The sequence below is a fragment of the Pseudomonas sp. MIL19 genome (genome assembly GCF_028680365.1).
GTDB lineage: Bacteria > Pseudomonadota > Gammaproteobacteria > Pseudomonadales > Pseudomonadaceae > Aquipseudomonas > Aquipseudomonas spirodelae.
The window spans coordinates 1-51,034 of the sequence record NZ_JAPPVG010000025.1 but is presented as its reverse complement, the minus strand read 5'-3'; the positions used below and the strand labels follow the sequence as shown (position 1 = coordinate 51,034).

43 protein-coding genes and 1 riboswitch are annotated in these 51,034 nt (G+C 61.6%); of the genes, 22 read left to right on the top strand and 21 right to left on the bottom strand.

What is annotated here, in order from left to right:
- Positions 1-158: 158 nt before the first annotated feature.
- From N1078_RS15025 to rpmE, 4 genes are all read right to left on the bottom strand, one after another.
- Positions 159-1,427 (bottom strand): malic enzyme-like NAD(P)-binding protein, encoded by a 1,269-nt coding sequence (locus N1078_RS15025; RefSeq protein ID WP_274088971.1) that lies wholly within the window; start codon positions 1,425-1,427, stop codon positions 159-161.
- A gap of 102 nt (positions 1,428-1,529) precedes the next feature.
- Positions 1,530-2,966, bottom strand: a complete 1,437-nt coding sequence (locus N1078_RS15020) for a M48 family metalloprotease (RefSeq protein WP_274088970.1) — start codon at positions 2,964-2,966, stop codon at positions 1,530-1,532.
- Positions 2,963-3,763, bottom strand: a complete 801-nt coding sequence (locus tag N1078_RS15015) for a thermonuclease family protein (RefSeq protein ID WP_274088972.1) — start codon at positions 3,761-3,763, stop codon at positions 2,963-2,965. Before N1078_RS15015 ends, N1078_RS15020 begins: the two co-directional genes overlap by 4 nt.
- Positions 3,764-3,789: 26 nt before the next feature.
- Positions 3,790-4,005 (bottom strand): 50S ribosomal protein L31, encoded by a 216-nt coding sequence (gene rpmE, locus N1078_RS15010; protein ID WP_274088969.1) that lies wholly within the window; start codon positions 4,003-4,005, stop codon positions 3,790-3,792.
- A 168-nt stretch (positions 4,006-4,173) separates the two neighbouring features.
- Here rpmE and N1078_RS15005 point away from each other — a divergent pair, with 168 nt between their 5' ends.
- Together N1078_RS15005 and dbpA are read left to right on the top strand one after the other, a co-directional pair.
- Complete coding sequence (locus tag N1078_RS15005) at positions 4,174-6,393, top strand: primosomal protein N' (protein WP_274088968.1); 2,220 nt, start codon at positions 4,174-4,176, stop codon at positions 6,391-6,393.
- Positions 6,394-6,627: 234 nt separating this feature from the next.
- Entirely contained in the window at positions 6,628-8,007 is a 1,380-nt protein-coding gene (dbpA, locus tag N1078_RS15000) for an ATP-dependent RNA helicase DbpA (RefSeq protein WP_274088967.1), read from the top strand.
- A gap of 42 nt (positions 8,008-8,049) precedes the next feature.
- Here dbpA and N1078_RS14995 read toward each other — a convergent pair whose 3' ends face one another.
- Positions 8,050-8,787, bottom strand: coding sequence for a substrate-binding periplasmic protein (locus N1078_RS14995; protein WP_274088966.1), 738 nt, complete (start codon positions 8,785-8,787; stop codon positions 8,050-8,052).
- Between the two features lie 135 nt (positions 8,788-8,922).
- On the opposite strand from N1078_RS14995, the gene N1078_RS14990 reads away from it, so the two are divergent.
- The 5 genes from N1078_RS14990 to N1078_RS14970 all read left to right on the top strand — a co-directional run bounded on the left by N1078_RS14990 (position 8,923) and on the right by N1078_RS14970 (position 15,198).
- The gene (locus tag N1078_RS14990) at positions 8,923-10,107 is read left to right on the top strand and encodes an NAD(P)/FAD-dependent oxidoreductase (RefSeq protein ID WP_274088965.1); all 1,185 of its coding nucleotides are present in this window, start codon (positions 8,923-8,925) and stop codon (positions 10,105-10,107) included.
- A gap of 88 nt (positions 10,108-10,195) precedes the next feature.
- Entirely contained in the window at positions 10,196-12,022 is a 1,827-nt protein-coding gene (locus tag N1078_RS14985; protein WP_274088964.1) for an SLC13 family permease, read from the top strand.
- Positions 12,023-12,175: 153 nt separating this feature from the next.
- Positions 12,176-14,353 (top strand): YccS family putative transporter, encoded by a 2,178-nt coding sequence (yccS, locus tag N1078_RS14980; RefSeq protein WP_274088963.1) that lies wholly within the window; start codon positions 12,176-12,178, stop codon positions 14,351-14,353.
- A gap of 80 nt (positions 14,354-14,433) precedes the next feature.
- Complete coding sequence (locus N1078_RS14975; RefSeq protein ID WP_274088962.1) at positions 14,434-14,916, top strand: GreA/GreB family elongation factor; 483 nt, start codon at positions 14,434-14,436, stop codon at positions 14,914-14,916.
- Between the two features lie 48 nt (positions 14,917-14,964).
- Entirely contained in the window at positions 14,965-15,198 is a 234-nt protein-coding gene (locus tag N1078_RS14970) for a DUF2789 domain-containing protein (protein WP_274088961.1), read from the top strand.
- On the opposite strand, the gene N1078_RS14965 is transcribed toward N1078_RS14970, so the two are convergent.
- The 9 genes from N1078_RS14965 to N1078_RS14925 form a co-directional block, all read right to left on the bottom strand.
- Positions 15,181-15,705, bottom strand: coding sequence for a YgjP-like metallopeptidase domain-containing protein (locus tag N1078_RS14965; RefSeq protein WP_274088960.1), 525 nt, complete (start codon positions 15,703-15,705; stop codon positions 15,181-15,183). The two genes, N1078_RS14970 and N1078_RS14965, sit on opposite strands and share 18 nt — an antisense overlap.
- Positions 15,706-15,780: 75 nt before the next feature.
- Positions 15,781-16,884 (bottom strand): PQQ-dependent sugar dehydrogenase, encoded by a 1,104-nt coding sequence (locus N1078_RS14960; protein WP_274088959.1) that lies wholly within the window; start codon positions 16,882-16,884, stop codon positions 15,781-15,783.
- 31 nt (positions 16,885-16,915) lie between these two features.
- The gene (locus N1078_RS14955) at positions 16,916-17,371 is read right to left on the bottom strand and encodes a hypothetical protein (RefSeq protein WP_274088958.1); all 456 of its coding nucleotides are present in this window, start codon (positions 17,369-17,371) and stop codon (positions 16,916-16,918) included.
- A gap of 206 nt (positions 17,372-17,577) precedes the next feature.
- Positions 17,578-18,642: a class II fructose-bisphosphate aldolase gene (fba, locus tag N1078_RS14950; protein ID WP_274088957.1), complete on the bottom strand. Its 1,065-nt coding sequence runs from the start codon at positions 18,640-18,642 to the stop codon at positions 17,578-17,580.
- Between the two features lie 110 nt (positions 18,643-18,752).
- A complete protein-coding gene (locus N1078_RS14945) occupies positions 18,753-19,055 on the bottom strand; it encodes an MliC family protein (protein ID WP_274088956.1) in 303 nt (100 codons plus the stop codon).
- Positions 19,048-20,211, bottom strand: coding sequence for a phosphoglycerate kinase (locus N1078_RS14940; protein WP_274088955.1), 1,164 nt, complete (start codon positions 20,209-20,211; stop codon positions 19,048-19,050). The genes N1078_RS14945 and N1078_RS14940 overlap by 8 nt, the downstream gene beginning before the upstream one ends.
- A 3-nt stretch (positions 20,212-20,214) precedes the next feature.
- The gene (gene epd / locus N1078_RS14935) at positions 20,215-21,270 is read right to left on the bottom strand and encodes an erythrose-4-phosphate dehydrogenase (protein ID WP_274088954.1); all 1,056 of its coding nucleotides are present in this window, start codon (positions 21,268-21,270) and stop codon (positions 20,215-20,217) included.
- Positions 21,271-21,375: 105 nt separating this feature from the next.
- Complete coding sequence (gene tkt, locus N1078_RS14930) at positions 21,376-23,376, bottom strand: transketolase (protein ID WP_274088953.1); 2,001 nt, start codon at positions 23,374-23,376, stop codon at positions 21,376-21,378.
- A gap of 136 nt (positions 23,377-23,512) precedes the next feature.
- On the bottom strand, positions 23,513-24,637 hold the full coding sequence (locus tag N1078_RS14925) for a TDT family transporter (RefSeq protein ID WP_274088952.1): 1,125 nt from the start codon (positions 24,635-24,637) through the stop codon (positions 23,513-23,515).
- A 109-nt stretch (positions 24,638-24,746) separates the two neighbouring features.
- Here N1078_RS14925 and N1078_RS14920 point away from each other — a divergent pair, with 109 nt between their 5' ends.
- The 5 genes from N1078_RS14920 (at position 24,747) to N1078_RS14900 (ending at position 30,154) form a co-directional block, all read left to right on the top strand.
- Entirely contained in the window at positions 24,747-25,658 is a 912-nt protein-coding gene (locus N1078_RS14920) for a LysR substrate-binding domain-containing protein (RefSeq protein WP_274088951.1), read from the top strand.
- A 46-nt stretch (positions 25,659-25,704) separates the two neighbouring features.
- Positions 25,705-26,736, top strand: coding sequence for an ArsR/SmtB family transcription factor (locus N1078_RS14915; RefSeq protein ID WP_274088950.1), 1,032 nt, complete (start codon positions 25,705-25,707; stop codon positions 26,734-26,736).
- On the top strand, positions 26,733-27,923 hold the full coding sequence (gene metK, locus N1078_RS14910) for a methionine adenosyltransferase (RefSeq protein WP_274088949.1): 1,191 nt from the start codon (positions 26,733-26,735) through the stop codon (positions 27,921-27,923). The genes N1078_RS14915 and metK overlap by 4 nt, the downstream gene beginning before the upstream one ends.
- Positions 27,924-28,039: 116 nt before the next feature.
- Positions 28,040-29,704, top strand: coding sequence for an NAD-dependent DNA ligase LigB (ligB, locus tag N1078_RS14905; RefSeq protein ID WP_274088948.1), 1,665 nt, complete (start codon positions 28,040-28,042; stop codon positions 29,702-29,704).
- A 63-nt stretch (positions 29,705-29,767) separates the two neighbouring features.
- Complete coding sequence (locus tag N1078_RS14900; RefSeq protein WP_274088947.1) at positions 29,768-30,154, top strand: DUF1090 domain-containing protein; 387 nt, start codon at positions 29,768-29,770, stop codon at positions 30,152-30,154.
- Between the two features lie 132 nt (positions 30,155-30,286).
- Here N1078_RS14900 and N1078_RS14895 read toward each other — a convergent pair whose 3' ends face one another.
- The 4 genes from N1078_RS14895 to N1078_RS14880 form a co-directional block, all read right to left on the bottom strand.
- Positions 30,287-30,736: a c-type cytochrome gene (locus N1078_RS14895; RefSeq protein WP_274088946.1), complete on the bottom strand. Its 450-nt coding sequence runs from the start codon at positions 30,734-30,736 to the stop codon at positions 30,287-30,289.
- A 198-nt stretch (positions 30,737-30,934) separates the two neighbouring features.
- On the bottom strand, positions 30,935-31,321 hold the full coding sequence (locus N1078_RS14890; RefSeq protein ID WP_274088945.1) for an MAPEG family protein: 387 nt from the start codon (positions 31,319-31,321) through the stop codon (positions 30,935-30,937).
- A 98-nt stretch (positions 31,322-31,419) separates the two neighbouring features.
- Complete coding sequence (locus N1078_RS14885; RefSeq protein ID WP_274088944.1) at positions 31,420-32,703, bottom strand: Zn-dependent hydrolase; 1,284 nt, start codon at positions 32,701-32,703, stop codon at positions 31,420-31,422.
- Between the two features lie 109 nt (positions 32,704-32,812).
- Positions 32,813-34,300 carry an NCS1 family nucleobase:cation symporter-1 gene (locus N1078_RS14880; RefSeq protein WP_274088943.1) on the bottom strand — a complete coding sequence of 496 codons (1,488 nt, stop codon included), beginning with the start codon at positions 34,298-34,300 and terminating at the stop codon, positions 32,813-32,815.
- Positions 34,301-34,933: 633 nt separating this feature from the next.
- Here N1078_RS14880 and hydA point away from each other — a divergent pair.
- From hydA to preA, 3 genes are all read left to right on the top strand, one after another.
- Positions 34,934-36,373, top strand: coding sequence for a dihydropyrimidinase (gene hydA, locus N1078_RS14875; RefSeq protein ID WP_274088942.1), 1,440 nt, complete (start codon positions 34,934-34,936; stop codon positions 36,371-36,373).
- Between the two features lie 113 nt (positions 36,374-36,486).
- Positions 36,487-37,854: an NAD(P)-dependent oxidoreductase gene (locus N1078_RS14870; protein ID WP_274088941.1), complete on the top strand. Its 1,368-nt coding sequence runs from the start codon at positions 36,487-36,489 to the stop codon at positions 37,852-37,854.
- A complete protein-coding gene (preA, locus tag N1078_RS14865; protein WP_274088940.1) occupies positions 37,855-39,129 on the top strand; it encodes an NAD-dependent dihydropyrimidine dehydrogenase subunit PreA in 1,275 nt (424 codons plus the stop codon).
- A gap of 119 nt (positions 39,130-39,248) precedes the next feature.
- Here the strand turns inward: preA and N1078_RS14860 are convergent, their stop codons facing one another.
- Positions 39,249-39,869, bottom strand: a complete 621-nt coding sequence (locus N1078_RS14860) for a TetR/AcrR family transcriptional regulator (RefSeq protein ID WP_274088939.1) — start codon at positions 39,867-39,869, stop codon at positions 39,249-39,251.
- Between the two features lie 141 nt (positions 39,870-40,010).
- Positions 40,011-40,160, top strand: a riboswitch (S-adenosyl-L-homocysteine riboswitch).
- Between the two features lie 23 nt (positions 40,161-40,183).
- Here N1078_RS14860 and ahcY point away from each other — a divergent pair.
- The 5 genes from ahcY to N1078_RS14835 all read left to right on the top strand — a co-directional run bounded on the left by ahcY (position 40,184) and on the right by N1078_RS14835 (position 47,128).
- Positions 40,184-41,593, top strand: coding sequence for an adenosylhomocysteinase (gene ahcY, locus N1078_RS14855; protein ID WP_274088938.1), 1,410 nt, complete (start codon positions 40,184-40,186; stop codon positions 41,591-41,593).
- A gap of 90 nt (positions 41,594-41,683) precedes the next feature.
- Complete coding sequence (gene metF / locus N1078_RS14850) at positions 41,684-42,529, top strand: methylenetetrahydrofolate reductase [NAD(P)H] (RefSeq protein ID WP_274088937.1); 846 nt, start codon at positions 41,684-41,686, stop codon at positions 42,527-42,529.
- 241 nt (positions 42,530-42,770) lie between these two features.
- Positions 42,771-44,144, top strand: a complete 1,374-nt coding sequence (gene ppnN, locus N1078_RS14845) for a nucleotide 5'-monophosphate nucleosidase PpnN (RefSeq protein WP_274088936.1) — start codon at positions 42,771-42,773, stop codon at positions 44,142-44,144.
- A gap of 137 nt (positions 44,145-44,281) precedes the next feature.
- Entirely contained in the window at positions 44,282-45,022 is a 741-nt protein-coding gene (locus N1078_RS14840) for a substrate-binding periplasmic protein (protein ID WP_274088935.1), read from the top strand.
- A 228-nt stretch (positions 45,023-45,250) separates the two neighbouring features.
- Positions 45,251-47,128 carry a DEAD/DEAH box helicase gene (locus N1078_RS14835; protein WP_274088934.1) on the top strand — a complete coding sequence of 626 codons (1,878 nt, stop codon included), beginning with the start codon at positions 45,251-45,253 and terminating at the stop codon, positions 47,126-47,128.
- Between the two features lie 107 nt (positions 47,129-47,235).
- Here the strand turns inward: N1078_RS14835 and N1078_RS14830 are convergent, their stop codons facing one another.
- Entirely contained in the window at positions 47,236-47,814 is a 579-nt protein-coding gene (locus tag N1078_RS14830; protein ID WP_274088933.1) for a YceI family protein, read from the bottom strand.
- 60 nt (positions 47,815-47,874) lie between these two features.
- Positions 47,875-48,420 carry a cytochrome b gene (locus N1078_RS14825; protein WP_274088932.1) on the bottom strand — a complete coding sequence of 182 codons (546 nt, stop codon included), beginning with the start codon at positions 48,418-48,420 and terminating at the stop codon, positions 47,875-47,877.
- Positions 48,421-48,715: 295 nt separating this feature from the next.
- Here N1078_RS14825 and N1078_RS14820 point away from each other — a divergent pair, with 295 nt between their 5' ends.
- Together N1078_RS14820 and N1078_RS14815 are read left to right on the top strand one after the other, a co-directional pair.
- Entirely contained in the window at positions 48,716-50,122 is a 1,407-nt protein-coding gene (locus N1078_RS14820) for an adenosylmethionine--8-amino-7-oxononanoate transaminase (RefSeq protein ID WP_274088931.1), read from the top strand.
- A 107-nt stretch (positions 50,123-50,229) separates the two neighbouring features.
- Positions 50,230-50,949 (top strand): 16S rRNA (uracil(1498)-N(3))-methyltransferase, encoded by a 720-nt coding sequence (locus N1078_RS14815; RefSeq protein WP_274088930.1) that lies wholly within the window; start codon positions 50,230-50,232, stop codon positions 50,947-50,949.
- The last annotated feature ends 85 nt before the right edge of the window (positions 50,950-51,034 follow it).

Below are 51,034 nucleotides of genomic sequence, written 5' to 3'. Positions count from 1 at the left end.
GAACTCCAGTTAAAACGGGAGCTCAGCATCCAATGATATGCGGGCTATGGGCAGGTGGGGTTTATGGAGCGCTTACGCGTATCCGCTTTATACAGCCGAAATAGCGACCAATAAAAAACCCGCCGAAGCGGGTTTTTTATTGCGTTTAAGCTAAGCGCTTAGCCGTTGAACACATCGTTGACCGACTGCAACGGGTAATGCTTCGGATAGGGCAGAGTCGCTACACCGCTTTCAATCGCAGCCTTGGCTACCGCGTCGCAGACCAACGTGATCAGACGTGGGTCCATTGGCTTCGGAATGATGTACTCGCGACCAAACGACAGGGCAATGCCGCCGTAGGCATCACAGACTTCCTGTGGCACCGGCAACTTGGCCAGGTCACGCAGCGCCAGAGCAGCGGCGATTTTCATCTCTTCGTTGATGCGGGTCGCGCGAACGTCCAGAGCACCACGGAAAATGAACGGGAAGCCCAGCACGTTGTTGACCTGGTTCGGGTAGTCGGAACGACCGGTGGCCATGATCACGTCATCGCGCACTTGATGGGCCAGCTCTGGCTGAATTTCCGGATCCGGATTGGAGCAGGCGAACACGATCGGGCTTGCCGCCATGCGCTTGAGGTCTTCAGGGGCCAGCAGGTTAGCACCAGACAAACCAACAAATACGTCAGCACCGTCAAGCGCGTCCGACAGGGTGCGCTTGTCCGTTTCGCTGGCGAAGACCGCCTTGTACTGGTTCAGGTCATCGCGGCCAGCGTGGATCACGCCTTTACGGTCGACCATAAAGATGTTCTCAACCTTGGCACCCATGCTCACCAGCAAGCGCATGCAGGAGATCGCGGCAGCGCCAGCGCCCAGGCACACAATCTTGGCTTCAGGCAGAGTCTTGCCGGCGATTTCCAGGGCGTTGAGCATGCCCGCCGCCGTCACGATTGCAGTGCCGTGCTGGTCATCATGGAATACCGGAATGTCGCACTGTTCGATCAGCGTGCGTTCGATTTCAAAGCACTCAGGTGCCTTGATGTCTTCCAGGTTGATGCCGCCGAACGTGATGGAGATACGGCGTACGGTGTCGATAAAGGCCTGCGGGCTCTCGGACTCGACTTCGATGTCGAATACGTCGATACCGGCAAAGCGCTTGAACAGTACACCCTTACCTTCCATAACCGGCTTGGAAGCCAACGGACCGAGGTCGCCAAGACCGAGAATAGCGGTACCGTCAGAGATCACTGCCACCAGGTTGCCTTTGCCGGTGTAGCGATACGCCAACTCCGGATCACGCGCGATTTCGCGCACAGGCTCGGCGACACCCGGGCTATAGGCCAGAGCTAGGTCGCGGGCGGTTGCGGTTGGCTTAGTGAGCTCGACACTCAGCTTACCCGGACGGGGATTGGCGTGATAATCGAGAGCGGCTGTTTTCAAATCAGACATATGGGCATTTCCGCTTTGGGCTGTTGAACAGGCAGGCGGCCGAGGATACGCAAGTTGTATACAACTGCACAAGACTGACGAGTCGGTATACGCACGCAAGCCCTAGCGCACGACCTTCAGCCAATCACCAGCACGCGGCTGCCCCGACGGGTAGAGGTTATTGAGCAAACGTAAGGTCTTCAGCGCATCACCTGGTAATTTGCTGCCCTTGGCCAGCGCTTCAATGGTCTGCCCCGGTTTGACCTTGACCATGTGCAAGCGCAAGGGCTGCGCCTCTTTGCGCTCGGCGCGGGTCATCGGCCGAAAGCTTTTGATCACGCTCAAAAACTGCTCGTCCTGACTTTCCAACGAGGCCCGACCACGCACCGCCGCCACAAACAAATAAACCTGCGGACCATGCTGAATCAGCGCCACGCGCTTGGCAGCATTGCCGGGGATCACCGCGCTATAACCCTTGAGGCCAGCCTGCTGCAACTCGACGCCAGCCACCAGGCGCTGGCCACCAACGCGCTGGCGCAGCAGTTCAGCTGGCGACAATTGTTGCGGATTGTCCTCCAGCGTCATCGCAATAAAAGCTTGCTGATCCTCGGTGTGGCCAATCAACGCATCCGCTCGATTGAGCAGGCTCCAGCCCTTGGGGAACGTCAGGGTGAAATTCAAATCCGCATGGTAGAAGCGCTGACCGCGGCGCACCCCAGTCTCGGCAGAGTCACCGAAGGGTAGCCCCTCCAAGCGCTTGAGAAAGACTTCGCGATTGACCTCCTGCCGGCCTGTGGCCAGCGCACGCGCCGGGCCCAGCACCTGCTGCAAGCGCCGGTCGTTATCCGGATGGGTATCGAACAACCCGTGGTAGCCGCCAGCAGGTTGCGCTTCTCCGCGCGCAGCCGCTTGGTCGCGGGAGAAGTCTTCCTGATTCTTCAGCACCTTGACCACTTCGATCATCGCCTGCGGGTCGTAACCGCTGCGCGCCAGGTATTGAGCGCCCAGGCCATCAGCCTCAAGCTCCATGTCGCGGCCATAACCACGGACAAAAGCGTTACCCACTACACCGGTGACATCGGCGGCCGCGCCGACACCCGTACCAATCGCCACAGCCTGGCCCAGCAAGCCCCAAGCGGTTGACTGACTTTGTTGCTGCACACTGTGGCGCGCCGTCACGTGACCCACTTCATGGCCGAGCACCGCAGCCAGCTCGGCTTCAGAACTGAGGTACGCCAGCAGCCCGCGATGGATGTAGATATAGCCACCCGGCAAGGCAAAGGCATTGATATCAGGGCTGTCGACCACCGTGAACTGATAGGCCAGCTGTGCTCGGTGACTGCTCTTGGCCACGCGCTCACCGACCTGCTGCACGTAAGCCTGCAGCTTCTCATCGGCGTAGCGCGGGTTTTCCTTAAGGATCTGCTGGTTGTAACGACGGCCGAGGTCTAGCTCTTGCTGCTCGCTCATCATCACGAAGTTGCTGCGCCCGGTGGCCGGATTGACCGCGCAAGCCGTCAGTTGCAACAGCATCAGCAATAGCAGGACACGCACAATCATGGCAGCACCTCCAACATGGCCTTATCGGTCAACGGCAGCATCCAGCGCGCCTGCCCCTTTCGCAAGCCGCCACGCTTGGCGCGATCAATCACCCATCCTCGTGCCTCGACCTTACGCCCTTCAAGCCCTTGGACAGCGTGCAGGTCGAAATTAGCCAGCGCGCGCGGGGCGATATGCAGCACCAAGTCATCAGCCATTTCCACCCAGACCCCGCCGGCATTACGTTCGACATGCTCGACGCGCCCCCGGAGCAGAGCAAACCCGCCCTGTTTCAGCTGCGCTGGGGACTTAACCGGCGAACGCTGCCACAGCCCGACACGGGCCTGCCGTGCACTGCGCTCGGCCGCCTGCTGGCAGCGCACCAAGGCCAGATTGGGCGCAACTGCCACTTGGTAGCCCAACCCCTCACTGAGTAACTGGGCTTCTAGATTACGCCCGCGACTGTCGTAGGCATGTGCCAGGGTGCGACCGTAGTGATCCTTGGGCTGCCGACCGACCTGCAAGGCGATGCGTCCATCGCTGGCCGCCACCAACCCCTGTAAGTGCCGGCGAGCGGCGTCGGCCAAGGGCTCGCTGGCACGCCCCTGGCGACCGATCTCCGGTGTATTCAGGCCAATCAAACGCACGCTACGCCCATCCACCAGGCGCAGGGTGTCGCCGTCGACCACACGCTGCACCTTCACGCTGGGCAGCTTGCCCGGGGCCGGGCAGAACGCCAGCGCGGCGCCTGCGTAAAAGCCGAAAACGAAAAAGGCGCCCACAAGGGACGCCTTTTTCAGTAGCGCGGTACAACCCATTAGGGTTTGCGACGCTGCGCGCAAGCTTACTGCTTGGCGCCGAACATGCCGAAACGCTGCTTGAAGCGATCAACACGGCCGCCGGTATCCAGCATTTTCTGCTTACCGGTGTAGAACGGGTGACACTCGTTGCACACGTCCAGAGGCAGCGCTTTGCCCAGGGTGGAGCGAGTTTCGATCACGTTGCCACAGCTGCAAGTGGCGGTGATGGCTACATAGTTCGGGTGGATATCGGCTTTCATGGTGATTCCTCAGGACTGTCGCGCCGCCACCAAACACTATTGTCAGGTACCGCACGGAATTAGGCCGGCGATAATACCAGAGCACCGCAGCGACGCAAGGCCGGCCGTCGACTGGCTGCATGCTAAGATCGCGCCTCGCCGACCGCGGCTGATCACGGGAGCCACTGTTTGTCCGACGTCATTTTGCGCCTCGCCCTGCCCTCGCCGCTGCGCCGCCTGTTCGACTACCGCGCCCCCGCCGGTGTGCCGCGCAGCGCCTTGCAGCCCGGCGCACGGCTGCGCGTGCCGTTTGGTCGACGGGAAATGATCGGCATCTTGATTGAGGTGACGGATCACAGCGAGGTGCCCGCAGACAAGCTCAAGCCGGCCCTGCAACTGCTCGACGCGCAGTCACCTCTACCGCCGGCGTTTTTTAAGCTGTGCCTATGGACCGCCCAGTATTACCAGCACAGCCTTGGCGACACCCTAAGCTGGGCGCTGCCGGTGCTGCTGCGCCAGGGCGAGCCGGCAGAAGCGCGCCAGGAGCGCTTCTGGTCGATCAGCGATGGCGCGCAGCTGGACGACCCACGTTTGAGCCGCGCACCGCGCCAGCGTGATGCCCTGAAGACCCTGGCCCAGCACCCGCATGGCGTTGCCAATCAATTGCTGAGCAAGCTGCAGCTGAACAAAGACAGCCTCGACCTGTTGCTGGAAAAAGGCCTGGTCCAGGTGGAAGTGCGCCGGCACGCCCCGAGCAAGCGCCACGCTAACTGGCTCGCGCAGCCAGAATTGCCGCTGAATGCCGAGCAACGCGCGGCCTCCGAGGCCATCCGCTCAGGCTTCGACAGCTTCAATACCTATCTCCTGGCGGGCGTTACCGGCAGCGGCAAGACCGAGGTCTACCTGCAGCTGATCCGCGAAACCCTGGAGGCTGGCAAGCAGGCGCTGGTGCTGATCCCGGAAATCAACCTCGGCCCGCAGACCCTGGCGCGCTTTGAGCAGCGCTTCAATGCGCGCATTGCCTTGCTGCACTCGGCAGTCAATGACCGCGAGCGCCTGGACGCCTGGCTGGCGGCGCGCGACGGCGAGGCCGACATCATCATCGGTACCCGCTCGGCACTGTTTACCCCAATGCAGCGCCCGGGGCTGATCATCATCGATGAAGAACACGACGCCTCTTATAAACAGCAGGAAGGCTTGCGCTATCACGCGCGCGATCTGGCCGTGGTACGTGCGCATCAGGAAAACATCCCGATTGTCCTCGGCTCGGCCACGCCCTCGCTGGAAAGCCTGCACAACGCCCACAGCGGCCGCTACGCCCTGCTGCATCTGCGTGAGCGCGCCGGCGGCGCCAAGCAGCCGCGTTTTCTGCGCCTGGATGTAAAAAGTAGGCCGCTGGATTCAGGGATATCAGGGCCCATGCAACAAGCCATCGCGCAGACCTTGCAGGCCGGTCAGCAGGTGCTGGTCTTCCTTAACCGTCGCGGCTTCGCTCCTACGCTGCTGTGCCATGACTGCGGCTGGCTGTCGGAATGCCCGCGTTGCGACGCGCGGATGACCGTGCACCAGCGCTCGCGCGAGTTGCGCTGCCACCACTGCGGGCATGCCGAGCGCCAGCCGAGTAACTGCCCGAAATGCAACAACGTCGACCTGCGCCCAGTGGGTGCTGGCACCGAGCGTGCGGAAGAACGTCTGGAGATTCTCTTCCCCGATGTACCTGTGTTGCGCGTGGACCGCGACAGCACCTCGCGCAAAGAAGCCATGACCACCCTGTTCAACACCGTGCAACGCGGCGAGCCGTGCATCCTGGTCGGCACCCAGATGCTCGCCAAGGGCCATCACTTCCCCCGCGTGACCCTGGTGGCGATTCTCGATGCCGATGGCGGCCTGTTTTCCGCGGATTTCCGCGCCAGCGAACGCATGGCTCAGTTGATTGTGCAGGTAGCCGGGCGTGCCGGGCGCGCCGAAGAGCCAGGGAAGGTGATTATCCAAAGCCACCTGGCCGACCATCCTTTATTGGTGCAACTGACCGAGCAAGGCTACTTCGCCTTCGCCGAGCAAGCCCTAAGCGAACGCCGTAGCGCCGGCCTGCCGCCGTTCTGCCACCTCGCCCTGCTGCGCGCCGAGGCACACAAACCGGGCCAGGCCGAAGGCTTTCTCGACGACGCCTGCGCGGAAGCCGAGCTGCTGCTGGACGAGCTGAAACTCAGCGGCATCGAACTGCTCGGCCCGATCCCCGCGCCGATGGAACGCCGCGCCGGCCGCTACCGTGCCCAGCTGCTGGTGCAAGCTAACGCCCGCGCGCCGCTGCATCGACTGCTCAACACCTGGATGCACGCCCTGGAACAGATGCCCAGCGGCCGCGCGGTGCGCTGGTCGTTAGACGTAGACCCGATAGACCTCTTCTAGAACCTTTTACGATCTGCTGCGCGTCGGCCCTGCTGCGTTAAAAACAGGCTCGTAATGCTCATTTACACCAGTAAACTCCGCTTCCTCGCCTGTTTTTGCCTTGCATGGCTCTAGCTCGCGAGATCGTAAATAAGGTTCTAAGCCGCGCCGGTCCACGACCGGCTGCCTGTTAACGTCAGGGCGTAGGGCGCAGCCTGTTACACTGCACGCCATTTCGTTTAGCAGGCCTGTACCGTGACCAACACCGCTTTCTCTTCTCTGCCGCTTTCCGCCGCCATGCTGGCGAACCTCGAGTCCCTCGGTTACAGCGAGATGACCCCGATTCAGGCGCAGAGCCTGCCGGTAATGCTCAAGGGCATGGACCTGATTGCCCAGGCCAAAACCGGCAGCGGCAAGACCGCCGCCTTCGGCATCGGCCTGCTCAACCCGCTTAACCCGCGCTACTTTGGCTGCCAGGCACTGGTGATCTGCCCGACGCGCGAGCTGGCTGACCAGGTGGCCAAAGAACTGCGCCGCCTGGCGCGCTCAGCGGACAACATCAAGATTCTGACCCTGTGCGGCGGCGTGCCCTTCGGCCCGCAGATCGCCTCGCTGGAGCATGGCGCGCAGATCATCGTCGGCACCCCGGGGCGCATTCAGCAGCATCTGAGCAAAGGCACACTGAAACTCGACGGCCTGAATACCTTGGTGCTGGATGAAGCCGACCGCATGCTCGATATGGGTTTCTACGACAGCATCGCCGAGATCATCAGCCAGATCCCGAGCCGCCGGCAGACCCTGCTGTTCTCCGCCACCTACCCGAGCGGCATCAAGCAGCTGTCCGCGACCTTTATGCGCGACCCGCAACAGGTTAAAGCCGACGCGCTGCACGACGATACGCAGATCGAGCAGCGCTTCTACGAGATCGCCCCGGAAGAGCGCATGGACGCCGTGGTCAAGCTGCTCAACTGCTACCGCCCGCAGTCCTGCGTGGCCTTCTGCTTTACCAAGCAGCAGTGTCAGGAAGTTGTCGACCACCTCACCGCCAAAGGCATCTCGGCCGCTGCGCTGAACGGTGACCTGGAGCAACGTGACCGTGATCAAGTGTTGGCGATGTTTGCCAACCGCAGCCTGTCGGTACTGGTGGCCACCGATGTCGCCGCGCGCGGCCTGGATATCGATGCGCTGGACATGGTGATCAACGTCGAACTGGCGCGCGACTCGGAAATTCACATTCACCGCGTCGGCCGTACCGGGCGTGCGGGTGAAAAGGGTCTAGCCATGAGCCTGGTGGCACCGGCAGAAGGCCATCGCGCCCAGGCCATCGAAACCCTGCAAAGGGCGCCGCTCAACTGGCACCCACTGAGCAGCTTGAAGAATCAGGGCGGCGCGCCGCTGCAGCCGCCGATGATCACCCTGTGCATCGGCGCGGGGCGCAAAGACAAACTACGCCCCGGCGATATTCTCGGTGCCCTCACGGGTGAAGGCGGCATCCCTGGCGCGCAGGTCGGCAAGATCGCCATCTTCGACTTCCAAGCCTATGTCGCGGTTGAGCGCAGCCTGGCCCTGAAGGCGCTCAACTGCCTCAGCGAAGGCAAAATCAAAGGCCGCTCGCTACGCGTACGCTCGCTGTAAATGCCTCAGGCAGCGGCCGCGCAATGCGGCCGCGATCAGCCATTACAAACCGTGGCGCTGAAAAATCTGCTCATAGCTGCCATCGGCACGCATCGCCTCAATCGCCTTGTTGAAGGCATCGGCAATCTGCTGATGCTGCGGGTGCCGACGGCTAACCAGAATATGCAGGCCGTTCTCACTTAACGGCTGCGGTAAAAATTCCAGCTGATCACGGATGCCGGTCAAGTGCCGGCCCAGGTGAAAGCGCGCCACCAGCTCATCCTCCAGGGCCAATTGCACTCGCTGCGCCTGCAACATGCGCACGCCCACGGCAAAACTGAGCACTCCCACTTTGCTCAGGCGGCTGTCCTGATCAAACGCGCTGGAATAGGCATAACCGCGCACCACGGCAATGCTGTAGGGATACAAATCCGATAATTGGCGGAACTCAATCTGACTGCCCTTGCGCTGCAAAAAGCGGATACGGTTGATCAAGTAGGGCTGCGAGTAATAGCCAAACGTCGCGCGCTCATCGGTGTACCAGGCGTTGATCAGCACATCGTAGGTGTCTTGCTGCAAACCACGCACCGCACGCTCCCAAGGCACCTGCGCGTAATGGCTGGCGTAACCGGCACGGCTCAGGGCGGTGACCACCAGATCGGAAGCCAGGCCGTTGTTCAGCAGCGTCTTGTCAGTGAAGGGCGGCCAAGGGTCGGCGACCAGACGCAATGCGTCAGCCGCGCCGCCATACAGCGGCATCAGCAGCGCTAACGAGAGCAGGCCTGCACGCAGTCCATCCATTAACGGTGGCTCCTTCAAGGAGAACAGAGCCCTTAGCCTAGTCGACCACCGGCCCGGTCACACCCATCCAGCCATCAGTTAATATGCGCTGTTTTGCGCCAGCCTTGGCGCATGTCGTAGGTTGAGGAAATTGCTGTGCTGACACCCCAGGTCGTGATTATTGGAGCCGGCGCCGCCGGGCTTATGTGCGCATTGACGGCTGCCGCGCGCGGCCGTCAGGTGCTGCTGCTGGATCACGCCAACAAGGCCGGCAAGAAAATCCTGATGTCCGGCGGTGGCCGCTGCAATTTCACCAACATGTACTGTGAACCGAGCAATTTCCTCTCGCAGAACCCGCATTTCTGCAAATCCGCCCTGGCGCGCTACACCCAGTGGGATTTTATCGGTCTGGTGGCCAAGCACGGCGTGGCGTATCACGAGAAGAAGCTCGGTCAGCTGTTTTGCGACAACAAGGCCAGCGACATTCTTAATATGCTGCTCAGCGAGTGCGATGAAGCGGGCGTCGAGCTGCGCCTGGATACCTCGGTGAGCGAGCTCAGCAAACTGGATAGCGGCTACCAGCTGCAAACCAGCGCCGGCACAGTGCGCTGCGAGTCCTTGGTGATCGCCACTGGCGGGCTGTCGATTCCCACCCTCGGCGCTACAGGTTTTGGCTATCAGGTGGCCAAGCAATTCGGCCACGAGCTGCTGCCGACCCGCGCCGGCTTGGTGCCCTTCACCATTACCGACCCGCAGCTCAAAGCGCTGTGCACTGAGCTGTCCGGCACCTCGGTGGAAGACTGCGTGGTGAGCTGCAACGGCCAGAGCTTCAAGGAAAACATCCTGTTTACCCACCGCGGCCTTAGCGGCCCGGCAATTTTGCAGATTTCCTCATTCTGGCAACCTGGGGACGCCATCAGCATCAACCTGCTGCCGCATATCGACCTGCCCGAGTGGCTGGAGCAGCAGCAACGCGAGCGGCCCAACAGCGAGCTGAAAACCCTGCTGGCCGAGCTGTTCACCAAAAAAATGGCCGGGCTGCTGGCGGATAACTGGTTCGCCTCCAAACCGATGAAGCAGTACACCCATGCCGAGCTCAAGGCGATTGCCGAGCAGCTCGGCGACTGGCAACTGGTGCCGGCGGGCACCGAAGGCTACCGCACCGCCGAAGTCACTCTGGGCGGGGTCGACACCCGCGAAGTGTCGTCGAAAACCATGGAGTCGTTGAAATCACCGGGGCTGTATTTTGTCGGTGAAGTACTCGATGTCAGCGGCCACCTGGGCGGCTTTAACTTTCAATGGGCCTGGGCATCGGGCTACGCAGCAGCGCAGTATGTTTAAGCGGGTGTGCGCCTGTGCGACGCCAGCATGAGATCTGTGCACGGCTAAGCGGCGTCCCCCGCCCCAACTCTAAGGATGGTTTACCCGCATGACCCAAGACCAAGGCCTGATCTTCGCCATCCTTGCCGCCACCATGGGGCTGTTTCTCTGGGGCCGCTGGCGGCATGACATTGTCGCGCTCGGCGCCCTACTGGCCTGCGTCATCACCGGCCTGGTGCCAGACCAGGAGGCCTTTGCCGGCTTCGGCCATCCGGCAGTCATTACCGTAGCCTGCGTACTGGTGCTCAGCTTCGGCTTGCAGCGAACCGGCGCTGTGGACGCCATGGCGCAACGGCTATTACCCGCCAATGCCGGCCCCATGCTGTCGATTGCCGCCCTGACCGGCCTTGGCGCGCTGTTGTCGGCCTTTATGAACAACGTTGGCGCACTCGCCCTGCTCATGCCGATTGCCCTGAAGATCGCCAGCAAACAAGAGCTGCCGCCGGGGCGTTTGCTGATGCCGCTGGCCTTCGGCACCATTCTCGGCGGCATGACCACGCTGATCGGTACGCCGCCTAACCTGATCGTCTCCAGCTTCCGCGCGCAAAGCGGCGCGGGGCCGTTCGCCATGTTCGATTTCAGCCCGGTGGGCGTCGCCGTGGCGCTGACCGGTGTGCTGTTTATTACCCTGATTGGCTGGCGACTGGTGCCGCGCCGGGAAGTGGTCGGCGTCGCCAGCTTTGACACCGGCACTTACATCACCGAGGCCCGCGTAAAAGAAGGCGCCAAGGCCGACGGCAAGAGCCTGCGCGAAGTCGAACAACTGCTCGAAGAAGCCGACGCCCAAGTGGTGGGCATGGTACGCAACAAGCTGCGCCTATCAGCCCCCAACCCACGGCGCATCCTCCAGGCCGATGACGTATTGGTGATCGAAGCCGAGCCTGAAGCCCTCGGCGAAGTGCTCGGCAAGCTGGGGTTGCAGCTGGAAGCCGAGCAGAAGTCGGCAGCGGATGAGGACGAGAAAAACGACAAGGCGGCAGCCGAGAGCAAGACCGAAGAAAAGAAGGACAGCAGCAATGACGACAGGGTGCTGCAGGAACTGCTGGTCCGCCCGGACTCCCAGCTGATTGGTCGATCGGCCAGCAATATTCGCCTGCGCCACCGCTACAACATCAACCTGCTGGCGATCTCAAAGCAAAGTCATCGTTCGATCAAACGCCTGCGCTCGACCCTGTTTGAGCGCGGTGATGTACTGCTGATGCAAGGCGATTCGGCGGACATCAACGACTTTGCCAGCGACTATGCCTGCGTGCCGCTGGCCGACCGTGCCATCAGCATTCCTAACCCGGCCCAAGCCGGCTTCGCCGCCGGCGTGATGCTGCTGGCAGTGATCCTCGCCGCGTTCGGCGTACTCTCGGCAGCCGTGGCCTTCGCCGTCGGTGTGCTGGTGTTTATGGTGGCGCGCATCGTGCCGCTGCGCCTGCTCTATCAGTCCATCGATTGGTCGGTGATCGTCCTGCTGGGGGCAATGATTCCCGTGGCCGGAGCCATGTCTGCAACCGGCGCGGCCGACCTGCTGGCGCACCTGCTGATGGAGCATGTCGCACAAGGCAATCCGGTGGTGGTGCTGACGCTGATCCTGGTGGTGACCATGACCCTCTCGGATTTTATGAACAATGCCGCCACCGCCGCGGTGATGTGCCAGATCGCCTTAAGCGCGGCCAGCCAACTTGGGGTCAGCCCGGACGCGTTGTTGATGGCGGTGGCAATCGGCGCTTCCTGCTCATTCCTCACCCCGATTGGTCACCAGAACAACACCTTGATTCTCAGCCCAGGTGGCTTTCGCTTCGGCGACTATTGGCGCCTCGGCCTGCCGATGGAAATACTCGTGGTGCTGGTCAGCGTGCCGCTGTTGCTGCTGGTCTGGCCGCTGTGATGAATAAAGTGCGGGCGCTGGTTTAGCGCAGCGTCCGTATTTGTTAAGCCAAACGCTTTAGCGGTTGGCGTGTATCAATGACGACAGGGCGTGCCGCCGGGCAGGCTATTGCATTAGTCTGAGCGCACGTCTCATGTCCAAGGCCCCTGCTTGATGTCGTCACCTTCACTGCGCCATTCGCTGCGTCGCCTCTGGGCGCAGGACAAATTCAGCTATAGCCTGCGGGTGTTTATCGCCCTCAGCGGTGTCCTGCTGCTGTGCTGGTCGCAAGGCTGGATGCAGGCGCTGATACCGCTGTTTCTCGGGGTGATCGCCAGCGCCCTGGCGGAAACCGACGACAGCTGGCAGGGCCGTTTGGTGGCGCTGCTGGTGACCCTCGGTTGCTTCAGCGTGGCGGCCTATGCGGTGGAGTTCCTGTTCCCCTACCCCTGGCTGTTCGTTATCGGTCTGGCGCTGGCCAGTTTTGCCCTGACCATGCTCGGCGCACTCGGCGAGCGCTACGCCACCCTCGGCTCGGCGACCTTGATTCTCGCGGTGTACAGCATGATCGGCGTGGAGCAACGCGGCGGCGCCGCCGGTCTGTGGCAGGAGCCCTTGCTGCTGGTCGCCGGCGCCGCCTGGTACGGCGTGCTGTCGGTGCTGTGGAATGCGCTGTTCGCCAACCAGCCGGTGCAACACAGCCTGGCGCGGCTGTTTCGCGAGCTGGGCCAGTACCTCAAGCTCAAGGCCGCGCTGTTCGAGCCGCTGCGCCAACTGGATGTAGAAGAGCGGCGCTTGGCCCTGGCCAAACAAAATGGGCGCGTGGTCGCAGCGCTGAATGCGGCCAAGGAAATCATTCTGCACCGCGTGGGCAATGGCCGGCCGGGACCCAAAGTCAGCCGCTACCTCAAGCTGTACTTTCTCGCTCAGGATATCCACGAGCGCGCCAGCTCCTCGCACTACCCTTACAACGAGCTGGCCGAAGCCTTCTTCCATAGCGATGTGATGTTTCGCTGCCAACGCCTGCTGCATTTGCATGGTGAGGCCTGCCAGCGTTTGGCCCAGGCCATCGAACTGCGTCAACCGTTTGAATACCGCGAGCTATGCCGCCAGGCACTGACCGACCTGCACGACTCCCTCGAACACTTGCGCTTGCAGAGCAACCCCGCCTGGCGCCACCTGCTGCGCTCGCTCGGCGCCCTGGCCGGCAACCTGCGCAGCCTGGATACGCTACTGGGCAACGCCAGCAACCCCGACGCCATGGCCGAACAACAGGACAGCAGCCTGCTCGACCGCGAGCCGCAGTCACTCAAGGATGTCTGGGAGCGCCTGCGCCTGCAGCTGACGCCCACCTCACTGCTGTTTCGCCACGCCCTGCGCCTGTCCATCGCCCTGGCCGCCGGCTACGGCGTGCTGCACTGGATTCACCCGACCCAGGGGTACTGGATTCTGCTAACCACGCTATTCGTCTGCCAACCGAACTACGGCGCCACCCGGCGCAAGCTGGTACAGCGCATCAGCGGCACCGTGCTCGGCCTGTTGCTGGGCTGGGCGCTGTTTGATCTGTTTCCCAATCAGCTGGTGCAGGCGCTGTTTGCGGTCGTCGCCGGCGTGGTGTTCTTTGCCCTGCGCAGCAGCCGCTACACCCTGGCCACGGCAGCGATTACCCTGCTGGTGCTGTTCTGCTTCAATCAGGTGGGCAATGGCTATGGGCTGTTTATTCCGCGCCTGGTCGACACCCTGCTGGGCAGCCTGATCGCCGGTTTGGCGGTGCTGTTAATCCTTCCGGACTGGCAAGGCCGCCGCCTCAATCGCCTGCTGGCCAATACCCTGAGCTGCAACAGCCGTTACCTGCAGCAAATCATCCAGCAGTACGCCAGCGGCAAGCGTGACGACCTGAGCTATCGCCTGGCCCGGCGCAACGCCCACAACGCCGATGCCACGCTGTCGACCGCGCTCGGCAATATGCTGATGGAGCCGGGGCATTTTCGTAAGCAAGCCGATGTCGGCTTTCGCTTTCTGGTGCTCTCGCACACCCTCTTGAGCTACCTCTCGGGCCTCGGCGCGCACCGCGGTGAGGCGAGCCTGAGCGGCAGCGACCACCCACTGCTAGTCAGCGCCAGCCGGTTAGCCGCCAGCCTGGATGAGATTGCCAGCTGCCTGCACGACGAGCGCCCGGTGGCGATTCACAGCGATGCGGAAGAGCAGCTCGCCAGCGAGCTGGAAACACTCAGCGACGAGCTGGATGACCCACATCGCCTGCTACAGACCCAGTTGGCACTGATCTGTCGGCAGCTCGGACCACTGCGCACCCTCGCCGCGCACCTGCTCAGAGGCCAGGGTCGAGATTAAACCGTCTTGACCGCCTCGCGCGGGATCACGGCCCTGACGCTTTTCCGCTACCCTGCACAGCTGCCCACACAGTGCCCGCCATGAACAAGACTGAACTGCTGCAACAGGTGCTCAAGCGCCTTGAAGATGACCACCTGCAAGCCCAGCAGGCGGCATTAACCGCCTACGAAACCGCCACCGCCAAAGAGAACATCGCCGAGAACAAATACGACACCCTCGGCCTGGAAGCCTCGTACCTGGCAACTGGCCAAGCGCGGCGGGCGGCAGCCATTCGCCAAACTCTGGCGAACTGGAAACAGCTGGTGCTGCGCAGTTTTGACCCGCAACTGGGAGTCCAACTCGGCGCCCTGATCGCACTGAACGATGACGAAGATCGGCAGCAATGCCTGTTCCTCGGCCCGGACGGTGCGTCCATGAAGCTGCAGCAGGATGGCCAGACAGTGCAGGTGATTGGCCCGCAAGCGCCGCTGGGGCAACTCTTGCTCGGCAAGGGCGTCGGCGACGAGATCACCCTGCGGGTGGCCAGCGGCGTGCAACTGTTGGAGATTCTCTCGGTCGACTGATAGCAGCTATAACTGAAAGACCACTCCGCACAGTCTCAGGAGACCGCCATGTACCCGCAGACACACGACCTTGCCAGCCTCTTCAAGCAACTCGGCCTGCCCAATGACGACGCCGCCATTGAGCGGTTTATCGAGCAACATTCGCCTCTGGCTGAAGACTGCAAACTCGCCGACGCGCCCTTCTGGGACAACGCTCAGGCGGCTTTTTTGCGTGAAGAGATTGGTGAAGACGCCGACTGGGCCGAAGTTGTCGACCAGCTCAACCTAATGCTGCGGGGCTGACAACGAGCCCGCGGCACCCACCAGCTCGCGCCAGGTCAGGTAAACCCGCAGGTCGAATTCCAGTTGATGGTAGCCAGGCAGCATGTACTCGCAGAGCTTGTAGAAGGCCTTGTTGTGCTCAGCCTCCTTCAAGTGCGCCAGCTCGTGCACCACGATCATCTGCAGAAACTCCGGCGCCGCCTCGCGGAACAACGAGGCCACGCGGATTTCCTTCTTCGCCTTGAGCTTGCCGCCCTGCACCCGCGAGATCGCCGTGTGCAGACCGAGCGCGCGATGGGTCAAATCGAGGCGATTGTCATAGAGCACCTTGTCGATGGCCGGCGCATTGCGCAGGTGTTCCTGCTTGAGGCCCTGGATATAGGCGTACAGCGCCTTATCGCTCTGAATCGCGTGCTTGCCACTGTAGGACCGCGCCAGATAATCGCCCAGGCGCTGCTCGGCAATCAGCTGACGAATCTTTTCTTGTAGCGGTGCTGGGTAGCCTTGCAGGTATTTAAGCGGGGTCATGGGCGAAGTGGTGCGGGCACAGTAAGGCCGGCGATTATGCCGCAAGCCGCCCGCGACGGGGGGCGGCTTTTAGCGTTATTCGGCAGCCGGTACAACGCGCAGCAAGCGTCCGGCGGCGTTGTCGGTGAGCAGATACAGCGCGCCATCCGGACCGCCGCGCACATCCCGGATGCGCTCGCCCAGTTCTTCAAACAGCACCTCCTGCCCCGCCAGCTTGCCGTTGTGCAAACGAATACGTCGCACGCTGCGCTCGGCCAGGGTCGAGGCGAACAGGTCGCCCTGCCACTGCGGGAACAACCCGCCGCGGTACAGCGTCAGGCTCGATGGCGCCACGGATGGCGTCCAGTGCAGCAGCGGCTGCTGCAAGCCCGGCAATTCGGTGTAAGGGGAAATCTGCGCGCCACTGTAGTCGATGCCGTAGGTGATCAGCGGCCAGCCATAGTTGTTGCCCGGTTTAATCAGGTTCAGCTCGTCGCCACCACGCGGACCATGCTCGTGGCTGTAGAGGCGCTGCCGCTCGGCGTCATAGACGATGCCCTGCACATTGCGATGGCCCAGGCTGTAAATCTCCGCCGCCGCACCGGCCTGCCCCACCAGCGGGTTGTCCTGGGGGATGCTGCCATCGCGATTAAGCCGGACGATTTTGCCCAGATGGTTGTCGGTGTTTTGCGCCTGCTCACGCAGGTCAAAGCCATCGCCGAGGGTCAGCACCAGGGTGTTATCCGGGAGAAAGGCCATGCGCCCGCCGTAATGCGCGGCCCCGGCTTTGGCCGGCAGCGCACTGAACAGCACCTGGACATCCTGCAACTGCCCGTCGACCAGCCGCGCCTTGGCCAAACGCGTGTTGTTGGCCTGGGCGGTGCCATAGGCGTAGCTCAGGTAGAGCTGCTGATTGCTGGCGAATTGCGGGTCGAGCATGACCTCCATCAACCCCGCCTGCGCAGCGACAAACCCCTCTGGCACGCCGCCAACTGGCTGCGGGTTAAGGCGGCCATCCGCCTCGATGATGCGCAGGCGCCCCACCCGCTCGGTCACCAACATGCGCCCGTCTGGGAGAAAGGCCAGCGACCAGGGATGCTCCAGGCCACCGGTCACGGTTTCAATGCGGTAGTCCATGGCCTGCGCCAGGCTGCTGCCCAGCAGACCGAGGAATAACAGAGCGCGGGATGTCTTCAACATGGCACGGGCCTTTTGCTCGAAGGTAAACAAGTCAGGGTTGGACAGGCGCAGCACGCTGCCACAGCAGCGCAAACAACAACGCCCCCAGGCTGCCGCAGGCCATTAGCCCAGCGGTGCCGCCCAGGCTGCGATTAGCCGCAATCAGCGTCGGCATCGGCAACAGCGCATTGGCCAGCGACAGCGCTGACCACACTGCCAGCGCGCCAGCCAGGGCAAACACCAGCCAGCGGCCACTCGGCCAGGCACGCGCGAATCGACTCGCCACTGGCAGCGCGCAGATAAAGCCGAGGATCACCAGCACCGCGAAAGTCGGGCTAAAGCCCAGTAGATCCAGGCCGGTGGTGTGTAAGCGCACTGTCAGCGGCACTGGCGCACCGAGTGCTTGCAGGCTGGCCAGATTGAACTGCGTCTGCAGCACAGCCCCCAACACACTCGTGAGCAGCACAGCGAAAAGAAAGTACAGCAAGGTGCGCGATTTGCTCGGCATGCAGACGGGTATCCAGAAACGACAGTGGCCCGAGTATGGACCAGCACGCGGAGCGGCATACGCTGGGTGTTTTACATGGTTTTACCAAGCACCCGCCTCGGCGCGCCCTGCTTGATCAGTATTGATCACACCCAAGGCCACGCCGTGCTTACCGCGCCCATAACAAAAAGCCCCGCATCGGCGGGGCTCTCGGTAAAGCAACAGGCTTAGTTGACCTTGGCGGCCAGCTCACCCTTGGCATAACGCTGGAACATGGCTTCCAGGTTCATCGGTTTGATCTTCGACGCGTTGCCGGCAGTGCCGAAGGCTTCGTAACGGGCGATGCAGATATCACGCATGGCCGTCACGGTCGCGGAGAAGAACTTACGCGGGTCGAACTCGCTCGGGTGCTCAGCCATCATGCGGCGCATGGCACCGGTAGACGCCAAACGCAGGTCGGTGTCGATGTTGACCTTGCGCACGCCGTACTTGATGCCTTCGACGATCTCTTCAACCGGCACGCCGTAGGTTTCTTTGATGTCGCCGCCGTACTGGTTGATGATTGCCAGCCACTCTTGCGGTACCGAGCTGGAGCCGTGCATGACCAGGTGAGTGTTGGGGATGCGCGCATGGATCGCCTTGATGCGGTCGATAGCGAGGATGTCACCGGTCGGTGGCTTGGTGAATTTGTAGGCGCCGTGGCTGGTGCCAATGGCGATGGCCAGGGCATCAACCTGAGTGCGCTTGACGAAGTCAGCAGCTTCTTCCGGGTCGGTGAGCATCTGGCTGTGATCAAGCACGCCTTCAGCGCCAACGCCATCTTCTTCGCCGGCCATGCCGGTTTCCAGGCTGCCCAGACAACCCAGCTCACCTTCCACCGACACACCACAAGCGTGGGCGAAGGCCACAGTTTGCTGAGTGACGCTGACGTTGTAGTCGTAGTCGGCCGGGGTTTTGCCGTCTTCTTTCAGCGAACCGTCCATCATTACCGAGCTGAAACCCAGCTGGATCGAGCGCTGGCAAACGTCCGGACTGGTGCCGTGGTCCTGGTGCATGCACACCGGGATATGCGGAAATTCTTCGATGGCCGCCAGGATCAGGTGGCGCAGGAACGGCGCGCCGGCGTATTTGCGCGCACCGGCCGAAGCCTGGACGATCACCGGGGAATCGGTCTTGTCGGCCGCTTCCATGATCGCGCGCATCTGCTCGAGGTTGTTGACGTTGAAGGCCGGCACGCCGTAGCCAAATTCGGCGGCGTGGTCGAGCATCTGACGCATGCTGATAAGTGCCATGGTGTTCTTTCTCCCGGTGGAGCTCGTTAATCGTGCAAGCCTGCCGCAGGGGCAGGCGCTATTCAAGTCATTCAGATCAGGGGTAAGCCTGGCCTGTATTCAATTCGTTGCTAAGGTGCCTTGCAGCCACGGCCAATCAGGTCATCGTTGGCCGTCCAGTAAACCAGCCCTTCCTCACCCTTGGTATGAAAGGACAGCAAACCGTCGCTGTACAGCGCACCCGAACCTGATACCTGCTGCTTCAAGCGATAGACGATATCGCCACCACCCAGGCGTACATCAACCGACTCGCGGCTGCTGTCGGCGAAACGCCAGAGCACTTCGGCCTGGCTGTCGCAGACCCAGCGCGTCCAGTTATCCGACGGTGCCGGCTGACTGGCGCAGGCACCAAGCAGGCTGATCGGCTTAACCATTGGCGCGTTGTTCCAGCATGGCTACGGCCGGCAGCACCTTGCCCTCGACGAACTCAAGGAACGCGCCGCCGCCGGTGGAGATATAGCTGATCTGCGCGCCAATGCCGTACTTGTCGATGGCCGCCAGGGTGTCGCCACCACCGGCAATCGAGAACGCCGGGCTTTCGGCAATGGCCTGGGCCAGCACCTTGGTGCCGTTGCCGAATTGGTCGAACTCGAACACACCCACCGGACCGTTCCACAGAATGGTCTTCGACGATTTCAACAGCTCGGCAAACTGCGCTGCAGTCTGCGGGCCGATATCCAAAATCATGTCGTCTTCAGCCACATCGGCGACTAGCTTAACGGTCGCTTCGGCGTCTTCGGCGAAGGCTTTCGCGACGACCACGTCCACCGGCAACGGCACACTGACCTTGGCCGCGATGGCTTTGGCCGTCTCAACCAGATCCGCTTCATACAGCGATTTACCGACCGGGAAACCAGCCGCCGCGAGAAAGGTGTTTGCGATGCCGCCGCCGACGATCAGCTGGTCGCAGATCTGACTCAGGCTGTTGAGCACGTCGAGTTTGGTCGACACTTTGGAGCCGGCAACAATCGCCGCCATTGGCTTGGCCGGGTTACCCAGCGCTTTGCCCAGGGCGTCCAGCTCGGCAGCCAACAATGGGCCGGCGCAAGCTACCTTGGCGAACTTGGCTACGCCGTGGGTCGAACCTTCGGCGCGATGCGCGGTGCCGAAGGCGTCCATCACGAATACGTCGCACAGGGCGGCGTATTGCTGGGCCAGCTCGTCAGCGTTCTTTTTCTCGCCCTTGTTGAAGCGCACGTTTTCGAACAGCACGATCTCGCCAGCAGCGACTTCGACGCCGCCCAGGTAGTCGACAACCAGCGATACGTCACGGCCCAGGGCCTTGCTCAGATAGGCAGCAACGGGTGCCAGACTGTTCTCTGCGCTGAACTCACCTTCGGTCGGTCGACCCAGGTGCGAGCAGACCATCACCGCAGCGCCCTTTTCCAGCGCCAGCTTGATAGTCGGCAGGGAAGCGAGGATGCGCGCGTCGCTCTTCACCACACCGTCTTTTACCGGCACGTTGAGGTCTTCGCGGATCAGCACGCGCTTACCGGCGAGGTCGAGGTCGGTCATCTTCAGAACGGTCATATATCAGTCCTTCACGGGGGCTGGAGTAGTCAGGGAAAGGAAGTGTTCAGCGACATCGAGCATGCGGTTAGCAAAACCCCACTCGTTGTCGAACCAGGCCAATAGATTGACCAAACGTGGGCCAGAGACACGCGTTTGGCTGCCGTCGACAATCGCCGAATGCGGGTCATGGTTGAAATCACAGCTAGCGTGCGGCAGCTCGGTATACGCCAGTAAGCCCTTAAGTGGGCCGTTTTCAGCCGCCTGGCGTAGCACGGCGTTAATCTCCGCTGCCGAAGTGTCGCGAGCAGTCTGCAGGGTGATGTCTAGGCACGATACGTTGACCGTCGGTACGCGAATAGCTTTGGCCTGAATGCGCCCACTCAGTTCCGGCATCAAGCGTTCGATACCACGGGCCAGGCCGGTAGACACCGGAATGACTGACTGGAAAGCCGAGCGCGTGCGGCGCAGGTCTTCGTGGTGGTAGGCGTCGATTACCGGCTGATCGTTCATCGCAGAGTGGATGGTGGTGATCGACACGTACTCGATCCCTACCGTTTCATTCAGCAACTTGAGCAGCGGCACACCACAGTTGGTGGTGCAGGAGGCGTTCGACACCAGTTGCTCGCGGCCTGTCAGGTTGGCCTGGTTGACCCCGAACACCACTGTGGCGTCGATATCCGCTTCGCTGGCCATCGGCTGCGAGAGCAACACCCGCGGTGCGCCGGCGCCGATAAAGCGTTGTGCAGCAGCGCGCGTGGTGTATTGACCGGAGCATTCCAGCAGCAGGTCAATATCCAGCGCCGACCAGTCGACACCTTCCGGGGTCGCCTGGCGCAGCACCTTCACGCAGTCGCCATTGATATGCAGACAGTCGCCATCGACACGCACCTCGCCGGGAAAACGCCCGTGGGTGGAGTCGAAGCGCGTCAGGTATTCGATGCTGGCCTGATCGGCCAGGTCATTCAGTGCAACGATCTCCAGCTGCGCCCCTGTACCGCGCTCATGCAACGCACGCAGCACGCAGCGGCCAATGCGGCCGTAACCGTTGAGGGCAATTCGATAGGGACGCTTGGACATGGCGATCTCAGTGAAAAAACAACCGTAGGATGGGTTGAGCGCAGCGATACCCATGCTGCACAGCGGTGGGTATCGGCACTACGCGCCTCAACCCACCCTACGTGCTTAGGCGTCCAGCAGCTCGGCAGCGGTTTCCAGGACGTTTTCGACGGTGAAGCCGAACTCCTCGAACAGCGCCGGGGCTGGGGCCGACTCACCAAAGGTGGTCATGCCGATGATGCGGCCTTCCAGGCCCACGTACTTGTACCAGTAGTCCGCATGCGAGGCTTCGATGGCGATGCGCGCACCGACCTGCACCGGCAGTACGGCCTGCTTATAGCCGGCGTCCTGCTGGTCGAACACGCTGGTGGACGGCATCGATACCACACGTACCTTGCGGCCTTCGGCAGTCAGCTTGTCAAACGCCGCGACCGTCAGGCCGATTTCCGAACCGGTGGAAATCAGGATCAGCTCAGGCTCGCCGGCGCAGTCTTTCAGCACATAACCACCGCGGGCTACGTCAGCCAGTTGCTGGGCGTCGCGGCTCTGGTGCGGCAGGTTTTGCCGGCTGAAGATCAGCGCGCTTGGGCCGTCATTACGCTCGATGGCGTACTTCCAGGCCACCGCCGATTCCACGGCGTCGCATGGGCGCCAGGTGTCGAGGTTCGGCGTGCCACGCAGGCTGGCCAACTGCTCGATCGGCTGGTGCGTCGGGCCGTCTTCACCGAGACCGATGGAGTCGTGGGTGAACACAAACAGCACGCGCTGCTTCATCAGCGAGGCCATGCGCACGGCGTTGCGCGCGTATTCCATAAAGATCAGGAAGGTCGCGCCGTACGGCACGAAACCGCCATGCAGAGCAACGCCGTTCATGATCGCGCTCATGCCGAATTCGCGCACGCCGTAGAACATGTAGTTGCCAGACGCATCGTCAGCCGACACGCCCTTGCAGCCTTTCCACAGGGTCAGGTTGGAGCCGGCGAGGTCAGCGGAACCGCCGAGGAACTCCGGCAGCAACGGACCAAACGCGTTCAGGGTGTTCTGGCTGGCTTTGCGGCTGGCGATGGTTTCACCTTTGGCGGCCACTTCCTGAATATAGGCAGCGGTTTTCTCGGCGAAGTCGGCGGGCAGCTCACCGGCGACACGGCGCTTGAACTCGCTGGCCAACTCGGGGAAGGCAGCCGCATAGGCGGCGAAACGCTGATCCCACTCGGCTTCAGCCGCGGCGCCAGCCTGCTTGGCGTCCCACTCGGCGTAGATATCCGCTGGAATTTCGAACGGGCCGTGGTTCCAGCCTAGGGTGGCGCGGGTCAGGGCGATTTCTTCGAGGCCCAGTGGCGCACCGTGGCAATCTTCCTTGCCACCTTTGTTTGGCGAACCGAAACCAATGGTGGTTTTGCAGCAGATCAAGGTCGGACGGTCATCGGTTTTACGCGCGGTCTCGATGGCCATCTTGATCTCGTCGGCATCGTGACCGTCGACATTGCGAATCACCTGCCAGCCGTAAGCTTCGAAGCGCGCCGGGGTGTCATCGGTGAACCAGCCTTCGACTTCGCCGTCGATGGAGATACCGTTGTCATCATAGAAGGCAACCAGCTTGCCCAGGCCCAGGGTGCCGGCCAGCGAGCAGACTTCATGGCTGATGCCTTCCATCATGCAACCGTCGCCGAGGAAGGCGTAGGTGAAGTGGTCAACGATCTGGTGGCCGTCGCGGTTGAACTGCGCGCCCAGGACTTTCTCGGCAATGGCGAAACCGACGGCGTTGGCGATGCCCTGGCCGAGCGGGCCAGTGGTGGTCTCAACGCCTGGGGTGTAACCGTATTCCGGGTGGCCCGGAGTCTTGCTGTGCAGCTGACGGAAATTCTTCAGGTCGTCGATCGACAGCTCGTAACCGGTCAGGTGCAGCAGCGAATAGATCAGCATCGAGCCGTGACCGTTGGACAGCACAAAGCGGTCACGGTCAGCAAATTTTGGGTTGCTCGGGTTGTGCTTGAGGAAGTCGCGCCACAGGACTTCGGCGATATCCGCCATGCCCATCGGGGCACCCGGATGGCCGCTGTTGGCCTTCTGCACGGCATCCATGCTGAGGGCACGAATGGCATTGGCTCGCTCACGACGGCTGGGCATCACTGAATCTCCTACGGGGCTGCTTGGGCAACTGGGGGTCGAAAAGGCGGCTATTTTCGCCCAGCGGGGGCCATGGGGGCAATCACAGATGGTCGTTGCGTCGAGACAAATGGCAATAAGCTCCTAAGCGGGCACCTCATACGGGCTTCACCGTGCATAAACAGGGTGCCTTAAACAGCTCACCATGCCAGAGGCCACGCAGGGTGTGACGCATCACCAGCAACCAGATAAGCGCCAGCTTGGCCGCCAGCAACAGCCCCACCCAGGTGAAAAACGCCAATCCGGTTAATTGCTGCAAGGCAAAGGTGGCGAGGGTGAAGACGCCCAGTGGGAAGGTAAAACCCCACCAGCCAAGGTTGAAGGGCAACTCACGGCGGATGTAATGCTGGGTGAACAAGCTCGCGGCGACCAACCACCAAAACCCAGCCCCCCACAACGCCAGCCCGCCCACCAAGCCCAGTTGCTGCGCCATTTCAGCAGCGCCCTGCAACGCGGTGCCCTGCCAGGCCTGCGGCGCCGCTTGGCCCAGACTGATCAACCCCAGGCAACCGGTGGCCAACGGCCCCAGCGGCAACCAACTGCTGGCGGCAAAATCCATGTCCGGCAGTTTGTGCAAGGCCAGACGCAGCAGCACCAGGGTGATCAGGGCAAACGCCAGGCTCAGGGACAAACCCCACAGCACATAGCCAAGGCTCAGCAGTAACTGCGCGGTTTCAGCAGGCAGATGCGGCGCCAGCACCGCGGCACCACTGGCAACCACTTCAGGGGCGACAATCGGCAGCAGCCATACACCCGTCAGGGTCTCCAGCACATGCTTTTGCCGGGTGAACATCAGATACGGCACACCCAGCGCCACCCCAAGGGCCAAGCCCAGCGCCAACCACCACAGGCCGTGCGCCAGCTGCACCACCACCGCGCCATATACGGGCTCGGCAAATAACAGCAAGCCATTGACCACCTGCACCAGCCCCATGGGAATCGCGCCCAGGAACATCGACTGCACCGGGTGATCCAGCATCGGCCACAGGGTGTCGCGAAACAGCAGCAAGCGCGCGACAAATAACAGGCTGAACAGCCCAAACAGCAGCACCGTCAGCAGCCACAGGCCTTCGGCCAGCCACAATTGCCCGGTGAACGATACGGGCAGCTTGGCCACTACCTGGGCCAACACACCGGTGCCCATGGTCATGGCGAACCAGTTGGGAGTGAATTGACGGACAAAGGCCAGCGGCTCATGCAAACGGGTAAAGGGGCGCAACATCACGGTATTCCTCACGAAGGACCGAGTCAGCGGTCTATACCTGTGAGGTTAGAGAGCAGCGTGGTATAGGTAAAATACATATAAAAGATACAAGGCATACCTTCTATTTATGAATCTACACCACCTCAAGGTGTTTCTCGCCATCGCCCAAACCGGCAGCATCAGTGCCGGCGCCGCGCGCCTATTTATCAGCCAACCTGCCGTCACGCGGGAAATTCGCGAACTGGAGGCGCGCCTGCAGCTACGCCTGTTTGATCGCCAGAGCCGCGGCGTGAGCCTGACCGCCGCTGGGCAGCGCCTGCTGCCTTACGCCGAACGTATCTTTGCCCTGGAGCAGGCTGCTGAACGCGACCTGCAGGCCTTTGCCAACCTCAGTTGCGGCGAGCTTCAACTGGGCGCCAGCGCCACCCTTGGCAGCTACCTACTGCCGCCGCTGATCGCCCACTTTCACCAGCAGTACCCCCAGCTACAGCTCAGCCTGCAGATCGGCAACACCGCCGCCAGCCTGCGGCAACTGCAAAACAATGAGACCACCCTGGCCTTTATCGAAGGCCCGTTTGAGCGCGAGCACTTTAACCACCGCCACCTCGGCACTGATGCCCTGCTGCCGGTGGCCAGCCCGCACCACCCGCTGGCCGGATGCCGCGAAGTGAGTCCCGCCGAACTGGCGGCAACACCGCTGCTGATCCGCGAGCTGGGTTCCGGCACCCGCGCCAGCCTGGAACAGGCCTACCAGGCACGCGGCCTACAACCATGCATCGGCATGGCGCTGGGCAATAGCGAAGCCCTCAAGCGCAGCCTCGTGGCCGGGCAAGCCATCGCCTGGATCTCCGAACTGGCGGTGCAGGAGGAGCTGCGTAACGGCCAGTTGTGCTGCCTGGCCGTGACCGACATGCGTATCAACCGCGACCTGCATGCGGTCTGGCGCCGCGAACACAGCCTGAGCCCGGCGGCCGAAGCCCTGCTCAGCCAAGTGCAAGCCGCCCTGAATGCCAGCAAGACCAATATCAAAACTTTTTGATATTGGTCTTGCTGGATAAAAAATGACCGACTAGACTGCCCCACCTATGAATATGCGCGCATCCCATTTGGCCTTTCAGCCCGTCGACGCCCTCGCTGCCCTGTGCAAGGCCAGTGGGGATGCGTTGCGCCTGAATATCCTGCGCGCCCTGGCCAACGACTCATTCGGCGTGCTGGAGCTGGCGCAAATCTTCGCCACCGGCCAGTCCGGCATCAGTCACCACCTTAAAGTGCTGGCGCAAGCTGGGCTGGTGGCCACGCGCCGCGAAGGCAATGCGATTTTCTACCGCCGTGCGCTGGCCCAGGCCGAGCAAGTGGGCAGTCGCCTGCACAGCGCCCTGCTGGATGAGGTCGACCAGCTGCAGCTGCCGGCCGAGATACAACAGCGCATCGCCGCCGTACACAGCCAGCGCGCCGCCGCCAGCCAAGCTTTTTTCACCCGCAGCGCCGCAAGCTTCCAGGCGCAGCAAGACCTGATCGCCGGGCTGCCGCAATACCGTGACAGCGTCCTGGCCCTGCTCGACTCCCTGGGCTTTGCCAGTGACGCCAGCGCGGTGGAAGTCGGCCCCGGCGATGGTGGCTTCCTGCCGGAGCTGGCGCGGCGCTTCCAGCGGGTGCTGGCGTTGGATAACAGCGCCGCCATGCTCGAACTGGCACGCCTGCGCTGCGCCGAGGAAGGCTTGCATAACGTTACGCTGCAATTGGCCGATGCCCTGCATGACGACTACCCAGCGGCCGATTGCCTGGTGCTGAACATGGTCTTGCACCACTTCGCCGCACCCGCCGAGGCGCTCAAGCAGCTTGCACAACACTTGCAGCCCGGCGGCAGCCTACTGATTACCGAACTGTGCAGCCACAACCAGAGCTGGGCCCGCGAGGCCTGCGGCGACTTGTGGCTGGGCTTCGAACAAGACGACCTGGCGCGCTGGGCCGCCGCCGCCGGTTTGACCACCTGCGAAAGCCTGTATGTGGGCCTACGCAACGGCTTTCAGATTCAGGTACGGCACTTCGCCAAACCTTCAACACCTTATGGCCCAAGGGCCGCAATTAACGATCACTCACAGGAACCCGAACGATGAGCGAATACTCCCTCTTTACCTCCGAGTCCGTCTCCGAAGGCCATCCCGACAAGATCGCCGACCAGATTTCCGATGCCGTGCTCGACGCCATCATCACTCAGGACAAACACGCCCGCGTCGCCTGTGAAACCATGGTTAAGACCGGTGTGGCCATCGTCTCCGGCGAAGTCACCACCAGCGCCTGGGTCGACCTGGAAGAAATCACCCGCAAGGTGATCTGCGACATCGGCTACACCAGCTCCGACGTCGGTTTCGACGGCAACACCTGCGGCATCATCAACATCATTGGCAAGCAGTCCCCGGACATTAACCAGGGTGTTGACCGCGCCAAGCCGGAAGATCAGGGCGCTGGCGACCAGGGCCTGATGTTCGGCTATGCCAGCAACGAAACCGACGTGCTGATGCCTGCGCCGATCGTGTTTAGCCACCGTTTGGTTGAGCGTCAGGCCGAAGCTCGCAAATCCGGCCTGCTGCCGTGGCTGCGCCCGGACGCTAAGTCGCAGGTCACCTGCCGCTATGACGGCGGCAAGGTCGTCGGCATCGACGCCGTGGTGCTGTCGACCCAGCACAACCCGGATGTTTCGCTGCCCGACCTGCGCGAAGCGGTGATGGAGCTGATCATCAAGCACACCCTGCCGGCTGAATTGCTGCACAAGGACACTCAGTTCCACATCAACCCAACCGGCAACTTCGTGATCGGCGGGCCAGTGGGTGACTGCGGCCTGACCGGGCGCAAGATCATCGTCGATTCCTACGGCGGCATGGCCCGTCACGGCGGCGGCGCGTTCTCCGGCAAGGACCCGTCCAAGGTTGACCGTTCGGCCGCCTACGCTGGTCGTTACGTGGCGAAGAACATCGTCGCTGCAGGCCTCGCTGAGCGCTGCGAAATTCAGGTGTCTTACGCCATCGGCGTGGCTCAACCAACCTCGATCTCGATCAACACCTTCGGCACCAACACCGTCGCCGAAGACGTGATCATCAAGCTGGTGCGTGACATCTTCGACCTGCGCCCGTACGCCATCACCAAGATGCTCGACCTGCTGCACCCGATGTACCAGGAAACTGCAGCCTATGGTCACTTCGGCCGTACGCCTGCGCAGAAGACGGTCGGCGACGACACCTTCACCACCTTTACCTGGGAAAAGACCGACAAAGCTGCCGAACTGCGCGCGGCAGCCGGCCTGTAAGGCTCGCGGCAACAACACAAGCCCCGCCCAGTGCGGGGCTTTTTATTGCGTGCACGCTAAGCGCCGGATAAAAAAGCAACTAGCCTTACATGGCCACCTGCCGAGCAAGGATGCTCATGATGAAAGCGCTGATCGCCGGCTTACTCCTACTCAGCAACCCCTTATGGGCTACCTGCCCAGACTGGCCAACGCAACGTGCCGAACGCGAACTCAGCGCCCTGGCCCAGCAACTCAACGCCTGGGACGACGCCTACCACCGCCAAGGCCAGAGCCTGGTTGCCGATGAGCTCTACGATCAAGCCAGCGCCAACCTGCAACACTGGCGCCTCTGCTTCCCCGGCGCCGGCCCGGCGGAAGCAAACCCGCTCAACAGCAGTACCGGCCCAGTCCCCCATCCCATTGCCCAAACCGGGCTGCGCAAGCTCGCGGACAGTCGCGCCGTCGCCAACTGGATCGCCAGCCGAGAAGACCTATGGATCCAACCCAAGGTCGATGGTGTGGCCGTTAGCCTGATCTACCGCCAGGGTCAGCTGGCGCAATTGATTAGTCGCGGCGACGGCCGCAACGGCCAGGACTGGACCACCCAGGCGCGTCAGCTGCCAGCCATTCCCCAACACTTGCCCAGCCGGCCTGATCTGGTATTACAGGGCGAGCTGTATTGGCGCATGCCTGCGCATATTCAACACCAGGCCGGCAGCCTGGGAGCGCGCAGCAAGGTCGCCGGATTGCTGGCCCGACAGACGCTAACAACCGAGGAAAGCGCTGGCATCGGCCTGTTTGTCTGGGACTGGCCTGACGGCCCGAGCAGCATCAACGAACGCCTGCAGCAACTCAACACTCTGGGCTTTGCCGACAACCAGAACTTTAGCCAACCGATCCGCACATTGACCGATGCCAGCCACTGGCGCGCACAGTGGTACAACAGCCCCCTGCCCTTCGCGACTGACGGGGTCGTATTGCGTCAAGGCAAACGCCCGCCTGCCGCCCGCTGGCAAGCCGAACCGCCGCACTGGGCCGTCGCCTGGAAGTACCCAGCCAGCCAGGCATTGGCCGTGGTGCAGGCGGTGGATTTTCGCATCGGCCGCAGCGGACGTATCACCCCTGTGCTGCGCGTACAGCCGGTGAAACTGGATGACCGGCGCATCGAATATGTCAGCGCCGGTTCCCTGCAACGCTGGCAAAGCCTGGATATTCGCCCCGGAGATCAGGTGGTAATTCGCCTGTCCGGGCTGACCATCCCCGCACTGGACAGCGTGCTCTGGCGCACGCAGCAGCGCGCCGAACTGCAGGTGCCAGATGCCAAGGCCTATCACAGCCTCAGCTGCTGGCGCGCCACGCCGGCGTGCGCCAGTCAGTTTCGCGCACGCCTGGTCTGGCTTAGCGGTAAACAGGGCCTGGCGTTACCGGGTGTTGGCCCCGGCACCTGGGATAAGCTACTGCGCGCCCAACAGATCAACAGCCTCACCGACTGGCTAGACCTCTCGACCGAGCAGCTCAGCCGCGTACCGGGCCTTGGACCACGCAGCGCCGCTGCCCTGCAACAGAGTTTCCAGCTGGCGCGCCAACGCCCACAACAGGCCTGGCTGCGCGCCCTGGGCGTGCCAGGCAACGTGACATTGGACGCCGACTGGGACACCCTGGCGCAACGCAGCATCAGCGACTGGCAGCACCAGCCCGGCGTCGGCCCACAGCGCGCGGCGCAGCTGCAGGCATTTTTCCAACACCCGGAAGTACAGGCTCTGCGTACACAGCTGCGCACAGCGCAAATCGCCGGTTTCTAAACTGCCGATAAACTTTGCCCCCGCTGAACTGTCAATTGCACACCCCACTACCGAGGAATAACCATGCACAGAACCTTGCTCCTGAGCGCCCTGCTGCTGACCGCCACCCTGGCCCACGCCGATCAAAGCACAACGCCGCTCACCGGCTGCGCGGCGAAAATTCAGGCCATCTCAGCGCAACTCGAAATCGCCAAAAGCCACAGCAATAGCAATCAGCAAGCCGGCCTGGAGAAAGCCCTGAAGGAAGTTGAAAACAACTGCAACGATGACGACCTGCGCGCCAAGCGCGAAGCCAAGGTGAGCAAAGCCGAGGACGAAATTGCAGAACGCGAGCAGGATCTGCGTGAAGCACAGGCCGACGGCGATCAGGACGACATCAGCAAGCGCCAGCGCAATCTGCAGGAGTCGCGTACAGAGCTGCAACAAGCCCGCGAAGAACTCAACAAATAGCGCGCGTAGTGCAGCTCAACCAAAGCCATTGCAGGCAAGGTGCGTGCCCGCCCCTGGGCACGACTCGCTTAACGTGCTTTGCGCCTGCTAAATAGAACGGCGAAGCTGGCGCAACCAGCTGTGCGCCTTGACTTAGAAGGCGCGGAACTCTTCATGGCACGCCTTGCAGCTGTCTTCAACACGCTGCATCGGTGCCGCCAGCAACTCAGGGGTTAGGGGCTGAGCCTGGGTGGCGCTAACCAGCGCCGCGGTGCTGGCTTCCATCGCGCGCGCCAGCTCCTGGAAGCGCGCCTGACGCTGCCACACTTCATCCTTGGCGCGGCTCTCGCCACCCTCTTCACGCACCTGCGGGAAGTGCTGCCAAGGCTTGCGCGTCAGCTGGTCAAGCTCGGCCGCACCGGCAACAAACGCCTCTTCCTTGAACGCCACCCGGCCGCGCAGCATGCCACCCAGGTTCTCGCTGACCTTGAGCATCTGCTTGAAAAGCGCTTGCCGCTGGCCTTGCGGCGAATTGGGATCGACACCGCCACAACCACTCACAGTCAGCGCCAATAAAATGAGGAACAGGGTTTTAAGCTTCATAACACCTTCAATACCAACAACCGGGTGGATAACGGGTGACAGTATCGCCACCCACCCGCCAACGGCCAAGCGTGGTGTTTTGCCGCAGAGAGCAGAACCTGATGTAACGGCTGGCGAGCGAGAGCCATGCAAGGCGCTACGTTAGTAACAGCCATAGGCTGGCTCGCAGGGTGAGCGCAGCAGACTTTGCACGGGTTCTTAGGCGGAGACTACAAACAGACTGATGATCAGCCCTATGTTGACGAACCACACCAGCGAACGCAGGGTCGCCCAGTCGGCCACATAAAAGATGAAATAAAGGATACGGCTGGCAATAAAGGCCATGGCCAATTGATCGAGCAATGCCTGCTCGGCACCACCTGCCAGGTGGGCGATGATCACCGCCGCAGAGAATGCCGGAGTGATTTCGAAGCTATTGAGCTGGGCATTGTTGGCGCGGCGGCCGAGACCGCTGAGGTTGTCCAACAGGGCGCGCGGGTCATGATTGTATCGGGGGCTGAAGCCGCCGCTGACGGCTTTGGCCGTCGCGGTCGACAGGTAAGGTAAAAACAGGGCAATCAACACACACCAGTAAGCAACGGTCATGGCAACTCCTAAGGTCTGAACAGCAAAGCTGTAGCTTGGCCTGCAACCCTAGCCCGCGACCATGACACTTGCCCACAAGCCACCGGATATTCAGCCAATCATGCCGCCAGTTTTCCGTTGGCCAGCGCCACCGAGGCTGCGAGCATGGCACGCAGCAACACCGCGCAACCGGCGGCGAGATCACCCGGCGCGGCATTCTCGATCTCGTTGTGGCTGATGCCGCCCTCGCACGGCACAAAGATCATCCCCGCCGGTCCCAGTTCAGCGAGAAAGATCGCGTCATGCCCAGCGCCGCTGACGATATCCATATGCGACAGACCCAGCCCCTGCGCAGCACTGCGTACCGCCTCAACGCAGCCCTGCTCGAAATACAGCGGCGGGAAGTCTGCCGTCGGTGTTAGCTCGAAGCTCAGGCCATGCTTGGCGCACGTGTCTTCGATCACCCCACGCACCTCAGCGATCATCGAATCCAACCGCGCCGGTTCCAGGTGACGAAAATCCAGGGTCATGCGCACTTCACCGGGGATCACGTTGCGCGAGCCGGGGTAGGCCTGCAGGCAACCGACCGTGCCACAGGCATGCGGCTGGTGCTCCAGCGCCACCCGATTCACCGCGGCCACCACCGCAGCCGCGCCAACCAGGGCATCCTTGCGCAGGTGCATCGGCGTTGGGCCGGCATGCGCTTCGACGCCCTTGAGATTCAGATCGAACCACTTCTGCCCGAGGGCGCCAAGTACCACGCCGATAGTCTTACCTTGGTCTTCAAGAATCGGCCCCTGCTCGATATGCGCCTCGAAATAGGCACCGACCGGATGCCCGGTCACCGCACGGCTGCCGGCATAGCCGATAGCGTTCAGCGCTTCACCGACGCTGACGCCCTCGGCATCGCGCTTGGCCAGGGTTTCTTCCAGGGTGAATTTCTCGGCGAATACCCCGGAGCCCATCATGCACGGGGCAAAGCGCGAGCCCTCTTCGTTGGTCCACACCACCACTTCCAGCGGCGCCTCGGTTTGCACGCCCAGATCATTCAGGGTACGCAGCACCTCGACGCCGGCCAGCACGCCAAAGCAGCCGTCAAACTTGCCGCCAGTGGGCTGGGTGTCGATATGGCTGCCGGTCATCACCGGCGGCAGTGCGTTATTACGCCCAGGGCGGCGAGAAAAAATGTTGCCCACGCCATCCACGCTCACCGTACAGCCGGCCTCCTCGCACCAGCGCACAAACAAGTCGCGCGCCTGACGGTCGAGGTCGGTCAGCGCCAGCCGGCAGACACCACCTTTAACCGTGGCGCCGAGCTGCGCCAGCTCCATTAGCGATTGCCACAGACGCTCACTGTTGATGTGCGGTTGAGTGGATTGCAGAACCTCGCTGACAGTGTTCATGGCGTTCTCCTTGATCGATCGTGTTTAACCCGCCTAACAGAACGGCGAGCGTGTTGAGTCGCGTTGCAGGCCAGCACGAACTGCTGCGCTGACCCGTCGGGTGGTCGATTTAGGCAGCGCTATCAACCGCCACCGGCTGCGTACTGCGCAGGCTGCAGAGACCGAAATAAATCAAGCCGCCGAAGAACGAACCGGTAAACCAGCCGTAGTCGTAGAACCAGCTGAAGGCGTTGCTGCCGAGCGACAACAGGGTCAGCGCCACGGGTACCGCGAAGGCGACAAAACCGATCCAGTTCCACGCGGGGTACACGTCATCGCGGTACAGGCCAGCCAGGTCGAGGCGCTGTTTCTTGATCAGGAAGTAATCCACCACCATGATCCCAGCGATCGGCCCGAGCAGGCTGGAGTAACCCAGCAACCAGTTGGAATAGACGCTTTCCAGGCTCAGGTCAGAGACCAGCAGGCCGAGTTTTTTCAGCAACTCATGGCCCATCAACCCCAGGCCGATCAGGCCGGTGAGCATCACCGCCTTGGTGCGGTTGATCAGCTTGGGCGCGATGTTCTGGAAGTCATTGGTGGGCGAGACGATGTTCGCCGCAGTGTTGGTCGACAGCGTGGCGACGATGATCAGCGCCATGGCCAGGGCGACCCAGCCTGGGCTCTGGATATGGCCAATCAGGGTGACCGGGTCCGACACGGTTTCACCGACCAGCGAGGCCGATGCGGCAGTCATCACCACACCGAGGGCGGCGAACAGGAACATGGTCAGCGGCAGACCAATGATCTGGCCGACGATCTGATCTTTCTGGCTCTTGGCGTAACGGCTGAAGTCGGGGATGTTCAACGACAAGGTGGCCCAGAAACCAACCATGGCGGTCAGCCCGGCCAGGAAGTAACTGGTCACACCGGCACCCTCAGGACGGTTGGCCGGCTGCGCCAGCAGTTCGCTCATCGACACATTGGGCAGCGCCCATATCAGCAAGCCGGCACCGACCAGCACCAGCAGCGGCGCGGACAGGGTTTCCAGCCACTTGATCGATTCCGCCCCGCGCAGCACCACCCACAAGTTGAGGGTCCAGAAGACCATAAAGCCGATCACCTCACCGGTGCCGCCTAGGCTTTTCCAGCCCTCGAAGATCGAGCCGAGCAGCAGGTGAATGGCCAGGCCGCCGAACATGGTCTGAATACCGAACCAACCACAGGCCACGACCGCGCGAATCAGACAGGGCACGTTGGAACCGATCACCCCGAACGACGAGCGCAGCAGCACCGGGAACGGTATGCCGTACTTGGTACCGGGAAAGGCATTCAGCGTCAGCGGAATCAGCACGATGATATTGGCCAGCAAGATCGCCAGCAGCGCCTCGCTCACCGACAACCCGAAGTAGGCGGTCAGCACGCCGCCCAGGGTGTAGGTCGGCACGCAGATCGACATACCGACCCATAGGGCGGTGATGTGCCACTTGTTCCAGGTGCGTTCGTGCACCTGGGTCGGGGCGATGTCGTGGTTATAGCGCGGGCTGTCGAGTACGTCGGGGCCTGCGACCAGTTCGTACAAGCCATCGCGCTCAGTCACTTGCGATCTGCTCTGTTGCATGGGGCCTCTCCAGTGATTGTTCTGATTATTTGCTCATCGGGATTACCAACCATTTGCCAGGGGCTGCACTGGCAAAGGCCGTTCGCGATGGCCGGAGTACGCGTTCATCTCGGCCGGCCAGCTCGATAGCGACGGCTATCAATAAGCGTGCCGGGAACCTGTTCAACTCATGCATCGCTTGCCAATAAACGCATAAATAGCTGATTAATAAGGACTTTATATCAACTGCTAGATTCTCCCCCTGCACCTCACATGCCGGCTGTTGCCGCCACCAACAAGCCTGTCTCACCCGTCAGGATTCAAAGTGGTGCAGGCAAATATTCTTTGCGCCCGCAGCGCGGACCCTGCGTCGGGTTCAAACGCCTGATTTTGCATAGGAAATCTTGCTCATATTTGGTTCTTGTCAAGTGCGTCAAAATGGTTAGGGCCTGCACCATTTTGTTTATTTCGTTATTTTTTCCTTTATTTTCAATAACTTAAAATACAAAAAGAGTATTTAAAAATATTCTTGATCAATCATTGAGCAGCGACTAGATTCAATTCCTGTCAGCAGTGACAGGAATAAAACCTCTCACCTGACAGGTCATAACACGAAGAACCGGCATGCACCGGTCAGCCTGAGAGGAACTCGCTATGTCGCTGTTGATACGCGGTGCCACCCTGGTCACCCATGAAGAGAGCTACCGCGCTGACGTGCTCTGCGCCGACGGCCTGATCCAGGCTATTGGCGACAACCTCGACGCCCCCGCCGGCTGCCAAGTACTCGACGGCAGCGGCCAGTACCTGATGCCCGGCGGCATCGATCCGCACACCCATATGCAATTGCCGTTCATGGGCACTGTGGCCAGCGAAGATTTCTTCAGCGGCACGGCTGCAGGGCTGGCCGGCGGCACCACCTCGATCATCGACTTCGTCATTCCCAACCCGCAGCAATCGCTGCTCGAAGCCTTCCACACCTGGCGCGGCTGGGCGGAGAAGTCCGCATCCGACTACGGTTTCCATGTCGCCATCACCTGGTGGAGCGAGCAGGTTGCCGCCGAGATGGGCGAGCTGGTGGCGAAGTTCGGGGTCAACAGCTTCAAGCACTTTATGGCCTACAAAAACGCCATCATGGCCGCCGACGACACCCTGGTCGCCAGCTTCGAGCGCTGCCTGCAACTGGGCGCAGTGCCCACCGTGCACGCGGAAAACGGCGAGTTGGTCTATCACCTGCAACAAAAACTGCTGGCTCAGGGCATGACCGGCCCGGAAGCGCACCCGCTGTCACGGCCCTCGCAGGTCGAAGGTGAAGCCGCCAGCCGCGCTATCCGCATTGCCGAGACCCTAGGCACGCCGTTGTACCTGGTGCATGTTTCCACCCAGGAAGCCCTGGATGAAATCACCTATGCCCGCGCTAAAGGCCAGCCGGTGTACGGCGAAGTATTAGCCGGCCACCTGCTGCTCGATGACAGCGTCTATCGCCACCCCGATTGGCAGATGGCCGCCGGTTACGTGATGAGCCCGCCGTTCCGCCCCAAGGAGCATCAAGCAGCGCTATGGCGCGGCCTGCAGTCGGGCAATCTGCACACCACCGCCACCGATCACTGCTGTTTCTGCGCCGAGCAGAAAGCCGCCGGTCGTGACGATTTCAGCAAAATCCCCAACGGCACTGCCGGTATTGAAGACCGTATGGCCGTGCTGTGGGACGAAGGGGTGAACAGCGGCAAGCTGTCGATCACCGACTTCGTCGCGCTGACCAGCACCAATACGGCGAAGATCTTCAACCTGTTCCCACGCAAGGGCGCGCTACGCTTAGGCGCCGATGCTGACCTGGTGCTCTGGGACCCACAGGGCACGCGCACCATTTCGGCCAAAACGCATCACCAGCAGGTCGACTTCAACATCTTCGAAGGCAAGACCGTGCGCGGCGTGCCCAGCCACACCATCAGCCAGGGCAAGCTGGTCTGGGTCGATGGCGACCTGCGCGCCGAACGTGGCGCCGGCCGCTATGTCGAGCGCCCGGCGTACCCGGCGGTATTCGACCTGCTGAGTAAACGCGCCGAAAAGAATCGCCCTACCGCCGTCGAGCGTTAAACCCGCGCCCAGGCACCACACATGACTTAGCCGCACCGACCCACAGAGGCCGGACGGCCGCTTATCAGCTGTTAACTGCCCAATAAAAGCCACAAAACCGTGAGGCAATAACCGTGATAGACACCCTCAGCCATTTACCACGACCGGATGCCGACGCTGCCGAACTGGCCGATCGTTTCAGCGATCTGACCCCGCCGCTTAACGCTCGCCAAGCCGCACTGGAAAGCGCCCGTTGCCTGTACTGCTATGACGCGCCCTGCATCAATGCTTGCCCGAGCGAGATCGACATCCCCTCATTTATTCGCAATATCAGCCATGAAAACGTTCAGGGCGCCGCCGAGAAAATTCTCTCGGCGAATATCCTCGGTGGCAGCTGCGCCCGCGTTTGCCCGACAGAAATCCTTTGCCAGCAGGCCTGCGTGCGCAACAACGCCCAGGAGTGCGCGCCAGTGCTGATCGGCCTGCTGCAGCGTTACGCCATCGACAACGCGCAGTTCAGCGAGCACCCGTTTAAACGCGCCCCAGCCAGCGGCAAACGCATCGCCGTAGTCGGCGCCGGGCCTGCAGGTTTGTCCTGCGCCCACCGCCTGGCCATGCATGGTCACGACGTGGTGATCTTCGAGGCGCGCGAGAAAGCCGGCGGCCTCAACGAATACGGCATCGCCGCCTACAAGCTGGTGGACGATTTCGCTCAACGCGAAGTGGACTTTCTCCTGCAGATCGGCGGCATCGAGATTCGCCACGGCCACAAGCTCGGTGACGACCTCAGCCTGAGCGACCTGCACCAGCAGTTCGACGCGGTCTTCCTCGGCATCGGCCTGGCCGCCAGCAAACGCCTCGGCCTGCCGGGCGAAGACGCGCCGGGCCTGCTCGCTGCCACCGATTACATCCGCGAACTGCGGCAGAGCGATGACCTTAGCCAGTTGCCCGTGGCCGAGCGCTGCATCGTCCTCGGTGCCGGCAATACCGCTATCGACATGGCGGTGCAAATGAGCAAGCTCGGCGCCCGCGACGTAAACCTGGTCTATCGCCGTGGTTTCGAGGAAATGGGCGCCACCGAACATGAACAAGACATCGCCAAAGCCAATCAGGTGCGCCTGCTGACCTGGGCACAGCCGCAAGACGTTCTGCTCAATGAACAGGGCCAAGTACGCGGCATGCGCTTTGCCCGTACCCGCCTGGAGAACGGCCGCCTGCAAAGCACCGGGCAAACCTTCGAACTGGCCGCCGACGCCATCTTCAGCGCCATCGGCCAGGCCTTTGACGGCCAGGCCCTGAGTGATCCGCTGGCCAGCGAGCTGAATCGCGAAGGCGAACGCATCTGGGTCGATACGCAGCAGCAAACCAGCGTGCCCGGCATCTACGCCGGCGGCGACTGCACCGCCCTGGGTCAGGACCTCACCGTACAAGCCGTGCAGCACGGCAAGCTGGCCGCCGAGGCCATCCACTCTCACCTGATGCTTAATGTGGAGGCCGCATAAATGGCCGATCTATCCATCGAATTCGCCGGTATGAAAGCTCCCAACCCGTTCTGGCTGGCCAGCGCGCCGCCGACCGACAAAGCCTATAACGTGGTCCGCGCCTTTGAAGCCGGCTGGGGCGGCGTGGTCTGGAAGACCCTCGGCGAAGACCCGGCAGCGGTCAATGTGTCGTCGCGCTACTCGGCACATTTCGGCCCTAACCGCCAAGTGCAAGGCATCAACAACATCGAGCTGATCACCGATCGCTCACTGGAAATCAACCTGCGCGAAATCACCCAGGTAAAGAAGGACTGGCCAGACCGCGCGATGATCGTTTCCTTAATGGTGCCGTGCGTCGAAGAATCCTGGAAAACCATCCTGCCGTTGGTGGAAGCCACCGGCTGCGACGGCATCGAACTGAACTTCGGCTGCCCCCACGGCATGCCCGAGCGCGGCATGGGCGCAGCGGTCGGCCAGGTGCCGGAATACGTGGAGATGGTCACCCGCTGGTGCAAGACTTACAGCTCGCTGCCGGTGATCGTCAAACTGACGCCGAACATCACCGACGTGCGCCTGTCCGCCCGCGCGGCTCATCGCGGCGGGGCAGATGCGGTGTCGCTGATCAACACCATCAACTCAATCACCAGCGTCGATCTCGATCGCATGGTCGCCCACCCTATCGTCGGCAATCAAAGCACCCATGGCGGTTATTGCGGTTCGGCAGTCAAACCCATCGCCCTGAACATGGTTGCGGAAATTGCCCGCGACCCGGAAACCCAAGGCCTGCCGATCTGCGGTATCGGCGGCATTGGCAGTTGGCGCGATGCGGCGGAGTTCATCGCACTCGGCTGTGGCGCGGTGCAGGTGTGCACGGCGGCGATGCTGCATGGCTTTCGCATCGTCGAGGAGATGAAAGACGGCCTGTCGCGCTGGATGGACAGTCAGGGCTACGAAAGCCTCGCGGATTTCTCAGGCCGTGCGGTGGGCAACACCACCGACTGGAAGTACCTGGACATCAACTATCAGGTGATCGCCAAGATCGATCAGGACGCCTGCATCGGCTGCGGCCGCTGCCATATCGCCTGCGAAGACACCTCGCACCAGGCCATCGCCAGCCTGACCCAGGCCGACGGTACGCATAAATACGAAGTGATCGACGAAGAGTGTGTGGGCTGCAACCTGTGCCAGATCACCTGCCCGGTGGAAAACTGCATTGAAATGGTGACCCAGGACACCGGCAAGCCCTTCCTCGACTGGAACCACGACCCGCGTAATCCGTATCGCGTAGCGTCGTAACCACACCACTCCATCAAATATATCGCGGGCAAGAACTAGGCGTCCCCGCCGCTCCTACGGATTCAGCGTTGTTGTAGGAGCGGGCTTGCCCGCGATCAACTACCCCACGATCACAGCCGTTAAGGCTCCAGGCCAATCCCACGCAATATCACACTGGTCACCGTCTGCACTGCGCGCTCGAACTGCAGTTCGGACAGCGCCTGGTGGTCGTTCAGCACGCTGACCTGATGGCTAAAGTCGGCGTAGTGCTGGGTTGACGCCCAAATCATATACAGCAAGGCGGACGGCTCGACGGCCAGGATGCGTTTGTCGTCGACCCATTGGCGGATCTTCGCTTCCTTCATCTTGGCCCAGCTGTAGAGACTGTCGTCGAGGGTTGCACCCAGCATCGGCGCACCATGGATGATCTCGTTGGCCCAGACTTTGGAGCCATGCGGGCGGCTGCGCGAGTGGTTCATCTTGGCGCGAATATAGGTACTGAGCACCACCCGCGGATCGTCATACATCTCGAAGCACAGCGCGTCCTGCTTCCACACCTCCAGCAGGTCGAGCAGCACCGCGCGGTACAGTTCGTCCTTGGTGCTGAAGTAGTAATGCAGGTTGGAGCGCGGCAGCTCGACCTCTGCGGCGATATCGCCCATGGACGTGCCACCATGGCCCTTTTCGGCGAAGACCTTTTCGGCAGCCAGCAGAATCTTTTCAACGTTGCGCCGGCGAATCTCGATTTTGTGATTGCCCATGACAGGTCCATAACTACGCGATGCTGCAAGGCTACCATCCGCGTCGAGGCTGGGCGACGGAAAGCCTTGGGCTAAATCCTCAGCATGGCTATAATCACCATTGCTTCACGCAACCGGCACAGCTCCGGTCGCTCCCGCCACCTGTCCGAGGGGCGCTGCAGCACGCGGTAAGTTTGTTGTGAATCCCCAGCCCTGCATTCCAGCAATGCAATCAGGCGGATTCAAAACAGACTTCCGCCTGTCAGGCTCGGATGGGGCGTTAACCATACGCATCAACGGCGCCCATTCGACACAAACGAATGGAGAACTCATTTATGAGCGCTGTACTGACGCCTGCCGGTTTCACCGATTACAAAGTCGCCGATATTTCCCTGGCTGCCTGGGGCCGTCGCGAAACCATCATCGCCGAATCCGAAATGCCAGCCCTGATGGGCCTGCGCCGCAAATACGCCGGCGAACAGCCGCTGAAAGGCGCGAAGATCATCGGCTGCATCCACATGACCATCCAGACCGCCGTGCTGATCGAAACCCTGACTGCACTGGGCGCCGAAGTACGCTGGTCGTCGTGCAACATCTTCTCGACTCAGGACCAAGCCGCTGCCGCCATCGCTGCCGCCGGTATCCCAGTATTCGCCTGGAAGGGCGAAACTGAGGAAGAGTACGAGTGGTGCATCGAGCAAACCATCCTCAAAGATGGCCAGCCATGGGATGCCAACATGATCCTCGACGACGGCGGCGACCTGACCGAGATCCTGCACAAGAAATACCCGCAGATGCTTGAGCGCATCCACGGCGTCACCGAAGAAACCACCACCGGCGTACACCGCCTGCTGGACATGCTGGCCAAGGGCGAGCTGAAAATCCCGGCGATCAACGTCAACGACTCGGTGACCAAGAGCAAGAACGACAACAAGTACGGCTGCCGTCACAGCCTGAGCGACGCCATCAAGCGCGGCACCGACCACCTGCTGTCCGGCAAGCAAGCGCTGGTCATCGGTTACGGCGACGTGGGCAAGGGCTCGGCACAATCGCTGCGTCAGGAAGGCATGATCGTACGCGTGACCGAAGTCGACCCGATCTGCGCCATGCAAGCCTGCATGGACGGCTATGAAGTGGTTTCGCCATTCAAAGACGGCATCAACGACGGCAGCGAAGCCTGCATCGACACCCAGTTGCTGGGCAAGATCGACCTGCTGGTGACCACCACCGGTAACTTCAACGTCTGCGACTCGAACATGCTCAAAGCGCTGAAAAAACGCGCTGTGGTGTGCAACATCGGCCACTTCGACAATGAGATCGACACGGCCTTTATGCGCAAGAACTGGGCATGGGAAGAAGTGAAGCCGCAGGTGCACAAGGTCCACCGCACTGGCCCAGGCGCATTCGACGCGCAGAACGATGACTACCTGATCCTGCTGTCGGAAGGCCGCCTGGTAAACCTGGGTAACGCCACTGGCCACCCAAGCCGGATCATGGACGGCTCGTTCGCCAACCAGGTGCTGGCGCAGATCTTCCTGTTCGGTCAGAAGTACGCCGACTTGAGCCCAGCGCAGAAAGCCGAGCGCCTGACCGTGGAAGTACTGCCGAAGAAGCTCGACGAGGAAGTAGCCCTGGAAATGGTCAAAGGCTTCGGTGGCGTCGTCACACAGCTGACCAAGACTCAGGCCGACTACATCGGTGTAACCGTGGAAGGCCCGTTCAAGCCGCACGCTTACCGCTATTGATGCGTAGGATGGGTTAGCCGCTCTGCGGCCAGCCTGTCGAAAACCCCGGTGGGTTATGCCTGAGGCTGACCCACCTTTCGGAATTTTCTTATGTCTCAAGAACGCCGTTACAGCTTCGAGTTCTTCCCTACCAAGACCGAAGCCGGGCACGAAAAGCTGATGAATGTGGCGCGCCAACTGGCGACCTACAACCCCGATTTCTTCTCCTGCACTTACGGTGCCGGTGGCTCCACCCGCGACCGCACGCTGAATACCGTGCTGCAGTTGAATAACGATGTCGGTGTGAGCACTGCACCGCACCTGTCCTGCGTCGGTGACAGCAAAGCCGAACTGCGCGACCTGCTGACCCTGTACCAAAACGCCGGGATCAAGCGCATCGTCGCCCTACGCGGTGATCTGCCATCCGGTATGGGCATGGCCAGCGGTGAGCTGCGCTACGCCAACGAACTGGTTGAATTCATCCGCAGCGAAACCGGTGATCACTTCCATATCGAAGTGGCCGCCTACCCGGAAATGCACCCGCAGGCACGCAACTTCGAAGACGATATTGCCAACTTCGTACGCAAGGCCAAGGCCGGCGCCGACAGCGCGATCACCCAGTATTTCTTCAACGCCGACTGCTACTTCTACTTTGTCGAGCGCGTGCGCAAGCTGGGTGTGGATATCCCAGTGGTGCCGGGCATCATGCCGATCACCAACTACAGCAAGCTGGCGCGCTTCTCCGACGCCTGCGGTGCGGAGATCCCGCGCTGGGTGCGCAAGCAACTGGAAGCATACGGTGACGACACCGACAGCATCCAGGCGTATGGCGAGCAGGTCATCACGGAAATGTGCGAACGCCTGCTGCAAGGCGGCGCTCCAGGTTTGCACTTCTACAGCATGAACCAGGCTGAACCGAGCCTGGCGATCTGGAACAACCTCAAGCTGCCGCGTTAAGTTTTAACGCCCGCTATATCGGCACCTGCGTCCTGCGGGTGTCGATGCTTTCACCCGCCATTCGGCATGCCTCGCCACGCCTCGGTTGCAGTTTTTTCCCATCCTCCCGACAAACCACGGTAGCCTTTTGCAACGCACTACCTGGTCTGCGCTTAGTCCAACGTACTCAGTCACGACCATACTTTCAGCAAGCGTTTAGCCATGAAAGGCTTACGCGATATGACAACCATGGAGCGCCGCAATGGCCGCACGAAAAACCATCAATGCCTCAGTCAATCCCAAAGGCAGCCTGGAAACCCTTTCGCAGCGTGAAGTGCAGCAGCTGCGCGAAACCGGCTCCGGCAGCGTCTATGCGCTGTTTCGTCAGTGCGCCCTGGCGATCCTCAACACCGGCTCGCACAGCGATAATGCCAAGACCATTCTGGAAGCCTACCCGGACTTCGAAATCCACATCGTGCAGCAGGATCGCGGCATCCGCCTGGAGTTGTTCAACGCCCCGGCCGACGCCTTCGTCGATGGTGAGATGATCGCCAGCACCCGCGAAATGCTGTTCAGCGCCCTGCGCGATATCGTCTACACGCAGAGCGAGCTGGAAAACAAGCGGGTCGACTTCAGCAGCTCCCAGGGCATCACCGACTACGTCTTCCACCTGCTGCGCAACGCCCGCACCCTGCGGGCCGGTGCCGAGCCGAAGATCGTGGTGTGCTGGGGCGGCCACTCGATCAGCACCGAGGAATATAAATACACCAAGAAAGTTGGCCACGAGCTGGGCCTGCGCGGGCTGGATATCTGCACCGGCTGCGGCCCTGGCGTGATGAAGGGGCCGATGAAAGGCGCGACCATTTCCCACGCCAAACAACGCAACGTGCATGGCCGCTACCTGGGCCTGACTGAGCCGGGGATCATTGCCGCCGAAGCGCCGAACCCGATCGTCAATGAGTTGGTGATCCTGCCGGATATCGAAAAGCGCCTGGAAGCCTTCGTGCGTATTGGCCACGGCATCATCATCTTCCCCGGCGGCGCGGGCACAGCAGAAGAGCTGCTGTATTTCCTCGGCATTCTCATGCACCCGGACAACCAGAACATCCCCTTCCCGTTGATCATGACCGGGCCAAGCAGTGCCGCCGCCTACCTCGAACAGTTGCATGAGTTTATCGGCGCGACCCTCGGCGAAGCAGCGCAGCAGCGTTACAGCATCATCATCAACGATCCCGAGCAGGTCGCCCGGGAAATGGCCGCAGGGATCAAGGCAGTAAAACAATTCCGCCGTGAACATAACGATGCGTTCCACTTCAACTGGCTGCTGAAGATCGACGAAAGCTTCCAGCACCCCTTCGAGCCGACGCACGCCCACATGGCCAGCCTCAAGCTGACCCGCGAGCAGCCCGCGCACGAACTGGCGGCCAACCTGCGCCGGGCGTTTTCCGGGATTGTCGCGGGTAACGTCAAGGACAAGGGCATCCGCCTGATCGAACAACATGGCCCCTACGAAATCACCGGTGACCGCGACATCATGCAGAAGCTCGATACGCTGCTGCAGGCCTTCGTTGATCAACATCGGATGAAACTGCCAGGCAACAGCGCCTATGTCCCCTGCTACCGGCTGACTAAATAGCTCTAGACCGCACGAGCAATAGGCCGAACGGCGCTGCCCATGCAGCGCCGTTCGCTGTTGTGATGGCAAGTAGCCGAGCGCAACTATTCATCGCGCCCCGACTACTCAGACTCGACCCAAGTCGCTACTCTGGCGACATGCCAACCTCCCCGCGCCAGATAATCGCTGCACTGTGCCTGATGGGCCTGAGCCTCTGCGCTCACGCCCAGACGCTGCGCATCGTCAGTGAAAGCTGGGCGCCCTATGTGTATGAAGAGCAAGGCACAGTAAAAGGTCTCGACTACGAGACCACACAAATTGTCCTGCAGCGCCTGGGCATCGAGGCTGAATGGCAGTTCCTGCCCTGGAAACGCTGCCTAGCGGCAATTGAACAGGGGCAGGCCGACGCCATCCTGGATATCTTCCGCACCCCTGAGCGCGAAATCAGCATCCTTTACCCCGACGAGCCCATGTCGCAGATCGAGTTTGTGCTGTTCTACGCCAGTGCCAGGCCTTATCCGTTCAGCCAGTTAGAGGACTTGCAAGGCCTAAAAGTCGGTGTATCCGCCGGTTACTGGTATGCCAATCGCGCGTTTCGCGAGTCCGACCTGTTCATCCGTGAGCCCGCACCCAGCCACATCGCGAACTTCGGCAAGTTGCTGCGCGAGCGAGTCGACCTGGTGATCAACGACAAACGCGGCGGCCTATTTCTGGCCCAGCAGATGGGCATCCAGAATGACATCGGCCATCACCCCCTGGTGATTAGCCGCGACCTGTTGTATCTGGGCCTACGCCGCAACGCCGGCCTGGAGGCGTTCGCCCAGCGCTTCAGTAACGAGCTGCGTCGTTTCAAAGGTGAGCCGGGGTATGCTGCCCTCAGCGCCCGCTACACCCGCTGAGCCATACCGCTGTACCTATAACCCGCGCCAAAAACCCCTGCAGCCCGTTAAGCAGGCGAATGCTGCAGATCGACCCAGCTCTGTTATACTCGGGCCTTCCCGCCAGGCTTGCGCCCGGATGCTAGCCCCCAGAGGCCAGTAGTACCGGACGGGATTGCGCCCCCCAAGCGTGATTCAAGCCAGGCAATACACCCCATAGGGCTGCGCCCTCACTAGACAGGATTACACATGTCCTTTGCCTCCCTCGGTCTCTCCGAGGCTTTAGTCCGTGCGGTCGAATCCGCCGGCTACACCCAACCCACTCCGGTGCAACAGCGGGCCATCCCCGCCGCGTTGCAAGGTCGCGACCTGATGGTTGCAGCCCAGACGGGTACAGGTAAGACAGGCGGCTTTGCCCTGCCGATCCTTGAGCGACTGTTCCCCAACGGTCACCCCGATCGCGAACAGCGCCATGGCCCGAAACAACCGCGCGTGCTGGTGTTGACCCCAACCCGCGAACTGGCCGCCCAGGTGCATGACAGCTTCAAGCTGTATGCCCGCGATTTGAAATTCGTCAGCGCCTGCATCTTTGGCGGCGTTGGCATGAACCCGCAGATCCAGGCCCTGGCCAAGGGCGTCGACGTCCTGGTGGCCTGTCCCGGTCGCCTGCTCGACCTGGCCAACCAACGTGCCATCGACCTCTCGCACGTGGAAATCCTCGTGCTCGATGAAGCCGACCGCATGCTCGACATGGGCTTTATCCATGACGTGAAAAAGGTCCTCGCCAAGCTTCCGGCCAAGCGCCAGAACCTGCTGTTCTCGGCTACCTTCTCGAAAGACATCACCGACCTGGCCGGCAAGCTGCTGCACAACCCGGAACGCATCGAAGTCACGCCGCCGAACACCACGGTCGAGCGCATCGAACAACGCGTGTTCCGCGTTCAGGCCAGCCACAAGCGCGCCCTGCTCGCCCACCTGATCACCGCTGGAGCCTGGGAACAGGTACTGGTCTTCACCCGTACCAAGCACGGCGCCAACCGTCTGGCTGAGTACCTGGATAAACACGGCCTGCCGGCTGTGGCGATCCACGGTAACAAGAGCCAGAACGCTCGCACCAAAGCCCTGGCTGATTTCAAGGCCAGCAAGGTCCGCGTATTGGTTGCCACCGATATCGCCGCGCGCGGCCTGGATATCGACCAGCTGCCGCATGTGGTCAACTTCGAGCTGCCGAACATCGAAGAAGACTACGTGCACCGCATTGGCCGTACCGGTCGTGCCGGCCGTAGCGGTGAAGCAATCTCCATGGTTGCCCCGGATGAAGAGAAGCTGCTCAAGGGTATCGAGCGCATGACCAAGCAGAAGATCGCTGATGGCGACCTGCTCGGCTTTGATGCCAGCACCGTTGAGGCCGAGCGTCCGGAAGTGCGTGAGCCGCAGAAGCCACGCCCACCGCGCGGCGCCAAGCCAGAAGGCGAACGCCATGGCGGCGGTCGTAAAGACAAAGGCAAAGACAGCGGCCGTGACAACAACAGCCGCAGCAAGCCGCAGGGCGGTCGTAGCCAGCAGCCACGCAGCGCATCATCGGCCCGCACCAGCACACCGGCCGTGCCCGCACTCCCTCCGGATCGCGCGCCGGACGAGTTCCGCGACGATGAAATCGATAATTTCGGCAACCGTGTCGACTATGTAAGCCCTAACCAGAACAAGCAGCAGAACCGTGGCCGTCGGCCCGGTGCGCCTGCTACCGGGCCAAGCGCCAGCAATGGTGTCGGCCAAGGTGCGCGCCCAGCCAATAAGCCACGCAGTAATGCTGGCGGTGCGGGTGCGGGTGCGGGCGGCCAAGGCCGTCGCCAGGGTGCGGGTTCAGGTGCCAATGCGGGCCAGGGTCGTAATGGCTCAGGCCGTGCACGCCCAGCGCGCGACACCCGTACCACCTCGCTGAACCGCGATGAGCTGCCACGCCAGGAAGCGGCAGTGAAAAGCCCACGCGATAAGCAGCCAGTAATCGTGCACAAGGGCTCACGCCTGGATCGCCTGCCAACAGCTGAGCAACTCGACGAACTGGCGAGTGCACGTCCGCGCGGCGAAAAGCCGGCCCTGCTGACACGCAACCGCGAAGAGTCATAGTCAGTTAGTCGCACACAAAAACGCCGCCCATTGGGCGGCGTTTTTGTTGGTGCTGCATTCGTTCAGCGGTGGGTTACGCCGCTGCGCGGCTAACCTATCCTACGAGCTTACTGGCGTACACCTTCAACCGAGATGATCAGCTCGACGCTTTCCGACGCCGGGCCCAGGTCCTTGGTGATGCCGAAGTCTTTCAGCTTCAGCGTGGTGCTGCCTGCAAAACCGGCACGGTAGCCACCCCATGGGTCTTTGCCTTCACCGATAAAGGTGGCGGCAATCACCACCGGCTTGGTCACGCCATTAAGGGTCAGGTCGCCGGCGATATCAGCCGTGCCTTCGCCAGTGGAGGTAACAGCCGTGGAGGCGAAGGTCGCGGTTGGGTGCTTGCTGACATTGAGGAAGTCATCGCTGCGCAGGTGCTTGTCGCGCTCAGCATGGTTGGTGTCGACGCTGGTGGTATTCAGCGTCACGTTGACCTTGCTGTCCTGCGGCTTGGCGGCGTCGAAGCTGAAGCTGCCGTCGAAGTCCTTGAACGTACCGTACAACCAGCTGTAGCCCAGGTGGCTGATCTTGAAATTGACGAAGGCGTGCTGGCCCTGTTTGTCGATGGCGTAATCAGCAGCCATCGCCTGACCAGCGCCCATCAATGCGCCACCCAGTGCCAGGGCTACGAGGGTTTTCTTCAACATCGGCATACTCCTTGTGAGTGTGGGATGGGGCCAGTCCAGCCCCGGAAACAACAAAGGTAGCTAGCGACCGAACATCCGCATCAGCGTACGGTCGCGATCAATAAAGTGGTGTTTCAACGCAGCTAGCGCATGAATGCCGGCAAAGATCACCAGCGCCCACGCCAGGTACTCATGCACCAACCCGGCCACGTCTTCCTGGTCAGGAATACTGGTCAGGCTGGCCGGCACTTCAAACAAGCCGAATACCGGGATGCCGCGTCCGTCAGCTGTAGAGATCAGGTAGCCGGAAATCATCAGCACAAACAGCCCCAGGTAGAGAAAGCTGTGACCTAACTTGCTGGCCAGGCGAGTCAGCCGCCCATGGTCGGGCAAGCTCGCCGGCGGCGGGCTAAACCCGCGCCACAGCACCCGAGCCAGCATCACAGTAAACAGCACCAGGCCGATGCTTTTATGCAGGTCAGGCGCGGTCTTGTACCAGCCACTGTAATAGTCCAGCCCGACCATCCAGTAACCCAAGGCAAACAGGCCGAACACGGCCAGCGCTACCAGCCAGTGCATCAGGATGCTGACAAGACCGTAGTGAGAAGAGCTATTGCGCCATTGCATTGCAAAGGTTCCAAAAAATAAAGGTCGGGGCCGCGAATCGAACAAGACTAGCAACAAACCTATCGACTAAAAGCGGAATTTTTCGCTTTGAAATATCGAGAAATACGATGCTTCATTCGAGTCTCTTACGCAGAGTCATTAGTCTAGCGGCGCGCCATAACGTTCCGCGACCGCTCTGCAGGCGCCATGATAGAGCCAATCGGCGGGCTGCCAGAGGAATACCGCCACGCTTGTGCCGCTCTTCGTCCACGGTGCTTCTGATAGGCTTGGCGCAGATTTTCATGGGAGACCCGCGATGAGCCTGAATGACCAGTGGATGCAACGTGACCTGAAGGTGCTGTGGCACCCCTGCACGCAAATGAAGGATCACGAGCAGCTGCCCCTGGTACCGATCAAACGCGGTGAAGGCGTGTGGCTGGAAGACTTCGACGGCAAACGCTATATCGACGCGGTCAGCTCCTGGTGGGTCAACGTCTTCGGCCATGCCAACCCGCGCATCAACCAGCGCATCAAAGATCAGGTCGACCAACTGGAGCATGTGATTCTCGCGGGCTTCAGTCATCAACCGGTGATCGAACTCTCCGAGCGCTTGGTCAATATGACCCCGGCGGGGCTCGACCGGGTGTTCTATGCCGACAACGGCTCATCCTGCATCGAAGTCGCGTTGAAGATGAGCTTTCACTACTGGCTCAACGTCGGTAAACCGGCGAAGAAGCGCTTCGTCACCCTGAGCAACAGCTACCACGGCGAAACCATCGCGGCGATGTCGGTCGGCGATGTCGCGCTGTTCACTGACATCTATAAAACCTTACTGCTGGACACTATCAAGGTGCCCAGCCCGGACTGCTACCACCGCCCCGAGGGTGTCAGCTGGGAAGAACACTCGCGCACCATGTTTGCCCACATGGAGCAGACCCTGGCCGAGCACGGTCATGAAGTCGCGGCGGTAATCGTCGAGCCGCTGATCCAGGGCGCCGGCGGCATGCGCATGTACCACCCGATCTACCTCAAGCTGCTGCGTGAAGCCTGCGACCGCTACGGCGTGCACCTGATCCATGACGAGATCGCCGTGGGCTTCGGCCGCACCGGCACGATGTTCGCCTGCGAACAGGCCGGTATCCGTCCGGATTTCCTCTGCCTGTCGAAAGCCCTCACCGGCGGCTATCTACCCATGGCAGCGTGTCTGACCACCAACGAGGTGTATGAAGCGTTCTATGACGACTATTCGACCCTGCGCGCCTTCCTGCATTCACACAGTTACACCGGCAACCCGCTGGCCTGCGCGGCGGCCCTGGCAACCCTGGACATCTTCGAGCAAGACAATGTAATCGAGGCCAACAAAGCCCTGGCCGCGCGGATGGCCAGCGCCACCGCGCACCTGGTCGACCACCCGCATGTCGCCGAAGTTCGCCAAACCGGCATGGCGCTGGCCATCGAGATGGTCCAGGACAAAGCCAGTAAAACCGCTTACCCCTGGCAGGAACGCCGTGGCCTCAAAGTATTCCAGCACGCCCTCAAGCGCGGCGCACTGCTGCGTCCGCTGGGCAGCGTGGTGTACTTCCTGCCGCCTTATGTGATTACCCCTGAGCAGATCGACTTCCTCGCGGAAGTAGCCAGTGAAGGCATCGATATCGCCACCCGTAACTCGGTCAGCGTGGCAATGGGCAACGCCAACTATCCGGGCTTTCGCGACCCGGGCTAAATACAGCAGCGGGGTGGATGACGCGCTTGTCATCCACCCTACGGATATCCATGCGCACCACGCGCCCTGCGGCTAGAATTCGCGCCTTTACTCTAGGTTCACGTCTTATGCGCCTATCCCGATTCTTTATCGACGCCCCCCTCTCCCTCGGCCAGCACGAGCTACCAGAAGCCCAGGCCCACTATATCGGGCGTGTGCTGCGTCACGCCGTCGGCGATACGGTGCAATTGTTCGACGGCAGTGGCCAGGAGTACCTGGGCGAACTGATTGAGGTTGGTAAAAAGAATGTGCGCGTCGAGTTGCGCGAGGCATTCACCGGTCAGGCCGAATCCCCTCTGCGTATTCACCTTGGTCAGGGCTTATCGCGCGGCGAGCGGATGGACTGGGCGATCCAGAAGGCCACCGAGCTAGGCGCCAATGAAATCAGCCTGATCGTCAGCGAGCGCTGTGAAGTGCGCCTCAAGGACGAACGCGCTGACAAACGCATGGCCCACTGGCGACAAGTGGCAATCAGCGCCTGCGAACAATGCGGTCGCTCGGTGCTGCCGATCATTCACCCGCCGATCAGCCTCAATGAATGGCTGGTGCAGACCCGCGCCGAGTTGAAGTTGGTATTGCACCCGGTCGCCGAACCTTGGGCCAGCCACCCGCAGCCTCAGTCCTTGGCGTTCCTGATCGGCCCGGAAGGCGGCCTCAGCGACAACGAAGTGGCACTGGCCAAGCATCACAGCTTTCATGCCGCGCGCCTCGGCCCGCGGGTGCTGCGCACCGAAACCGCGCCGGTGGTGGCGCTTAGTGTGGCGCAACAGTTGTGGGGCGACTTCTAAGCCCCTGGATCGGGTAGGAGGCGGCCTCACGGCCGCCGTCCTCCCACACCACCGTGCGTACGGTTCCGTACACGGCGGTTCAGGC

Excerpts from the sequence above, each read along its gene's own strand:
- N1078_RS14975 (WP_274088962.1), top strand. The coding sequence starts at position 14,434 with ATGAACAAGACTGAACTGCTGCAACAGGTGCTCAAGCGCCTTGAAGAT.
- N1078_RS14900 (WP_274088947.1), top strand. The coding sequence starts at position 29,768 with ATGCACAGAACCTTGCTCCTGAGCGCCCTGCTGCTGACCGCCACCCTG.
- tkt (WP_274088953.1), bottom strand. The coding sequence starts at position 23,376 with ATGCCCAGCCGTCGTGAGCGAGCCAATGCCATTCGTGCCCTCAGCATG.
- N1078_RS15020 (WP_274088970.1), bottom strand. The coding sequence starts at position 2,966 with ATGATTGTGCGTGTCCTGCTATTGCTGATGCTGTTGCAACTGACGGCT.
- N1078_RS15025 (WP_274088971.1), bottom strand. The coding sequence starts at position 1,427 with ATGTCTGATTTGAAAACAGCCGCTCTCGATTATCACGCCAATCCCCGT.
- N1078_RS14945 (WP_274088956.1), bottom strand. The coding sequence starts at position 19,055 with ATGGTTAAGCCGATCAGCCTGCTTGGTGCCTGCGCCAGTCAGCCGGCA.
- N1078_RS14970 (WP_274088961.1), top strand. The coding sequence starts at position 14,965 with ATGTACCCGCAGACACACGACCTTGCCAGCCTCTTCAAGCAACTCGGC.
- N1078_RS14920 (WP_274088951.1), top strand. The coding sequence starts at position 24,747 with ATGAATCTACACCACCTCAAGGTGTTTCTCGCCATCGCCCAAACCGGC.
- N1078_RS14815 (WP_274088930.1), top strand. The coding sequence starts at position 50,230 with ATGCGCCTATCCCGATTCTTTATCGACGCCCCCCTCTCCCTCGGCCAG.
- N1078_RS14830 (WP_274088933.1), bottom strand. The coding sequence starts at position 47,814 with ATGTTGAAGAAAACCCTCGTAGCCCTGGCACTGGGTGGCGCATTGATG.
- preA (WP_274088940.1), top strand. The coding sequence starts at position 37,855 with ATGGCCGATCTATCCATCGAATTCGCCGGTATGAAAGCTCCCAACCCG.
- N1078_RS14840 (WP_274088935.1), top strand. The coding sequence starts at position 44,282 with ATGCCAACCTCCCCGCGCCAGATAATCGCTGCACTGTGCCTGATGGGC.
- metF (WP_274088937.1), top strand. The coding sequence starts at position 41,684 with ATGTCTCAAGAACGCCGTTACAGCTTCGAGTTCTTCCCTACCAAGACC.
- ppnN (WP_274088936.1), top strand. The coding sequence starts at position 42,771 with ATGGCCGCACGAAAAACCATCAATGCCTCAGTCAATCCCAAAGGCAGC.
- N1078_RS14860 (WP_274088939.1), bottom strand. The coding sequence starts at position 39,869 with ATGGGCAATCACAAAATCGAGATTCGCCGGCGCAACGTTGAAAAGATT.
- N1078_RS14960 (WP_274088959.1), bottom strand. The coding sequence starts at position 16,884 with ATGTTGAAGACATCCCGCGCTCTGTTATTCCTCGGTCTGCTGGGCAGC.
- N1078_RS14880 (WP_274088943.1), bottom strand. The coding sequence starts at position 34,300 with ATGCAACAGAGCAGATCGCAAGTGACTGAGCGCGATGGCTTGTACGAA.
- N1078_RS14885 (WP_274088944.1), bottom strand. The coding sequence starts at position 32,703 with ATGAACACTGTCAGCGAGGTTCTGCAATCCACTCAACCGCACATCAAC.
- N1078_RS14965 (WP_274088960.1), bottom strand. The coding sequence starts at position 15,705 with ATGACCCCGCTTAAATACCTGCAAGGCTACCCAGCACCGCTACAAGAA.
- N1078_RS14890 (WP_274088945.1), bottom strand. The coding sequence starts at position 31,321 with ATGACCGTTGCTTACTGGTGTGTGTTGATTGCCCTGTTTTTACCTTAC.
- rpmE (WP_274088969.1), bottom strand. The coding sequence starts at position 4,005 with ATGAAAGCCGATATCCACCCGAACTATGTAGCCATCACCGCCACTTGC.
- N1078_RS14925 (WP_274088952.1), bottom strand. The coding sequence starts at position 24,637 with ATGTTGCGCCCCTTTACCCGTTTGCATGAGCCGCTGGCCTTTGTCCGT.
- N1078_RS14995 (WP_274088966.1), bottom strand. The coding sequence starts at position 8,787 with ATGGATGGACTGCGTGCAGGCCTGCTCTCGTTAGCGCTGCTGATGCCG.
- metK (WP_274088949.1), top strand. The coding sequence starts at position 26,733 with ATGAGCGAATACTCCCTCTTTACCTCCGAGTCCGTCTCCGAAGGCCAT.
- N1078_RS14915 (WP_274088950.1), top strand. The coding sequence starts at position 25,705 with ATGAATATGCGCGCATCCCATTTGGCCTTTCAGCCCGTCGACGCCCTC.
- ligB (WP_274088948.1), top strand. The coding sequence starts at position 28,040 with ATGATGAAAGCGCTGATCGCCGGCTTACTCCTACTCAGCAACCCCTTA.
- yccS (WP_274088963.1), top strand. The coding sequence starts at position 12,176 with ATGTCGTCACCTTCACTGCGCCATTCGCTGCGTCGCCTCTGGGCGCAG.
- epd (WP_274088954.1), bottom strand. The coding sequence starts at position 21,270 with ATGTCCAAGCGTCCCTATCGAATTGCCCTCAACGGTTACGGCCGCATT.
- hydA (WP_274088942.1), top strand. The coding sequence starts at position 34,934 with ATGTCGCTGTTGATACGCGGTGCCACCCTGGTCACCCATGAAGAGAGC.
- N1078_RS14825 (WP_274088932.1), bottom strand. The coding sequence starts at position 48,420 with ATGCAATGGCGCAATAGCTCTTCTCACTACGGTCTTGTCAGCATCCTG.
- ahcY (WP_274088938.1), top strand. The coding sequence starts at position 40,184 with ATGAGCGCTGTACTGACGCCTGCCGGTTTCACCGATTACAAAGTCGCC.
- N1078_RS15015 (WP_274088972.1), bottom strand. The coding sequence starts at position 3,763 with ATGGGTTGTACCGCGCTACTGAAAAAGGCGTCCCTTGTGGGCGCCTTT.
- N1078_RS14835 (WP_274088934.1), top strand. The coding sequence starts at position 45,251 with ATGTCCTTTGCCTCCCTCGGTCTCTCCGAGGCTTTAGTCCGTGCGGTC.
- N1078_RS14895 (WP_274088946.1), bottom strand. The coding sequence starts at position 30,736 with ATGAAGCTTAAAACCCTGTTCCTCATTTTATTGGCGCTGACTGTGAGT.
- N1078_RS14820 (WP_274088931.1), top strand. The coding sequence starts at position 48,716 with ATGAGCCTGAATGACCAGTGGATGCAACGTGACCTGAAGGTGCTGTGG.
- N1078_RS14955 (WP_274088958.1), bottom strand. The coding sequence starts at position 17,371 with ATGCCGAGCAAATCGCGCACCTTGCTGTACTTTCTTTTCGCTGTGCTG.
- fba (WP_274088957.1), bottom strand. The coding sequence starts at position 18,642 with ATGGCACTTATCAGCATGCGTCAGATGCTCGACCACGCCGCCGAATTT.
- N1078_RS14985 (WP_274088964.1), top strand. The coding sequence starts at position 10,196 with ATGACCCAAGACCAAGGCCTGATCTTCGCCATCCTTGCCGCCACCATG.
- N1078_RS14940 (WP_274088955.1), bottom strand. The coding sequence starts at position 20,211 with ATGACCGTTCTGAAGATGACCGACCTCGACCTCGCCGGTAAGCGCGTG.